This is a genomic window from Hyalangium sp., from assembly GCF_045802625.1.
Lineage (GTDB): Bacteria > Myxococcota > Myxococcia > Myxococcales > Myxococcaceae > Hyalangium.
Window position 1 is genome coordinate 1 of record NZ_JBJMQP010000079.1, and the last position, 57,671, is coordinate 57,671.

Here is a 57,671-nt window from a genome sequence, read left to right on the forward strand (position 1 = left end):
CCGCGCGTCGAGCGCATCGCTCAGCAGTCCGGGGTCGAGGTGGAGATCGTGAAACGCTCGGACCCTACGCCCGGGTTTGTGCTCCAGGCCAAGCGCTGGATTGTGGAGCGCACGTTCGGGTGGTTGAGCCGAGAACGACGCTTGGCCAGAGACTACGAGCGAACGGAGGAGTCCTGCGAAGCGTTCGTCTACCTGGGCATGATCCGGCTAATGCTGGGCCGCCTTGCCTGAGTGCCTTGGCTCAACACCCTCTTATACAACAAAGCTTGTGGAGAAGGTGGGAAAGCTACTCCTTCAATCAACCTCACCAGCATCGACGATAGCCACTGATCCCCACTCCAGCGTAGCCAGTATGATTCAGAATTCGCAGCCAGGCGTACAGGCGATTGTCGTTCCGGAGTGGTGTCGCTCTTCCAGTTACACGCCCTGGCGTGTGCAGGGCATCCCGTCATATTTCTCCGAGGGGGTTACTAATCAAGACGCCTACGTCATTCACTCAGGTAGTGGCAATTACACTTTTGTCCTGGATCAGGCGATCATCAAGAACCCAATCCAGTGGACGCTCGAATTGGTTGTCACCGTGCTCCAACATGGCAAGCCCACTACGAAGGTGACGTGGATCCATCCATGAAGGAGGCCCATTCATTTTGGGACGCGCGATGAAGCACCCCGGCCAAGTCCTCGCACGACGATAGGCAACCGGGCTCAGGCCTCTTGCTGGGTCAGCCAGAACCAGTCCCCACCGCTGCGCAAGGCTCCCTCCATGAACTCGGAGAAGGAGCCTGCGATCTGCTTGCAGTACCCCGGATCCGGCCACGCCTCATGCCAGCCGTCGAAGATGGGATAGCGGCCATCCTGCTGACGGCTCACATCCACCAGGATGTAGTCCCCATCCTGGAGATCGCAGACCGTGTACATGGAGGCTGGCCCGCGCGAGTCATCGTCCTTGCCACGGATGGCGACCCGGGCTCGCCGGATCTCGGCCAATGGCAGGAACCAGTAGTCCGAGTCCGGGCGTCGCCTGAACAGCGCTGCGCCGTCACAGTGCAGATAGAAGGCGCGCAGGTCTGGATCCAACCTCCACCCTGCCCTCCGCTCGAACTCTTGAATCTGATCGAGGGAGGCCGGTGGATTGGGGAAATGGTGGCGCGAGATCTCTTCGAGCAGGGCGTTGATGGCCATGAACTCAGTCCGAATAGGGCAGGTTGGGCCCCACCGCGCTCCACCTGCTGCTTCCGGCGTAGCACTGGGGGTATTCGTCGGTGAAAACGTCGTGAACGTCAGGAGGGGCGGGCAGCACGTTGCGCCGGTCCGTTGGGTCGCCCCCGCGTTGGAGATCACGAATGTGGTGCCCAGGCCAATGGTCGTCTCCATTCTTGGGCCATTCTCCGAATTCTTCGCCCCACTCCTTGCGGAAAGAGTCGCGAGCCCCTTTCCACTTCTGGCGCCGCTGGGCCGTGTCCTTCGCCAACGGGTAGTCGCAGCAACAATGCGTAATCGCGTATCGGCCACCCGCAGAGGCCGAGAAGCCTTGGTACCGACCCTGCCAGTCCGTCTTGATGTCGGCCAGCCACATGCAGCCCATGAGTGGGTAGCCCTCGGAGGAGCACTTGGTCTGGCAATAGTCCATCCAGCGTTGGTTGCACTGCCACGGCCCGTAGTAGATGGTCGTCCGAGTCTGACCTCCGCCAGGACCTAGTATCAGCGGCCCCACCCACTTGGCGGATGCAGGGGGAGCCCCTGGAGCAGCATGCGTCCCGCCAGGTGTCTCGCAGCCAGAACTGGCGATCATCATCATGAGGATCTGGATCGCAACTCTCCGCCCTGGTGGTGGCCACATGGCTCGAAGCGTAAACGAACCCACGCTCACAAGTCAGGTCCGGAGGCTCTTCACTCCTGCTGCCCCTGGGACACGCGCAGTCCACGCGGCACCACGAGCCGCTCGATGAGCTCGAACACCGCGCTGACGGCGAGCGCCAGCAGCGCGGCGGGCACGGCGCCCTCCAGGATGAGCCCCGTGTCGTCCAGGCGGATGCCGGTGAGAATGGGCTGCCCGTAGCCACCGGCTCCAATCAATGCACCCAGCGTCGCCGTGCCCACGTTGATCACCGCGGCGGTCTGGATGCCGGCGAGGATGGAGGGCGCGGCCAGTGGCAGCTCGATGCGCCACAGCCGCGCGCCGGGCGGCAGGCCCAGGGCCTCGGCGGACTCGCGGATGTCTCCTGGGATGCCACCGAGCCCCGCGGCCGTATTCCGGACGATGGGCAGCAGCCCATAGAGGAACAGCGCGACAATCGCCGGCCGCGAGCCAATGCCCAACAGGGGGATCATCACCACCAGCAGCGCCAGCGAGGGCACCGTCTGGATGATGCCCGCCAGCCCCAGCACCACCCGCCCCACCCGGGCCCGCTTCGCCGCGAGCACTCCCAGCGGCACCGCCACCGCCACGGCCCCCAGCAGCGACACGAGCACCAGGAACAGGTGCTCGCGCGTCCGGCGCCACACCCGCGAGCCCAGCCCGTCCGTGCGCACCTCCGGTTCGAGGCCCAGCTTCCGCGCGAGGAACTCCGAGGCCACCTGCGCCTCGGGGATGCGCTCCAGACGGGCCCGCGCGTTGAGCTGCACCATCTCCCGCTCGGAGAGCAGCCCCTCCATGCGGAGCACGGCCTCGAGCACCCTCGGGTTCCGGTTCGCCCAGTCCTGCCGGTAGAGCAGCACGGCCTCGTAGGCGGGGAAGTGCCGCAGATCATCCTCCAGCACGCGCAGGCCGTAGGCGGCGATCTCCGCGTCGGTGGAGTACAGGTCCGTCACCTGGATGGCGCCGCTCTCCATCCCCCGGTAGGCGAGATCATGATCCAGCCCGCGCACCTCCCGCTGGGGGAGCTGGTAACGGTCTCGCAGGGCGGGCCAGCCGTCGGCGCGATCCATGAACTCATTGCTGAAGCCGAAGCGCAGCTCCGGGTGCGCGCGCAGATCCGAGATGCGCCGGATGCCCAACCGCTCGGCCTCCGCCTCCTTCATCCCCAGCGCGTAGGTGTTGTTGAAGCCGAGCGGCTGGCTCATCCCCAGCCCCTCGGCGGCCAGGGCCTTGCGCAGCTCGGCGTCACTGTGCAGGCCGCGCGAGGCGAGCAACTCCTGGCGCAGCGTGCCGGTGTACTCGGGATAGAGCTCCAGCTCGCCGCGCTTGAGGGCCTCCCAGAGCACGGTGGTGCCGCCCAGCTCGCGCCGATGCACCGCACGCGCCCCAGAGGCCCGCGCCAGCCGCACCACCATCTCTCCCAGGATGACGGACTCGGTGAACTTCTTGGAGCCCACGCGCACCTCGGGCGCGGTGTCCACCGGCTCCGGAGCACCACAGGCCACGAGCCCGGTGACCAGCCCCAGCACCACGCTCGCGAGCAGGGCCCTCACGCGCTCCCCTCCAGCGTCAGCCGCTGTGCCTGGATGAAGCGGGTGACGAACGGATCGGCGGGGCGCGCCTCCAGCTCGGCCAGCGTCCCCTGCTGCACCACCTGCCCTTCGCGCAGCAGCACCACGTGCTGGCCCAGAAACGCCGCCTCCGCCAGATCATGCGTGACGAGCACCACCGTCTTGCCCAGCCGCGCGAAGATGGCGCGCAGATCCCCCTGCAGCTCGGAGCGGACCATCGGATCCAACGCCCCCAGCGGCTCATCGAGCAGCAGCACGTCCGGCTCCAGCATCAGCGCGCGCATGAGCCCCACGCGCTGGCGCTGGCCGCCCGAGAGCTGCCCGGGAAACCGGGCCAGCGCATCCGCCGGGAAGCGCGTCAGCTCCACGAGCGAGTCCAGCCGGGCCCGGATGCGCGCCTCGGGCCACCGCAGGTAGCGGGCCATGAGGTCCACGTTCTGCCCAGCGGTGAGGTGTGGAAAGAGCCCGCCGCCCTGGATCGCGTAGCCCATCCGCTGGCGCACCGCGAGCACCGCTTCCTCCTGGGAAGGCAGCACCTGCCCATCGAAGAGCACCCGACCGGTGTCTGGCCGGAGCAGCCCGTTCATCAGCCGCAGCAGGGTGGACTTCCCGCACCCGCTCGGCCCGAGCAGCACGGTGGTGCGTCCGGGCGGCAGCCGCAGGTCCACGGGCCGCAGCGCCTGCAGGGTGCCGAATCGCTTGGATACCCCCTCCAGCTCGAACACCGAGGCACCCTCCCGCCCGGAACGCCCGGGAGGATCCATCATCGCCCGTCAGCACAGACCGTGGTGGGGTTTCTCCAGCGGCGGCTTACGGCCTACACCTTGCCCTATCCCTTCACGACGTAGACACACGAAGCGTGGCCCTTCTTGCGGCACGGCAGGCTGTCGTCATGGTGGATGGAGCCCACCGCGTTGAGCCGGCGCAGGCCGCCGAACAGCATCCCCCGATCGAACGCGCACGGGTACGGGTTGTCGCTCTGGACCTCCACCGAGCCATCGGGCCGCAGCTTCCAGCGGTAGTGCCCGATGCCCTCCTTGATCCGCCCCGTGGCCGCATCCCACATGGGCCGGCCGTTCTTGCGGTGGTTCAGGTGGTAGCCCGGGTCCATGGACTCCACCATCGTCTTGATGTCCTTGACGCTCGGCGGCCACTCCACCGTCTTCATCACCGACACGCCAATCTGGTGCAGCACCGAGTCCCCCATGTGCTGGCTGGCTCGGGCGAAGGCGCGCAGGAACGCGTCAAAGGGGTACCAGGACTCGGGCTCCACGATGACCAGGCCGTCCGGGCCCTTCTGGCCCAGGCCCTCCGCCAGGAGGATCTGGCTGGCGATGGACTTGAACTGTCCGAACGCCTGGACCAACCCCAGCACACTGCGGCCTGATACCTCGATGCCCTTGAACTCGTTGAACGGAATCATGTCGCGGCGGGTCCTCTCGGCGGCCCGGCTCACTCCCCCTGATGCCCGCTCCTCCCCACCACCCAGGCCGAGCGCAGCGATGATGGCACGCCTGCTCCCTCCCCCACACCACCCGTTGGGTTTTTCACGCTCGCCGCGCTCCCCCTCCCCGCCGCGTGTCTCACTCCCCTGCACATTCCCCGCTTTTCATTCAAACCCTGCTCATAAATCCACGCTGGCCGGAAATCCTTGCTCACCGGGCGACGGTGTCACTGGAAACTTCCGCCCGGTTGCCTTGAATCAAAAAACGTCGGAAGAACACGACCTTAGAGGGTGTTTAAAGTTGCCGCGTGCTAACGAAGTGCATTAGTATGAGGAATAAAGGAGCTCCAATGCCAGACATTGGGGTTGGAGCTCAGAGCCACCCGCACGCGGACACCCGGGGGCGAGTCATCGCTCTCGAGTGGGGTGGGAAGTGCGCAGCGGGCTTGCCTTCTGCATCCTCGGGGGATGATGCAGAGGGGGCCCGCTGCGGTTTTTTCTGCCCTACTTCATGACTGCGGCGGTACCACGGCAGGCACTACGGGCGTGAGCCCCTGGGTGCCCGCGGCGAGCATCCGCCCGATGAGCACCTCCGCCAGTCCGCCGCTCTGCGTGCTGCCGCCGCCGACCGAGATGTCCGGCACCAGCTTCACGTGGTGCTCGCCCAGGATGCTGGCGATCTGCACCGCGGTGTAGCCCGCGGCCCCGAGCGCATCCTGGCCCTGGCGGTGAGCCTCCGCCTTGGCCGCACCCACCTTGAGCACCAGCCCCGCCTCGGCCTCGGCCTTGGCGGCGCCCACCTGCAGCACCGTCTTGGCCTCCGCCTCGGCCTTGGCCAGGCCCACCATGCGCACGGACTCGGCCTCGGCCTCGGCGCGCGCCTTCACCGACAGCGCCTCGCCGCGGGCGGACTCCACCTGGGCCCGGGCGTTCTGCTCGCTGATGCGCACCTGCTGCTCGCTGCGCACCACCTCCGCCTGGATGTTGGCGATGGCCAGCTCGCGCTGCAGGTCCTGCCGCTTCACCTCCGCCATGCGCTGCACCTCGTACGTGCGCTGAAGCTCCTCGGCGATCTTCCGGTCCGTCTGCGTCTTCATCAGCTCCGCGGGCGGGGCGATGTCGCCAATGAGCGTGTCGATGCACTCCACGTCATACGCCTGGATGGCCTTGCGGATGGCATCGAAGGCCTGCTTCTGCCTGTCGCTGCGCGCCGAGAGGAACTCGAGCACCGTCACCTCCTGAGCCGAGTTGCGGAAGTAGTTGCCCACCGTGGGCTGCAGCACGTGGTCCACCAGGTTCTGCATGCTGCCGACCCGGGAAATCACCCGCGGGGCGTTCTTCACGCTGATGTGGATGATCTGCGACACGTCCAGGTTGAAGCCGAAGCCGTCCTTGCTGCGCACGTGGATGCTGGAGAGCTTGTCGTCATACTTGTGAGACTCCGTACGGTTGGCCCAGTTGAGGACGATGTTGGTGGTGGGCACCAGCTCCACCTTCATGACCCGCGTGTTGAGCGGGTGCTTGCCGGGCAGCAGCGGCTCCACCCACACGCCCTTGCGGCCCTTCTCCACCAAGTCACCGTGCGTGAAGCTGTCGCCGGACACATCCAGGTGCTCGCGCCCCACGTAGGAGACCACCACCCCCACGTAGCCGATGGGGATCTCCGTCAGCGGAATCAGCTCCACCTGGACGAACCAGGGGTTGAGGTTCCACGAGCCAGACATCAGCACCTCCTCCTGAAGGCCTCGGCTGCCGCCCGCGTCGATGAAGACCTGCGGGTTCTGGAAGCTGTCATGGGCCTCCACCACCGGGCCGGCCAAGTCGCCCGCCGCCACCGGCTTGCCGTCGAGCGCGGTGACGATGCCCACGCGGTCCGCGGGCACGTGGAAGACGCGCAGCAGGCTGGCGTCCATGCCGTGCTTCGAGGCGGTAGCGGTCGTCACCACGTCGAACAGCGCCGGGTTGATCCGGTAGTGGCCGGCGGTGAGGAAGCCGGCTTGCCGGCCGCGCTGGCCGCTGTTGTTGAGGAACGCCTCCGCGTCCTGGAAGTTGTCACACTCCACCACCTCTCCGAGGATGCGCTCCGCGGGCAGCGGCGCGCCGTCCTTGGCGACGACGAGAGCGATCTCCCCGGGCCGCACGATGACGAGCGGCACGCGGACGACCTTGTACTGCCAACGCCACAGACCGAAGTGCCAGCCCGGCGAGAGCATCCGCGCCTGGTAGCCGGCCTCGCCCTTGCGAGCGACGAGGCGGCCCGGAGGCAGCGGCCGGCCGAAGCGGCGAATCATCAGGCCGGACTCGCCCTCGCGGATGACCCAGGTGCCCAGAGCGAAGATGAGCCAGATGGCCAACCCCGGCAGCACGATGGCGCCAGCGAGGAGCAGCGGGTGGTTCTGGATGAAGTCGAACATTGTCAGCCCTTCCTTTCGAGGCTGAGCCCCCTCAGTGCATCCGCCCTGCCAGGACCAACCGGTTGGATTTGCTGGGGCAGGACTTCGCCCCACGTGTCCCAACCGAATTCGATTTCGGTGCAAACCGTGTTTGAATGCCGGACATGGCTACCGTGCTCTGGGAGGGGCCGCCCCCTCCGTCCTCGCTGACCGCGCTGCTCGCCACGGAGGGCCACCAGTTGGTGACACGCGGCGCCGCCGAGGTGGCCGTGGTGTGCACCTCCTCCGCGGCCCGGCTCCCCGCCTCGCCCATGCCCGGCCTGCCGTGGCTCTGGGCCTGTCAGGCGCGGCTCTCGCCGCAGCTCGCCACCGAGGCGGCGCTGGCAGGGGCGTATGACGCGCTGTGGTTGGGAGCCGCGGATGCGCCGCGGCGGCTCGTGGCCCGGGTGTCGGAGATGGCCGTGCCCGAGCCGGCTCCGGCGCCCTCCCCCACCTTCGTGGCCAGGAGCGCCGCGTCGCGCGCCGCGCTCCACCAGATTGCTCGAGCCGCCCGCACCTCCATGCCCGTGCTCATCACGGGCGAGACAGGCACGGGCAAGGACGTCACCTCGCGCCTGCTCCACACCTGGAGCGAGCGCCGTGACAACCGCTTCGTGCCCATCAACTGCGCGGCCATCCCCAACGAGCTCATGGAGGGCGAGCTCTTCGGCTACGCGAAGGGAGCCTTCTCGGGCGCGACGAAGGGCTTCGACGGGCAGCTCATGGCGGCGGCCGGCGGCACCGTGTTCCTCGATGAGATTGACGACACGCCCCTGTCCCTGCAGATGAAGCTGCTGCGCGTGCTGGAGGACCGGGTGGTGACGCGCCTGGGCGAGTCCGAACCCAAGCAGGTGGACTTCCGCATCGTCGCGGCCACGAACCGGGACTTGCGCGGGCTCATCGCCAAGGGCGTCTTCGGCGCGGACCTCTACGAGCGTCTGGCCATCGTCAGCATCCACCTGCCGCCCCTGCGCGAGCGGCAGGAGGATCTGCCTCCGCTCATCGAGCACTTCATCGCCCGCTTCCAGCGCGAGGAGCCCAGCGCTCCACAGGGCCCCATTCACGTGACGCCCGAGGCGCTCGCCGCGCTCCAGGCCTACCCCTGGCCGGGCAACATCCGCGAGCTGCGCAACGTCCTCTTCGAGGCGCTCGTCTACAAGCGCGTGGGCCGGGAGATCCTCCCGTCGGATCTTCCGCGGCGCGTGCTCCGCCGAGGCGCCGAGCAGAGCTCGCACGGCAGCCTGGACACGCCGGCCCTCTCCCGCGCCATGGACACAGGCGCCTTCAACCTGCGCGCGGAGGTGGAGGCGCTGGAGCGGCTGGCCCTCACCCTGGCCCTGGAGCGCTCGGGCGGCAATGCCTCACGGGCGGCGGAGCTGCTGGGCGAGGTGGGCCGGGGACGCTCGGCGGATCCGGGCGCCACCGTGCGCGCGATGATGAAGCGGCTCGGCGTGGCCGGCCCCAACGGCGCACCCCAGAGCGCTGGCAAGGCGAGCGGGCGCTCCCGGAGCTGATCTGTCACCCATCCGCACCTGGCGCGACAGAGTCGGCGGTGGCTCGAGGGTTCAGTGATATCTGGCCCTCAACCCCCTCCTCTCCGTGAACGCAGCCCCTCTCCACCTCTCCAGGCGCATCCCCCTCACGGCGCTGGCCATGCTGGCCATCTCGCTCCTGCTGGCGGGCGCCTGCACGGCCTTCTTCCTGGTGACCGCTCGCGGCCGGGACACCTCCCGGTTCGAGCGGCAGGTCCAGATGACCCAGGACCAGATCACCGCCCATCTGAAGTCGGACATCACCCTGCTGCGCGGGGCCGCGGGCTTCTTCGCCGCCAGTAAGACGGTCACCCTCCAGGAGTTCCGCATCTACGTCCAGCGGCTCGACATGGAGCGGTACGACCCGGGCGTGCAGGGCATTGGCTACAGCCAGCGCATTCCCTCCAGCCAGAAGCAGGCCTGGGTCGACCGGCTCCGGGCCAGCGGACTGCCGACCTTCCACCTCTGGCCCGAGGAGCCGCGCGAGGAATACCACTCGATCATCTACCTGGAACCTCCGGACGCCCGGAACGAGGCGGCGCTGGGCTACGACATGTTCACCGAGCCCACCCGCCGCGCGGCCATGGAGCGGGCCTGGCTGTCCGGGGAGCCCGCGCTCTCGGGCCGGGTCATCCTCAAGCAGGAGATCGACGCCGACCTGCAGATGGGCTTCCTGCTGTACGTCCCCGTGTACAGGGGAGGAGCCGTGCCCGCCAGCGAGGCGGAGCGCCGGGAGAAGCTGGAGGGGTTCGTCTACAGCGCCTTCCGGGCGAAGGATCTGTTCAACGGCATCTTTCCCTCCGACCCTCTGCCGCGCATCTTCTTCCGCATCTACGACGGCATGGAAGCCCGCCCCGAGCAGCTGCTCTACGAGTCACCCTCCGACGGGGAGCGGCCCCTCGAGTCCCCACGCTTCACGCACACCTCACACCTGGAGTTTGGGGGGCGGCCGTGGACGGTCGTCTACACCTCGAACGCTCCCTTCGAGCAGACCTTGCTGACGCCCTGGGTGCCCGCCGTGGGGGCGATGGGCCTGCTGCTCAGCCTGTTGGTGTTCACGATCGCGTGGACGCAGATCAGCGCGCGGCAACGCGCCGAGGCCAGCGAGGCGGAGCGAGCCCAGCTCCTGGCGCGCGAGCAGGCGGCCCACGCCGAGGCCGAGGCTCAGCGCACCTACCTGCACCAGCTCTTCATGCAGGTCCCGGCCCTCATCGGCATCATGAGGGGGCCCCAGTTCATCCTCGAGTTCGCCAACTCCATGTACCAACAGGTGATGGGCTCGCGGGAGATGGTGGGCAAGCCGCTGGGCGAGGTGATGCCGGACCTGTCGCCGGAGATCCTGGCGATGTTCGACACGCTCTACAGGACGGGGCAGCCGCAGTTCGCTCGGGAGCTGCTCATCCCCATCGTCTATGCCCATGGGCAGGTCGAGGAGCGGTACTGGAACTTCGTGTTGCAGCCGCGCCGCAGCCGGGAGGGCCAGGTGGATGGAGTGCTGGTCTTCGCCTTCGAGGTCACGGATCTGGTGCTGGCTCGCCACGAGGCGGAGGCGAACCGCGAAGAGGCGCGAGGGAGCGCGCGGAAGCTCCAGACCATCACCGATACCCTGCCGGCGCTCGTGGCCTACGTGGACAACCAGGAGCGCTACCGCTTCGCGAACCGGACGTATGAGGCCTGGTTCGGCCTGAAGCCCGAGGAGCTCGTGGGCAAGAGCATCCGGGAGTTCATCGGGGAGCCGGCCTACGAGCAGTTCAAGGACCCCATCCACCGGGCCCTCGCGGGCGAGCCCGTCCGCTACGAAGCCGAGCTGCCCATCCAGAAGGGTCCCCCCATCCACACCCAGTCCAGCTACCTCCCGGATCGGGATGCCCAGAGCCGGGTGCGGGGCTTCGTGGTGCTCGCGTTCGACATCACCGAGCGCAAGCGGGCGGAGGAGGCCGTCCGCAACGCCGTGCGGCTGCGCGACGAGTTCCTGTCCGTGGCCAGCCACGAGCTGAAGACGCCCCTGACGCCGCTGAGCCTGAAGCTCCAGATGCTCGCGCGTGAAGCGGAGGCCCAACCCGAGTCTCCCTTCGTGCTGAAGGTTCGCAAGGACGTGGAGGCGGGGCAACGGCAGATCAAACGGCTGGCGGATCTCATCGGCGACTTGCTGGATGTGTCGCGGATCAGCTCCGGGAGGATGAAGCTCCAGTGGGAAGAGGTGGACTTCGCCGCCGCGGTCCGCGAAGTCGTCGCGCGGCTGGAGCCCGAGGCCACCCGGGCGGAGTCTCGGCTCACCGTGGAGGCGCCGGAGGCGCTGTGGGGACGCTCGGACCGGATGCGGTTCGAGCAGGTGGCGGAGAACCTGCTGACGAACGCCATCAAGTACGGCGCCGGCCAGCCCATCCACGTCCGGCTGGAGGCGAGTCCCGGGCGGATGACGCTCACCGTGCGGGACCAGGGCATCGGCATCGCGCCCGAGCACCAGGCTCGCATCTTCGAGCGGTTCGAGCGCGCCGTGTCCGAGCGGAACTACGGAGGCCTGGGCCTGGGGCTCTACATCACCCGCACCATCGTGGAGGCCCTGGGCGGCACCATCCGCGTGAAGAGCGAGCCCGGTCAGGGCGCCTGCTTCACCGTGGAGCTGCCCCGCGAGCCGTCCGTGCCGTAGGCGCGCTCGAGGATCTCGTCGCTGGACAGGCCGCTGGCCTTCGCGGACTCCACGTCCAGGCCCTCGCCGTGGCCTCGGCCTCGGCCCTCGAAGACGATGTCCGCGCCATCGAAGGAGGCCATGCGCGGACACGCCGGCAGCTTCAGCCCCGAGCGCAACAGCTCGCAGGGCAGGGACTCGGTGGTGTCGAAGGTCGCCCCGGACTCCTGCTGGGTCCGGACGAAGAAGACGCGGCCCGTGTCGAAGCGCAGCACCGCGAGCCCCTGGCCCAGCAGCGACTCCACCCGCGTCCGGGGGCGCAGCTCCCGCCAGGGCTCCTGTCCTCCCTGGGAGAAGAGCAGCCACTCGTCCCAGCGCAGCGGCGGCGAGCGCAGCGCCTTCTCCTCCTCCGGCTGCACGCGCCCCGTACCGAGGAAGGCCTGGCAGTGCGTCGTGTCGCAGATGGGGCGGCCTCCGTGGCGGCTCCCGGCGTGCTGCTCGTTGTGCGCCGCCACGCGCGCCAGCGCCACGCGGGCCTCGCCCTTGAGCGACGCGTCCTCCGAGGCCACCACTCCCGCCGTGTACAACAGGCGCGTGGTGCGGAAGAGGAAGTCCGAGCCCCGCCGCGCGTTGCGCTCGCGCTCGGTGGTGGGCACGCCCAGGGGTGGCCGGTACGGCGGCGGGGAGGACCCCGTGAAGATGCCCGCGTAGTCCCGCCCTTCCGCGGGCAGCCCCGGCACACGCACGCGCCACGGGCTGCCCAGGCAGAGCGCGGGGCCGCGAGCCACCATGTCCCGCATCCGTGAGAAGCCCTGGGGCGCGGGGCGCGGCATCCCGTCGCTGATCGCGAAGCCCGCGCCTCGACAGGCTGCCTCCACGTCCGAGGGCGCCGCCAGCCCCAGCACCTGCACCCGCGCCGCCTCCAGGCCCGGACGCTGGCGCACGCGGGCCAGCACCTTGGGCACCTCGTCCGCGAAGCTGCGCGGCATCTTCCCGGGCCGCATCGCCACCGCGATGAGATCCGCGTCCACCGCGACGATCCACCCGTACTGCGGCCGGCTCGCCGCGTCCCGCACGGTGCCTGTCTTGGTGGCCACGCCCGCGTACGCTGGCGAGGCCGGGAGATCCGACAACGTTCCTTGCGCGGCGTTGTCCTTCATCAGCTCGATCAGCTCGGGATGGGCCTCCGCCAGCAGCCGGTAGGCCTGCGCCATGCCCCAGGGGGAGAGCGCCAGCGTGGAGCGCAGCCCGATGGCATCCGCCATGTCCGCTGGCTTTCCCGTGAGCCCCACCGCCGACAGCACCGCGCCCCACGGCCCGAAGTCCGGCGCCGCGCCTCCCTTCGCCGCCCAGTCCAGGAAGTAGCCGTTGCACGAGCGCAGCAGCGCCGTGCGTCCGTCCACCTGCGCCGGCAACCCCTGGCCACACGCCCACTCCTGCACGCCCGAGCGTGGCGTCAGCAGCGGCGGCGTGGGGCTCCCAGCGAGCACGAAGGGCTTGAGCGTGGAGCCATAGGGCACCGCGCGTTGGACATCTCCCTCGGAGAGCAACACCTCACCCGAGTGCCGGCTCAGCACCACCGTGGCCTCGGAGGCCGCCCGCACCGCCACATCCGCCAGCTCATCGATGCTGAGCGGCACCGCCCACCGCGAGCCATCCGCGCACTGGCGCAACCGGCGAGAGAGCGCCCTCGGAAAACCCCGGTCTTCTCCCAGGATGCGCGCCAGGGCCCGCCGCGCCTTGGGCGTGTCCACCGACGGCGCGCGGCCCAGCTCCGAGGCCGCGGCGCTGAGCGATTGGTAGGGCGCGTCGCGCCACTCGGGCAGCTCGCCGCTCACCTCCAGCGCGAAGGCCTCGTGGAAGAGCCGATCCTCGGAGGCCGCGGGACAGGCCCACCACAGGAGCTGGTGCGCCAGCTCGTGCCGCATGGCGACGAGCATGCGCTCATCCAGCACGCCCGGGGTGTTCTGCCGCAGCTCCACCACGCCGGGCTTGCTCTGGGCGTTGCGCTCCGGCGCCAGCCCCAAGCCGCGCTGGAGGCGGATGGGCGCCGGGGCCTGCGTGGGGACTCCACCGGCCTCGGCCGCGTACCGCGCCTCCAGGTCCTTCCAGGCCGCCTCGGCCTCGGTGCGCAGGGCGGCCTCGGGCGTGACATCGCCCTGCGTGAGGAACATCGGGGTAGCCGCGAGGAGCGCGGCCGTCACCGCGGCCCACCCCATGCGCTACCAGTCGCCCCGCGGCTTCTCCGAGGGCTTCACCGACAGCACGTCCGACTTCGTCCGGCCGCGCAAGGTGGCCACGTACATGTCCTCGATGGAGGCGGGAGGCACGTTGAACTTGCCCGCGAACTGGGCCCTCATCACATAGCCCACCGAGCGTGGGCTGTCGCTCCACCACGCCGGCTCCTCGAAGAAGAACGTCGCCCGCTCGGGGCTGAGCACGCGCCGCTTGAGGGCCTCGGGCGCCAGGTTCAGCGAGTACGGCGCCGCCCGGAACTCCTTGTCCTCGATGAGCGGCACGAAGCCCGCGGGCACCGCGTCCTCCACCACGTAGTACGCCGAGCGCGCCTTGTTGTCGCCGCGCGCATCGAGGGTGAGCTCGACAAACACCTGCTCGCCCTGGGCGACTGGCTCCCCGGCGGCCAGCTCCACCTTGCCCTCGGGGCGCAGCACCCAGTACTTGCGGTTGATGCTCATGCCTTCGGCGCGCGGCTGCACGTCCGGCAGCGGCGTGAGCGTCGTCGCGCGCAGCGTGGCCACACCATCGAACGAGCCCACGTTCACCGAGCGCGTGCCCGGCTCGAGCGTGGCCACCAGGCCCATGCCTCGCGGCGCGAAGCTCACCGGGCCCTTGGCGCCCTTCACCTCCGGCGGCGGCAGCTTCTTGAAGGTCTTGGCGTCCCGCTCGATGAGCCACAGCGAGTGCAGCAGCGCCGTGCTCCGATCGAAGGTGGAGATGTCCGGCTGGGTGAGCAGCTCCAGCAACTGGCGACGCGCCTTGTCCACGTCCAGCTTCCCGAAGGAGGCCGCGTGCGCCAGCAGCGCGGTGAGGCCCACGCGCCGCAGCGGGTACTGGAAGAAGGCCTCGGACACGGTGTCCGTCCTCAGGCCCGCCAGCTTGACGAAGCCGTCGTTGCTGGCCGTCACCAGCGTGTCCATGCGGGCCTGCAGCGCGGGCTCCTTCATCACTCCGGACTTCTCCGCGGCCAGCACCGAGAGCGCCAGCGGGTAGAGGTCTCCCGGCGTCGCGCGATCGATGAGGGCTCGCACCCGCGCCGCCTGATTCGCGCCGTACAGCCGGGAGAGCACGTAGGCGCGCGTGGCGTCGTACTCGAAGGGCAGGTTCTCCTGCGCCTCCAGCCAGCGCGCGGAGTCCGTCAGCCGCGGATCATTGGCGTCCACCAGGCCCGCGTCCGCCGCGTAGGCCAGGCCGTCCAGGGCGATGAGGGTCATCGCCACATCAGGCGTGCTGTATCCGCCGAACCAGGTGAAGCCGCCGCCCTTCACCGCCAGGGCGAGGATGCGCGAGGTGCCCTGCACCGAGCGGCTGCGCGCTTCGGCCAGCAGGGACTGGCTCTCGGGGTCCAGCTTGTCCAGCGCGTCCACCTTCTTGAGCGTCTGGTAGAGCGCCACGTTGGGCACGGTGGTGGAGACGAGCTGCTCCAGGCAGCCATACGGGTAGGTGAGCAGCTCGCGCACGTTGGTGAGCGCCGCGTCCACCAGCGAGGGCTGGAGCACCAGCTCCACATCCGCCAGCGTGGCCGAGCCCGGCGCCTGCAGCGCCAGATCTCCACCGCCCCAGGCGGACACCTTCACCGGCTCCTCGACGGCCGCGGGCCGCACCGGCACCGCGCGGCGGTCCTTCAGCAAGTCCTTGCCGCCCGTCACGTCCACCGCCAGCTCGGCGGCGCCCGGTGCGGTGGCCTTGATCTGCAAGGGGATGATCTGCTCGCCGCCCTGGCCCAGCTCCACCTTCTGCTGGGCCTGGTTGGCCTGGAGCATGCCCGCGGAGGCGAGCTTCACGTCCAGCACCTGGCTGCCCTTGGAGGCGGCGCCCGCGGACAGGCGCACCGAGGCGAGCGCCTCGTCCCCCGCGCGGAGGAACTGCGGCAGCGACGCGTACAGGTTGAGCCCGCCGCGCGTGGCGAACTCGGAGGTGCCCTCGCCGAAGCGGCCCGAGGTGTCCGCCGCCACCGCCGTCACCACCCACAGCGTCTGGTTGGAGGGCAGCTTGAAGCGCACCGTGGCGCGCCCGTCGCGATCCGTCACCACGTCCGGCTGCCAGAAGGCCGTGTCGCGCTCCTCGTCCTTGGGCTTGCGCGTGGGCGGCTTGATGGAGGCGAAGGCGTGGTCCGGCAGCCCCGCCATCTTCCGCGCCAGCGCCTCGCCGTAGCCGTAGCCCTGGAACTCGGCGGAGTAGAAGTTGGAGACGTTGTTGCGCGCCGGCGGGTAGAAGAAGTCCAGCACCTTCGGGCGGAACTCGCTCTGGATGGCGTACACGGCCTTGTCCACCACGCCCACCGAGAGCTGGGCCACCACGCCGTTGCCCTCGTGGTCCGTCACGCGCACGTCAATGGCCTGCTCGGTGAGCGGGGCGGCCTCGGCGCGGCGCGGCTCCAGCTTCACCGTGAGGGTGCGCTCGGCCGGGACGATGCGGTAGGTCACCGTGCGCTCCTCCCAGCGGCCGGATGCCGTCGGGTACGCCACGGACACGTACACCGCGCTGCCGAAGCGCTCCTCCACCTTGAAGGAGTGCACCAGCGTGCGGCCGTCCTGCTTCAGCAGCTGCGAGCCGTAGAGGCCCGCGCCGGTATAGGTGATCCACACCGGGCCGTCGTTCTTGCCACCCGGGCCCCAGCTGTCTGGGAACAGGCCCACCAGCTGCGCCGTGTCTCCCGGCGACAGCGTGCCCGAGAGCGAGGCCAGCGTGAGGTTGGCCACCCGAGCCACAGGCTCGTCGCTGCCGCCGATGACGAGCATGGACTGCTCGCCCGTCCATGCCTTGCCGTGCTTGTCCTTCACGGTGATGCGCGCCAGCACCGTGCCCACGTCCCCCGTGGGCACCTTCTCGCGAGCCACGCCGTCCGCGCCCGTGCTGAACGAGCGCTTCTCCAGGCTCTTCTCGCCGCCGTCCGCCTTGCGCAGCACGAACTCCACCTCGCCCTGCGTGGCGCCGTAGGGCTTGCCGGACAGCGTGGTGGCGCGCACGGACAGCGTCGCCTCGCCGCCCTTCCTCGTCATCGCGTCCGAGAAGCTCCCCACGCCCAGGACCTCCACCTCCGACAGGAAGAAGGAGGAGCTCGCGTTGGCGAAGGTCTTCTGATCATCCATCGCGCGCACCGTGAGCGTGTAGCGGTACGGCAGCCGCTCCTCGCCCGGCTTCAGCGGGGGCACGGCGATCTCGATAGTCGCCTCGCCGTTCGCGTCGAACTTCGTCGCGCTCTCCCAAGGGTCCCCATCCGCGCCGCGCTCGGCCACGGAGGAGTAGAGCCGCTCCGGCACGCTGAGCTTGCCCTCGGTGGTGGAGGCCGTGCCGTACGTCACCGCGCTGCCCTGCCCGCCCTTGCCCGCGTCATCCACCCACGCGGGCGCGTCCAGCAGCGAGCGGTAGAGGAACACCTCGTACTTCGCGCCCGGGGGAGCCCCGCCCGCGTAGCGCCGCGCCTTCACCGTGGCCTTGAGCGTCTCGCCCGGGACGATGTTCTCCTTCTCCGGGTTGAGCTCCAGATAGAAGGTGGGCTTCACATAGTCCTGCACGCGCGCCTCGGCCTGGTGCGACTGGTCATCCACCGAGGCGTTGATGCGCAGCACGCCGGTGCCCAGATCCTGCGGCACGCTCATCTCGCCATTGAAGCTGCCGAACTCGTCCACCGAGACGCGCGTGGACACCTCGCGCCCCTCGGCCGACTGGAGCTTCACCAGCACCTCCTTCTTGCGCGGGGTGAACAGGCGCGCCAGGTACGTGTCCGGCTGGCGCAGCACGCCACGGAACTTCACTTGATCGCCCGGCTTGTAGATGGGCCGGTCGCTGTAGATGAACACGTCCGGCGCCACCGCCAGCGAGGAGTAGAAGTCCGTGTCCACCAGCGCCGTGTCCTGGCCCACCGTGGCGGTGGCCAGCAGGCGCGGCTCCGTCGCCGCCAGCGTCACCTCGCCCTTGTCGTCCGTGGTGCCCGAGGCGCCCTTGCCATTGGCCAGGAAGAGCTGCACCTGAGCCCCGGCGCGCGGCTGCTGATCCCGCCCCGCCACGCGCACCAGCACCTGCCCGTCCGTCTGCTTGAGCTGCACGGTGAGATCCGTGACGACGAGCACCACCTGGCCTTCGATCTTGCCCTGCACCAGCTGCAGCACGTAGGTGCCCGCCGGCAGCTGCGCCAGCATCACCCGGCGCTCCTGGAAGCCGCTCTCACCGTTCCACGCCTCGAAGCCCGGGACGGTGAAGTCCACGCCGCCACCGCCCAGATCCAGGTTGAGCCACTGGCTGCGCGCCACGGTGAAGCCGGCCGGCACGCCCACGAGCCTGTCCGGCCCCTCGACCATCTTGTTCAGCGACGGGGTCGAGTTCTCCAGCTTGGTCTTCGTCAGCGACGGGGCGACCGCCTCGCGGAACTGGGGGCTGAACGAGTAGAGCAGATAGGTGCTGGGCGCCTTCACCGCGTTGAGGCCGCGGCTGAGCGCGCGCCCCGGGTTCTTCAGCACGGGCGGCGCCTCGTAGGCCCGGCGCATGTTGCTCTGCGCCAGGATGAACGCCTCCAGGTTGTCCGGCTTGAGCACCCGCAGCTCCACCGGGCCCTTGCTCTCGAAGGCCACGTCCACCGCCACGGGCTCCTCGGTGCCATAGGCCCGAGGCACGGTGATGTAGAGCGGCTTGGCCGCCGCCATGCCGGCCAGCGTCAGCGCGGCCAGCAGGGAGATGCGCGTGGAGTACCTCATGAACCGAACCCTCCAGGAACCAGCGAATTGCCCTGCACCGTGCCGCGCAGGCCCACGTACGGCAGCGTCTCCAAGTCCCGGCGCGCTGCCTCGATCTCCGGCGGCGCCGAGCTCGGCACCGGCTTGTTCTTCCCCAGCTGCTGCTCGGACCAGTACCCGTCCGCCAGGAGCTGGCTGAGCAGGTGGCCCGTGTTCAGCCCGAGCGTCACCGAGCCTGGAGCGCGCAGCCCCTGCACCACCGGGCCGGCCGCGTTGAGCAGGTTGGGGCTCTGGCCCTCGCAGGACTTCTGCAGCCGCTGGAGCACCTCCTGCCCCGAGGCCAGCACCTGGTGGTTGCACAGCGTGGCCTGCGCCAGCGTGTTGCCTCCGTTGAACATGGTCTTCAGCGCGGGGGCATCCTCCACGCGGCCCCACAGCAGGGCGAACTCGTGGCCCAGGTCCGCATCCCCGCGCGGCGTCCACACCAGGGCGATCTGCCGGGTGCGCACCGGTCCAGCGTCCTGGCCCTTCCAGAACGCGGCGAGCTTCGCCGCCTCGAGCGACTCGGGCAGCTTGAGCTGGAGCGCCAGCAGCACTGGAGTCTCCGCAGGCACCAGCTTCAGCAGATCCTCCGAGAGCGGCTGCGAGTCCAGGTACACCTTGTCCAGCAGCGGCCCGGCGATGCCGCGCGCCACCAGCCGGTTGCCCTCAGCGGCGAACTGCAGCCGGGTGCCATTGCCCAGCCCCAGCGCGTGCGTGAAGAACACCGTCTCGCGTCCGAGCACCTCGCTGTTGAAGCCCAGCTCCAAGTCCACGCCAGCCGGGGCCTCCAGCTTCATCAGCTCGGTGCACAGGCCGCGCAGCACCAGCGACGGCTGCCGCCCCACCACCATGCGGTCCTCGGTCCGCCCGGCGAACAGCGCCTGCTCGGCGACGAGCCAGCGGACGATCTGGAAACCGCCCTGGGGAGGCGTGACGGTGGCGCCCTCCGGGCACTTCTCCGCGGTGAAGCTGCCGCGGCTGGCCACCTTGTCCATGCTCTCGTAGGCGGCGACGGCGCTCGAGGTGGGGTTGGGGACGATGAAGGCGGGAGCGTTGGTGTCACCGCCCCCGGCGAACCACAGCGCGCGGAACGGAGCGTCGAGCAGCTGCCCGGCCACCACGTCGAACACCGCGCCCTTGAAGGAGGCCTTCAAGTCCTCGCCCTTGGAGCCGAGGAAGGCAGCCCAGGTGCTGGTGAAGCCCTGGCCGAGCGGCTTCTTCAGCTGCTCCCGCAACCAGGGGTTCTCCACGAGCGCGCCGCGCACCTTGGCGGGCGAGTACACATCCACCCAGACCGCGGGCGAGCCCTGCTCCTCCACGCCCAGCGGCTTGGGCTCCGGCGGCGGGGGTATGCCCTCCACGGACGCGGCACTGTTCCCGGGGCCCGAGGTGCCGGAGGCGCTCGGGCTCGTCCCTTGCGAGCTGCTCGCACCCGGGCCCGCGGTGCGCCGGCCGAGCACGAACGCGCCCACCACCGCGCCTGTCACCACCACGGTGACGAGGGCGATGAGGATGGCCTTGGAGGCGCCCCCTCCCGGTGGAGGCGGGGCCGGAGGCGGAGCCGCGGGCGGCGGAGGCGGGCCCGGTGGGGTTTCGGGTGAGCTCATTGCATCCACTCCTTGAAGCGGAAGAAGCCGAGGAAGGCGGTGTTCTGGGGCACGGGGCGCCACTCCAGCGGCGCCTCGGTGGCGAGCCGGTTCAGCACGCCGGTACGGACGGCGGCGCCCTTCTCGCCCGGGTGGTAGACGACTCGAGCCGGCGCGTGCGCCTTGTCCTCCGGGCGCACCACCAGCATCAGGTGGAAGACAAGCCCCGAGTCCTGCTCCTGGCGGAACGCCACCACGTCTCCGGTGCGGAGCGTCTCGGCGGTGGCCTCATCCCGGCCGAGCGGCACGAAGCTGTGCGTGAGCAGCGTCTCCGCGTCGGCGAACTCCGTGGGCCGCCCCTGCACATCCAGCCACAGGGGGTGCTCGAGCCGCTCGGGGAAGAAGCGCCTGTACGCGCTGCGGTAGGCAAAGCGCACCAGCCCCGCGCAGTCGCGCTGATCCGGGTGCCAGAGCGGATCGAACTTGTCGAGCTGCGCCAGCGCCACCTGGCCCAGCTCGCGCCGCAGCAGCACGTCCCGGGCCTCGCGAGGCGCGGACAGAGCGGGCGTCACGGGCGCGGCGGAGGCCGGAGCCGTGGAGACGACGAGCGCCAGGGTGAGGGTGAGGGCAAGCATCGGGAAACCCGGGGCGTCAGTCCCCGCCCTCACCGCCGCCCTCGTCGCTGGCCGAGCCCACCTTCTTCGCGGTCTCGTCGAGGTTCTTGGGCCACGAGGCACCCGCGGGCTTCGGATCCGCCGTGGGCACGTAGATCTCCCCCTGGTTGTCTCCGGTGATGTTGATCCACGCGAGCACGCGCGTGGTGCCCGGGGTGGCCAGGGGGATGCGCACCATGCGGCGCACTTCACCGGGCGTGCCCTCGAAGAGCGACACGTTGAGGGTGGCGATGGTGTGGGCCTTGTCGCCGCTGGGCCAGTAGTTGGTGGCGATCAGGTAGACGCCCCTGGGAGGCGCGCGGTGGATATAGAGGTAGGGGCCGTAGGCGGGTTGGTCGAAGTCGCCGTTCTGCTCGTTGAGGAAGAAGGTGCCGCCGCTGGGGCTGGCGGTATTCGCCCAGTACACGTGCGCCATCTTCGAGCCGTCCAGCTGCGGCCCATCCCCGGCCTGGGTGACGCTGGCATCGGTGGGCTCGTAGATGTGGAGGTCCGTGTAGACGCCATCGGTGTCGCTGGTGAGGATGGCCTTGAGCGGCACGGGCGGAACCTGCGCGAACGTCGTCACCTGGGCGTTCGCCGTGCCCGCCTTGTTGGTGGCCATCACCGTGACGACGTTCTTGCCGCTGGCGGCGGGGAACTTGCGGCTGAAGCGCCCACCGTTGGTGCGCATCAGGTAGCGGTCGCCGTTGATGGAGACGACCACCGGATCAATGGTGGAGTCGCTCACGGTGCCCTCCACCAGCATCATCCGGTCCACCGTCCAGCCGCCGGAGGGCGCGGTGAGGACGACCTTGGCCAGCTTCGTGCCCTTCCCAATGGGAACGCCCTGCTGGCGAGGGTTCTCGTGCGGCGTCTGGGAGAGAAGGAGGGCCAGGAGTACAGGCAGCATCAGGGGCTCGTCCTGTCAGAGTGGGAGACGGCGGGGTGCGTTAATGGAGCGACAGACTGCGGCAGCAGCGCCCCTGATTTCAAGCCGCCTGCCAACCCCAACCCCCTGTGCAAAGGCCAGGAACTTATGGCATGCCCTCCTCCCGACGTGGCTGGGAGGCCACGCCGAACCCCTCCCGGCGCGTCTCCGGGGACACGGGAACGGGGGCTTCGCATTGGGACAGGGGCTCGTCCATGATGGGCCCGCCTTGGCCGAGCCCCTCCTGTCGTCCGCCCTCTCCCCTCCCTCCGAAGCACCGGCCCTCTCCGGGCCGCGGCGGGCGTTGCTGCTCTTCATGGTGCAGGGGCTGCCGCTGCTCGGGCTCGGCTACGGGGTGTGGCTGTTCGTGCGCGAGGGCATCCGCGCGCTCGACGTGGGGCTGCTGGTGGGCATGTACCTGCTCACCATGACGGGCATCGAGCTGGGCTTCCACCGCTACTACGCGCACCGCACCTTCGAGACGACCCGGCTGATCCGCGCCCTGCTCCTCATCCTCGGCTCGATGGCGGGGCAGGGCTCGGCGCTGCTGTGGAGCGGCGTCCATCGCTGGCACCACGCGCATACGGATGTGCCGGGGGATCTGCACTCCCCCACGCTCGGCCGGCACGGCGTGTGGCAGCGGGTGCGGGGGTTCCTCTGGGCCCAGTTCCTCTGGTACCTGGACTCGCCGGCCGTCGTGAAGTTCAGCCGCTTCCTGGAGCGCCACCGCTCCGCTCCCGAGGCCGCGCTGTCCGCGCCCGAGGACAACCAGGAGTGCCGCCTCGCGCGCACGATGCCGGATCTGCTGCGCGACCAGGGGCTGCTCCGGCTCAACCAGCGCTACGGGCTCTGGGTGCTGCTGGGCCTCGTGCTGCCGGCCGTGGTGGGCGGGCTGGCCACCGGCTCGTGGGAGGGCGCCTGGCGAGGGCTCGTGTGGGGCGGCTTCGTCCGCTTCTCCCTCGTGCAGCAGGCCTCGTTCGCCATCAACTCGGTGACGCACACCCTGGGGACCCGGCCCGTGTCGACTCGGGACGACAGCCGCAACAACGCGGTGATGGCGGTGCTGACGCTGGGCGCCGGGTGGCACAACAACCACCATGCCTTCCCCGGCTCGGCCTTCACGGACTTCCGCTGGTGGCAGGTGGATGCCTCGGGCCTGATGATCCGTGTGCTGGCGCGGCTCGGGCTCGCCTGGGACGTGCGCAAGCCCTCCCCCGAGGCCCTCGCCATGCGCGCTCGCACGTGAGGCCTCCGACAGCTCCACCCAGAGTGAGTGGAGAAAACCTCTCGGGTTGCTCCGGTACCTGTTGGCGTGGCCCGGCGAGCGTGAAATGTTCGCGCGCCCCGGAGGTCCCCGCCGCGCGCGGGCGCCCTTCACGGAGTCTTCATGAGTGATCGGAGATGCCGAGCGGGCAGTGGGAAGCCACGGTGGCGCGCGATGTGATGATGGGCAAGCAGCTCGGTGAGTTCGTCGTCAAGCGCCGCATCGGCGATGGCGGCATGGGCATCGAGCTTTGGAGGGGTGGGGGACGAGGACGTGACGGGCCTCACCGCGGATACCGCCGGCAACCTCTACATCAGCGGGTCGACGAACTCTTCGGACTTCCCCCTCAACAAGGCGTTCGATCAAACCCTGGAGACGGGCCCGAGCGCCCGGGAAGGCTTCGTGGTCATGCTGCCCGCGGACGGCGGCGGCAAGATCGGCTGGGCTTCCTTCGTGGGGGGCAACGACACGGATGTCCTCAACGCGCTGAGCATCAGCTACGGCACTCGCCTCATCGTGGCCGGGCAGACCGCCTCGAGCACCGGTCTGATCACCTACGACCGGCCGCAGGAGGATGGCGTCCACGTGGATCTGGACCACCAGACCTCCACGAGCTTCCTCGCCGCGAACTGGGAGGACTTCACCGACCCGGAGTCGTCCATCGTGGAGTACGCGTGCGGCTTCGGGACAGCCCCGGGGCTCGATGACGTGAGCCCCTTCACTCCGACCAGCGTCTCCCTGCAGAGATCCTGCTCGACGCAGAAACAGCTGACCCCGGGCCAGACCTACTACTTCACCGTGCGCGCCACCAACAGCCAGGGGCTCATCACGCTGGCCTCCTCCAATGGAGTGCAGGCGGGGGAAGCTCCCTCCCCGGACGGCGGCGTGGACGGTGGCACCGATGAGCCCCCCACGGGAGGCGGAGACGACAAGGCCCTGCTGGGCTGGTCCTGCGCGGCGGCGGAAGCGGGGCCCCTCATGCTCGTGGGCCTCGTGGCGCTGCTCATGCTGGCGCGCCAGCGTGGCGGCTCGTCCCGCTGAGCCCCAGGGCCACCGCCTCCCCGCGGCGGCACACCCCCTGGCTCAAGCGCTGGCGTATTGCACGCCGTCCGCTTCCCCCAGGGGGATGCTGAAGCAGAACGTCGTGCCCTCGCCCGGGGTGCTCTCCAGCCAGATGCGGCCCCGGTGCGCCTCGATGATCTGCCAGCTCAGGTGCAGCCCCAGCCCCACCACCCCCGTGTAGCCCGTGGCCCCCGAGGGGAGTGGCTCGTACATCGGCTCGAAGACGTGGGGCTGGCGCTCGGGGGGAATGCCCGGACCATGGTCCCTCACCGAGACCACGGCCTCGCGCTCCTTGCACCGCAGCTGGACCTCGATGGGGCCCCCGGGCGGTGAGTACCGGATGGCGTTCTCCAGCAGGTGCGCCACCACGTCTCCCATGCGCTGGCGATCGCCCTCGACCATGGGAGCGCCTTCCACCTCGACGTGGATCGGATGCTCCGTGGTCCGGGAGATGCTCTTCACTTTCTCCTCCACCACCTCGCCCAGATCGAACCGGTCGCGCTCCATCTTCGGCAGCCCCGGCGCCATCCAGACGGCGGCGAACAGGTGCTCCACCAACTGCGCCAGCCGGCGTGTGTTCCGAGCAATCGCGGTGAGCCCCTTCTTCTGACGCACGGAGTTCGTCTCCATCCGGCTGAGGATCTCCGCCCAGGTCTGGATGGTGGTCACCGGCGTGCGCAGCTCGTGGGCCGCGGCCGACATGAACTCCTCGCGCAGCCGCAGCGCCTCGCGCACCTCGAGGAACAGCCGCGCCTTCTCGATGGACATCGCGAAGAGCTGGCCCAGCATCGTGTGGAACTCCAGCTCCCGAGCGGTATAGCGCCGCGGGGTGTAGGTGAAGCAGGTCATCACCGCCACCAGATGGCCCCGGGAGTGCAGCGGGATGGAGACGAGCCCCTGGAATCCCTCCTCCAGCGCGAGCGTCCGGGCGAGCGGGGGCACATCATCGGCCTGCAGGCTCTCGATGACCTGGAGCGTCCCCACGCGGGCCGTGTGGGCCGTGAGCAGCGGCGCGTCGAAGGAGATGATCTGAAGCTCCTCGCGGACCCTCGGCGTGAGGCCGTTCGAGGCGATCAACGACAGCTGCGGGTGATCAGGCTTGGCCAGCCACAGCCCCACGGCGTCGGCGCCCAGCGCCTGGAGGCTCTGCTCGATGGCCACGTGGGCGATCCGCTCGAGCTCCACCTCACGGACCAGGGCCTGGCCAATCCGAGACAGCGCCAGCTCGCGGTCCAGCAGCTGGGCGCGCTCCACCTCCACCTGCTTGCGCTCGGTGATGTCGTGGACGACGATCTCTCCCAGGACGATCTGCCCGGCGGAGTTGCGGACCGGGGCGCCGTTGATGCTGACCAGGCGCTCCTCGCCGTCCAGGGTGCGCAGCCGCAGCTCCACGTCGGTGAAGGTCTCTCCCGCCAGGGCGCGCTGGAGCGGGAGCTCCTCCATGGGCAGGGGGCGCCCATCGGCATGCCGGAGCGCGTAGCGCTGGAGGGCCTCGGACAGGGGTTGGCCCAGCTCGGAGCGGCTCTGGAAGCCGAGCAGCCGGCACCCCGCCGGGTTCGCATCGAAGAGCCGCCCATCCGGGCTGGCGAGGAAGATGGCATCCGGCACGCTGGCGATGATGGCGTCGAGCTGGCTGGCGTGGCGCTCGGCCTGCCCGCGGAGCGTGTCGACCTCTGACTGGCGCTGCGCCACCTGCGCCGCCATCTCGTTGAAGGCGGCCCCGAGCTCTTCCAGCTCATCTCCCGTCCGGATGGCCACGCGCTGCCCCATCTCTCCGCGGCCCAGCGCCCGAACGAGCATCTGGAGGCACTGCACACGGCGCGCATAGAAGCGAGCGAGCAGGGCGGACATGAGGGCGCTCAGCATCAGGATGACGATGAAGATCCCCAGCTTCGCGCGGAGCCACGCATCGAACGGAGCCAGCGCCACGCTCCGAGGTGCCATCACGCCCACGGCCCAGCGATGCCGGGGCGTGGGGACGAAGGCTCCCAGGGAAGGCTTCTTGCTCAGGGGGCTGGTGAACTCGTCGAGCTGCACCGGCGTCCCGGCCAGCGCGAGATAGACGGGCGCGAAGGAGAAGAAGGCACCGCTCTGGGCGTAGGCCAGGTGGGGATAGCCGGTGTGGAAGGCCAGCCGGCCCGTCGGATCCACGAGGAAGATCTCCTGGCCGGACTGGAGGCGAGCGCCCGCATAGCGGCGTTGCAGCAACTCCGTCTGCATCACCACGTTGACGACGCCCAGCGGCTGGCCGTCGGGCCCGGGGATGGGAACGGAGATGAGGATGGCCGTGCTCAGGGGGCGCCTCAGCTCGAGGACCCCGGAGATGACCGGGGCATGGGTGGCCATCACCTGCTGGAAGTAGGGGCGGTCGCCGATGTGCAGCCGGGGCTCGGCGGGCGCGTCCGGCTCGCCCCAGCCGCGATTGACGCCCTGGGCGTCGTAGACCCCGATGGCGTCGTAGAGGGGGCTGTCCCGGGTGAGGTCCTGCAGGTGCGCGTCCAGTTGGTTGGGATCCATGGTCCGCACCAGCGGATCATTGGCCACGGCCCGGGCGAACTCGATGGCGGAGTCGAAGGACTCGCTGATCTGCACGGCGACGGCCTGGGCCGTCATGCCCTGGGCCTCCAGGATGGTCTCCTGGGTCCGCCGCAAGCCCGAGAAGAAGTCCGCGCTCATCAACCCCAGCACGGGCAGGAGGACCGCGCCGAAGGCGAGCAGCAGTTTTGCGTGGAAGTGCAGTCGAGGCATGGCCATCCGGGACAAGCGATACCGTCACAACAGTCATGCAGGCGCCCAGCCTTCAGCGGACGCTCCTTCGCCTGAGAGAACATGAGGCAGGCAGGCTCCGCCGAGGGGCTCGGCTCGACCTTCGGCTCGGCCCCTCGCTCGGAGAAGAACGTGACGAGCCTCTCCAATCGACAGCGGAGAGCTACCGGCTCCCCGGATCCGCGACGCGGCCCATGAAGAGGATCATCCCGGACGAGGTATCGCGCAGGAAGAACAGGAACGGGTGGTCGGCGCGGAAGTCCTGGGTCTCTCGGGGCCGCATGGCGCCGCGGGTCATCATCACGACCGCGGTGGCCGCGGCGGCCTCGGTGCCCTTCTCATCGACCTTCACGAAGGCCTGGTGGAATACCTTGCTGATGTGCAGCCGCTCCTGGGAGTGAGCCGGATTCGCCATGCCCGTGAAGTCCGCCTCCTCGGGGCTGAAGGCCCGCGCCATGCCCATCGCCACCAGGGCGTCTCCCAGCTCGATCGAGGCCTCGGGGCGGACCTCGAAGCGCGGCAGCGCCACGTTGACGCGCTCGCGCCCCAGGGTCCCCATCCACTCGTCGAGCTGCGCGCTCGTGAGGTTTTGCTCGACGTCCTCCAGCCCACCGGCCTTCTCCGGGAGCACGAAGACCATCGCCAGCTCCTGCCCCTCATAGGGAAGCTCGAGCACCTTCACGCCATCCGTCTGGACGAAGCGGTAGTCCCCCGTGCGGTGCATCAGCGGCACCTGCTTCGTCTCGGTCCGAGTGACGAAGAAGAGCTCGGGCTGGGTGCTCTCCTCCGAGAAGGGCGTGGCCCAGCTCGCCTTGAAGTACACGGCATTGACGAGCACCAACTTCGTCCGCTTCGGCTTCAAGCTCCCCACGGGCAGCAGCCCCTGGATGCGGTCCTCGGTCTGCCGAGCCACCCAGGCGTTGATGGACTGGCGCGTGGCCTCGACGCCGGCATCGAAGTCCACGGGCTCCAGCGGAGCGCCGAACACAGCCCGGGTCTTCTCCAGGTAGGGCTTCTCGAACGTGAAGTCCTTCGCGCCAAAGAGCCGGTTGGCCACGCGCAGCAGCGAGGGGCCCGCGCTCGTGTTCCACGCCTGGAGGAGCCGGCCCGCCCAGGACATGACCTCCTCGGCCGAGCCCTCGAAGTGGAGCACCTCTTTCATCTCGCGGGCGGTGTCTCCCCGAGCGCCACCCCAGGTCATCGCGAGCGCCAGGGTGATGCTCGCCGGAGCGACGGCGAGGTTGCCCCCGGTGCCGCGAACCTGGCTCCACAGCTCGAGGGCGAAGGTGTTGCTGCGCGTGGGCTCCATGGCGGCTCCAATCGAAGGGGCGCCACCATCCCGCGAACCCGCGAGCCCGCGCAATGTCCGCGCGCTACAGCCGCACCAGCTGGGCGCCGTAGTGAACGCTGGCGCCCACGGCGGCCACCAGCACCAGATCCCCGCTGCCCAGGCGCACCCGGCCGGCCTCGAGATCCTCGGCCAGCAGGATGAGCATGCCGGCCGCCGAGGTGTTGCCGTAGCGGTGCACGTTCATCGCCACGCGGTCGGCCGGCAGGCCCGCGTGCTCCACGAAGAACTCCATCAGCCGCCGGTTGGGCTGGTGGAAGTAATAGCGCTTCACCTCGGAGCGCAGCTCCGGGCGGCTCTCCAGCACCGTGTCGATGCAGTGGCGCATGCACGCCGGGTAGTTGCGGGCCACCTTGCGCCCGTCCACCACGAAGGCCATGTCCCCCGGCTTCGCCCGCCCCTGGTGGGGCAGCTTCATCATCCCGCCGCCGCGGCGGATGACCAGCTCCCCGTGCGAGTTGCCCGACATGGTGGAGAGGATCCCCGTGCCCGGCTCGCCGTCCGCCTTCAGGATGACCGCGCCGGCCCCATCCCCAAACACATACGCGGACAGGAACGCGTTGATGGGCTCGCGCCCCGGGGCGGGGATGATCTCATCCGTGTACACCTCGCGGTTGAGCTGCGGAGACAGCAGCGCCGAGGCCACCACCGCCACCGTCTTGAAGCGGCCACCCTCCATCATCTTGCTCGCCATGTCGATGATGTACGGGGTGCCGCCGCAGCCATCGTCCACCACCAGCGCGAAGGTGTCCGTGCGGCACTCCAGGCGCCGGTGCAGCTCCATCGCGTCGTGGTTGAAGTTCAGCTCGTCCGGCGTGCAGGTGACGACGAAGATGGCATCCAGCTCCTTGGCGTCCACGCCCGACTGCTTCAGCGCCTTGCGCAGGGCAATCTCACACATGTCCGAGTTGCTGGCCGGATAGATGGACAGATCATCCTCGGGGGGAGGAATCGCCTGGCCCTTCGAGTCGATCGCCCAGAGGAAGCGCCGCTCGACCATGCCCGTCTTCTCGAAGATGCGCTCGGCCGACCAGCCGGGAAAAGCCTCGGCGATGCGCTCGTTGTTGACGGCTCGGGAAGGGACGTAGGCGCCAGCACCTGCGAAGCGCACTGTGGGCATGATCAAGTCTCTCATTGTGGGAGGGGAGTTCCTGCTGATGCGGCTCATGAGCAGGGCGCATGCCACCTTGTGAGCCGACCGAGCGCGGCCCGAGCCCCAGCCCCCCGTCCCTCCGGAAAGCTCGAATTTCTAGAGGACGCGCTCTGAGGGAAACCCCTTAGACGGCACACCGTCCGCGCGGCGGACCCAACGTATGAGGGCTGGTCCCCCCCAATCGCTGAGTCATGGCAGACACCCTCGGGTCCAGAGCACCCTCAACCGACCGTCCACTGCTGTAGGTATGACCCACCCCGAGCCTCTTCCCCCGGCGCCCACCACCCATCAGGTCTCATGAACCCAGCACCGTGGGGCATTTTGGGCAGCTCGCGGGAGGCTTGCAGGTGCCCGCCGCTCAAGCGCGTGGAGGCTGGGGCGCCTGCGGGGGACTTCGGGGCAGGGTCACCGAGAAGGTCGTCCCGTTCTCCATATTGGATTCCACGGAAATGCGGCCCCCGTGGGCATCGACGATGTGCTTGACGATGAAGAGGCCCAGACCAATGGAGTGGCTGTTGCGCGAGCCCTTGTCCCCACCGCGCTTGAGCGGCAGGAAGAGCTGGGGCAGCAGCTCCGGGGCGATGGGGCTGCCCAGGTTGTGCACGGAGAAGACGACGGCGTCCGCCTGGCCCTGCGTGCGCACCCGCACCACGCTGTGCTCGTCGCTGTAGGTGAGCGCGTTGTTCACCAGGTTGATGATGAGCTGGGTCAGCCGGTCCGCGTCCCACGTGCCCTGCCCGTCCCCGCTCTGCTCCAGGATGAGCCGCCGGTGCGGGTGCGCGAGCTGGACCTCGTCCACCACCTGCCGGGTGAGCTCGTGCAGATCCATGGACCGAGGCGTCACCGGCAGCGAGCCTCCGAGCCGCGCCTGGGTGAAGTCCAGCAGCTCCCTCAGCATCCGGGTGGCGCGCTCGGCGCTGGAGAGGATGCGCTGGAGGGAGCGGCGCTGTGGCTCCTCCAGCGGGTCCCGCTTGAGCACCAGCTTCGCGGCCATGGAGATGGCGTTGAGCGGGTTGCGCAGATCATGGCTGACGATGCCGATGAGGTGCTGCTCGAAGTCGGCCCGCTTCTGGGCCTCCAGCTCGACCAGCTTGCGCGCGGTGATGTCCTGGAGGGCGCCCACCATGCGCACCGCCTGGCCCTGCTCATTCCGCACCAGGTAGCCCCGGTCACTGACGAACATGTACGAGCCGTCTCCACGCCGGAAGCGGTACTCGTCCATCCAGTGGGCGCCCTCCGTGTCGATGAAGGCGAGCAGGCCGCCCACCACTCGCTCGCGATCCTCGGGGTGGATGTGCTCGGACCACCACTCGAGGGCCGCATCCACCTCCCCCGGCGCCCGGCCGGTGAGCTGGTGGATGTTCTCGCTCCAGTGCACATGGTTGGTGAGAAGATCCCAGTCCCAGATGGCGTCGCTGGTGGCCTGGAGCGCCAGGCGGTAGCGCAGCTCGGACTGGCGCAGCCGCTCCTCGGCCTGCTTGCGCTCGGTGATGTCCAACGCCAGGCCGAAGACGGCCTCCACCTCGCCGCTGGGCTCGCACTGGGGGATGAACTCCGCCTGGAACCAGATGTCCCGGAACACCACCTCCACGCAGCTCGCTACCCCGCCCAAGGAACGCTCGACAGCCTCTCGGATGAGGGGGTAATCGCGGACGAGCTCGAAGACGGACTGCCCCACGAGCTGTCCCGCCTTGAACCCGATCCGCTCCAGCCCCTGCCCTTCACTGACGAGGATCAGCCCCTGGCTGTCGTAGGACCAGTAGACGACGGGCAGCGACCCCAGCACGCAGCTCAGGCGTTGGCGCGTCTCGTCCTGCTCGCGCTCCCTGCGCGGAGGCGAGAGGGCTTCGCTCGGCGGGTCGCACGGGCTCATGAGGGTCACCCTCCCATCAAGCTGCCGGGCTCGCTGCGCCCGGCAGGACGGCTGCCTTCGGTGGAGCTGCCGCCACCGGTTGTCCTCCGTCTCTCCCGGATCGCCAGCGAATGTGGGCACTGCCGGGCGAGATGGCGAGGGCCTCGTACCGGAGTCCGGTCGCTTGAGCGAATCTCACAGGACTCGGGCGGGCGAACACGGGAGCGCCCCCGAGCCCTGACGTCCGCTCGAGCCGTGACACCCCAGGCTTCACCCCTCCTTCTAGCAGCCGTCCGGCACCTCCCCCTGTTTCCAGGCGCCGGGGAAATCCGCACTAGCGGACACAAGGGCGCACTTCCAGGTTGGGCTTGGCTGCGGAGCCATTTAAGGTGCGCGCACCACCGCTGCTCCGGGGGCGCAGGCCCCGAGCACCTGCGCCAGTTCCATGGGCCACGTCCACATCATCCGCGACTTTCCCTCCGCTCACGAGGGCTTCCGACGAACCATCCGCATCTACACGCCGGACGGCTACGACGAGCACGGCACGCACCGCTACCCCGTCCTCTACATGCATGACGGGCAGAACGTCTTCGCGGACACCCAGTCCGCGCTGTTCGACACCTGGTGCGCCAACCACGCCCTGGAGAGCCTGGTGCGCGAGGGCCGGCTGGAGCCGTGGATCATCGTCGCGGTGGACTCGGGCGCGGGGCGCTTCCAGGAGTACTCGCCCTGGGACGAGCTGCGCATCAACGTCCACGCCCGCGGCCCGCTCTACACGCGCTTCCTGCTGGACGAGCTCAAGCCCTTCGTGGATCGCGTCTACCGCACGCGGCCGGGCTCACAGTGGACGGGCACCATGGGCTCGTCCCTGGGCGGGCTCATGTCGCTGTACCTCGGGTGGAAGCACTCGGAGGTGTTCGGCCGCATCGGCGCGCTGTCCCCCACGGTGATGTGGAGCCAGCGCTCGCTCTTCAAGCAGTGGAGGGCCCACAGCAAGCGCTGGACCCGCATCTACCTGGACGCCGGCAGCACCGAGCGCATCGACGGGGACGGGTTGGACCTCAACTACGGCGAGGCCACGCGCGAGTTCTACACGCACCTGAAGAGCCTGGGCTACGACGACCACGAGCTGATCCTCGTGCTGGATCCCGGCGGGCAGCACAACGAGAAGGACTGGGCGCGGCGGCTGCCGTTCGCCATGCGCTGGCTGCTGAGCTGAGCAGCCGGCGGGCTCGCGGCCGCTACGTGAGGGCGTGGATGAAGCTCACGTCCTCGCGCATGCGCTCCAGGTCCACGTGGCGCGTGAGGTACATCTCGGTGCCCATGGCGGCCTGATACACCGAGGGCATGTTCGGGTTGTGCTGCAGCAGCGTGGGGCCCAGCCGGCGCACCACCTCCTCGTGGCCGTGGCGGTAGGGGCGGCCGGCGCGCCGGGCGATGTGGCACACGTGGTACTTGGGGGTGTAGCGGAAGTCCGTCACCGGATCTCCCGTCACCAGCCGCGCCCACAGCCGGTACACGTCCATGTCGCACGCGTAGTTGATCATGTCCGTCATGTAGGCGCCGGGCGGGCGCAGGTTGGCCTCCAGCGCGACGAAGCGGCCCTCGGGCAGCCGGAAGAACTCCAGGTGGAACCAGCGCTCGCGCAGGCCGAGCGCGGCCACGGCCTTGCGGCCCATGGTGTCGAGCGCCTCGGGGATCTGCTTGAGGCTCCAGAAGGCGATGTCGCGCCGCTCCGTCACCACCTCCATGACGCCATCGCTGTACTCGTGGCTGAGGGTGAAGAGGATGCGGCCGTCATGGTCCACCAGGCCATCGAAGGTGACGATGGTGCCCTTGACGTAGGACTGGGCCACATAGGGGACTTCCGGCGGCTGGACGAGCGCCGCGTCCACCTCGGCGTCACTGCTGATCTTATAGGTGTGGGCGGCGCCCACGCCCACGTCCGGCTTGAGCACCAGCGGATAGCCCACGCGCTTGGCGAAGGCCTTCACCTGGGCGGCGTCCTGGACCAGCTCGAGCTCGGGGTGGGGCACGCCGGCCTCGCGGAAGACGGCGGCCATGCCGGACTTGGTGCGCAGGCGGTGGGTGTCGGCGGGCTTGAGGCCGGAGACGTTGAAGTCCTCGCGCAGCCGCGCCTCCATCTCCAGCCAGGACTCGTTGAGTGAGTCGATGCGATCGATCCGGCCGTGGCGCCAGGTGAGGTAGCCGGTGGCGCGCAGCAGGGCGTCGTAGTCGAGGAGGCTGGGGGTGAAGAAGTACTCGCGGATGGAGTCGCGCAGCTCGTGGCGCAGGGTGTCGTACGGCGCGTCCCCGATGGCCAGGACGTTGACACCGCGCTCTCGCAGGGCCGTGGCGAAGTGGAAGTACTGCGGCGGAAAGTGGGGGGAGATGAAGACGAAGTTCATGGCTCCTCGGAGCGGGGGCTCCCGTGCAGCCGACCATATCGCGGGATCGGCCTCGGCTCACTTCCTTGTCCGGCGGATATTCAGGCGGCCGCAGCTCACCGGCCCCGCCGGGCGATGGACGGGCCAGGGGGCTGGCCACCCAGGCGCCGCCACCTACACCCTGGCCAAGACGCTGAAATCCCAGGGGGAGAAACGAAGCAGCCTCCTGGAGCATCCAGGGAGTTGATGAGGATTCCACTCTCCGTCCTGGACATCATCCCCTTCGTGGAAGGTGGGACCAGCTCGCAAGCGCTGCGCCGCAGCCTGGAGCTGGCCCGCCTGGCGGATCAGCTCGGGTACACCCGCTATTGGTTCGCCGAGCACCACAACATGCCCGGCATCACCAGCACCACGCCCGAGATCATGATTGCGCTGGCAGCGGAAGCCACCTCGCGCATCCGCGTCGGAGCTGGCGGGGTGATGCTGCCCAACCACTCGCCGCTCAAGGTCGCCGAGGCCTTCAAGATGCTGGAGGCGCTGCACCCGGGCCGTATCGACTTGGGCATCGGGCGCGCGCCCGGCACGGATCCGCGGGCGGCCCTGGCGCTGCGCCGGACGCGGGAGGGGCTCGAGGTGGACGACTTCCCGGACAAGCTGGTGGAGCTGCTGGCCTTTGGAGCGGGCCGCTTCCCGGCGGGGCACCCGTTCAGCTCGGTGGCCGCCGTCCCGGAGGATGTGCCGCTGCCTCCCATCGTGCTGCTGGGCTCGAGCGGGTACAGCGCCCAGCTCTCGGCCCGGTTGGGGATGGCGTTTGGCTTCGCCGCCCACTTCAGCCCCGAGCCGCCCGACTTGCCCATGCGGGCCTACCGGGAGCAGTTCAAGCCGGGGGCTCGGGAGCAGCCGCACGCCATCCTCACGGTGTCGGTCGTCTGCGCCCCGACGGATGAGGAGGCCGAGCGTCTGGCCTCCAGCGTCATCCTGTCCTTCGTTCGAGCGCGGACGGGGCAGCGGGGCCGGCTGCCGAGCCCCGAGCAGGCGCTGGCCCACCCGTACACGCCCTGGGAGCGCGAGGTGGCGGAGTCCATCCGGGCCCTGCAGATCATCGGCTCGCCCGCGACGGTGAAGCGGCAGGTGGAGGCGCTGGTGGAGCGGACGGCGGCGGACGAGGTGATGGTGATGACCAACACCTTCGGCCATGCGGAGCGGCTGCGCTCCTACGAGCTGCTGGCGGAGGCCTTCCTGCGCTGAGCAGGACGGCCGGGCCGGGCCCGCAGGGCTCAGCTCTTGGTGAGCGGCCGGTAGCGGATGCGGTGCGGCTGGAGCGACTCGGCGCCCAGGCGCTTCTTCTTGTCCGCCTCGTAGTCCTGGAAGTTGCCCTCGAAGAAGAACGCCTTGCTGTCTCCCTCGAACGACAGGATGTGCGTGGCGATGCGGTCCAGGAACCAGCGATCGTGGCTGATGATCACCGCGCACCCCGCGAAGTTCAGCAGCGCCTCCTCCAGGCTCCGCAGCGTCTCCACGTCCAGGTCATTCGTCGGCTCGTCCAAGAGCAGCAGGTTGCCGCCGCTCTTCAACATCTTCGCCAGGTGCACCCGGTTGCGCTCGCCGCCCGACAGGTCCTTCACCCGCTTCTGCTGATCCTGCCCCTTGAACGCAAACCCCGCCAGGTACGCGCGGCTCGGCATCTGCCCGGCCCGCCCCAGGTCGATGTGGTCCAGCCCGCCGCTCACCTCGTCGAACACCGACTTGTCCCCGGCCAGCGCGTCACGGCTCTGGTCCACGTACGCCAGCTTCACCGTCTCGCCGACGCGCAGCTCGCCCGCGTCCGGCTTCTCCACCCCGGTGATCATCCGGAACAGCGTCGTCTTGCCCGCGCCGTTCGGCCCAATCACTCCGACGATGCCACCCGGCGGCAGCTTGAAGTTCAGGTCGTCGATCAGCAGCCGATCCCCGAACGCCTTGCGCAGCCCCTTGGCCTCCACCACCAGCCCGCCCAGCTTCGGCCCGGGAGGGATGGTGACTTCACCCGTCGGCTCGCGCTTCTCCTGCGTCTGGTTGAGCAGATCCTCGTACGCGGAGATGCGCGCCTTGCTCTTGGCCTGCCGCGCCTTGGGGCTGGCCCGCACCCACTCCAGCTCCTTCTTGAGCGTCTTCTGCCGGTGGCTCTCCGCCTTCTCCTCCAGCTCCAGCCGCTTCTGCTTCTGCTCCAGCCACGAGGAGTAGTTGCCCTTCCAGGGCACGCCCTCGCCCCGGTCCAGCTCGAGGATCCACTCGGCCACGTTGTCCAGGAAGTACCGGTCGTGGGTAATACAGACGATGGTGCCCTTGTAGTCCTTCAGCGCCTGCTCCAGCCACGCCACGCTCTCGGCGTCCAGGTGGTTGGTGGGCTCGTCCAGCAGCAGCAGGTCCGGCTTCTCCAGCAGGATGCGGCACAGCGCCACGCGGCGCTTCTCACCGCCCGACAGCTTCGTCACGTCCGCGTCGCCCGGCGGCAGCCGCAGCGCGTCCATGGCCATCTCGATGGTGCGGTCCAGCTCCCAGCCGTTGGCCGCGTCGATGGCGTCCTGCAGCTTGCCCTGCTCCGCGAGCAGCTTCTCCATCTCCGCGTCGCTCATGGGCTCGGCGAACTTCGCGGAGACTTCATTGAAGCGATCCATCAGGCCGCGGATCTCCTTCAGGCCCAGCTCCACGTTCCCCTTCACGTCCAGCGAGGAGTCGAGCTGCGGCTCCTGCGGCAGGAAGCCCACCCGAGCGCCCGGGTCCGGCTTGGCCACGCCGAAGAACTCCTTGTCCTGCCCGGCCATGATGCGCAGCAGCGTGGACTTACCCGCGCCGTTGGGGCCAATGACGCCGATCTTCGCGCCCGGGAAGAAGGAGAGGTAGATGCCCTTGAGGATGTCCTTCCCACCCTTGACCTTGCGCAGGTCCTGCATGGTGAAGATGAAGTTCTGGGCCATCGCGGATCTGGTGCCTCCAAGTGACGACGTAGCGACGTAGACGGGTGGCGGATACTAAGGAGGGGCGCCCGGCGCAAGGAACTCGGCCGTGCACCCGCCTCTCACGGGCCTCCAGGCGCTCCCCCAGGGAGCTGACGGGCTCCCCGGCGCTCAGCGGCGCAGCCTGTCCCAGAGGGACAGAGCCGTGAGGTAGGCGAAGTCCGCGTCCCCGAAGCGCACCAGGTCCCCATCCTCGACGAAGAACTCCTTGTGGGGCTCCAGCGGGTGGCCGTTGATCTGCGTGCCGTTCATGGACCCCAGGTCCGCCACCGTGGTGGTGTCGGTCTTGGCCTGCCAGCACAGCCGCGCGTGCTCCTTGGAGACGGACGGATCATTGATGACCAGGTCGCAGCTCGGCATCCGCCCCACCATCAGCTCGTCCGTGCTCCGCAAGGGCGGCAGCGTGGCCACCACCAGCTCGTCGAAGCGCAGCATGACCGCCAGCTGCATGGCCTCCAGGCTCGGCCCCGTGGCCACCAGGGTGCTCTGCGCGCCCATGCGCATCGCCATCTGCTCCACCACCGGCCGGGGAGGCTTCTGCACCAGCACGAACGGCCCGACCTGATTGCAGAAGAAGGCCTCCGTGAGGCGTCCGGCCAACGACCGCAGTTCCCGAACATTGAGCATGGGCGCGAAGTGTAGCGCCAGACTTCGTGGAGGTGCTAAAGCCCCGCCTCCGCCATGTCCTCCCCCGTCCTCGAGCTCCAGGGCCTCACCAAGAGCTACCCCAAGCTCACCGCCCTCTCCGATGTGAACCTCTCCATCCGCCCCGGGGAGATCTTCGCCCTGCTCGGCCCCAACGGCGCCGGGAAGACCACGCTCATCGGCTCCATCTGCGGCCTGGTGAAGAAGACCCGCGGCCGCATCCTCCTGTTCGGCAAGGACCTGGACGCCGATCCCGTCGGCCCCCGCTATGACGTGGGCCTGGTCCCCCAGGAGATCAACTTCGACCCGTTCTTCACCGTGGCCGAGTCCCTCCACATCCAGCTGGGCTACTACGGCCGGCCCCAGGACGAGGCCCGCGTGAACGAGGTGCTCACCGCCCTCAACCTGCAGGGCAAGAAGGACGCGCTCACTCGCGCCCTCTCCGGTGGCATGCGGCGCCGGCTGCTCATCGCCAAGGCGCTGGTGCACCGCCCCAAGCTCGTCTTCCTGGACGAGCCCACCGCGGGTGTGGATGTGGAGCTGCGCCGCGACCTGTGGACGTACGTGCGCAAGCTGGCCTCCGAGGGCACCACCATCGTCCTCACCACCCACTACCTCGAGGAGGCCGAGGAGCTGGCTGACCGCGTGGGCGTCATCAACGAGGGCAAGCTGCTGCTGGTGGAGGACAAGGCCTCCGTCATGAAGCGCTTCGGCGAGCGCCGCCTCGTGGTCACCTTCGAGCAGCCCCTGGCCGAGCTGCCCGAGGCCGCCCGCCGCTTCAACTCCACGCTCTCCGAGGACCGCCGCACGCTCACCTACGTGGAGCGCGAGGGCACCCCGCCCTCGGGCGAGCTGCTGCGCGTCCTCTACTCCCAGGGCCTGCCCATCGCCGATGTGGAGACGCGGCGCTCGCGCCTGGAGGACGTGCTGATCGAGATCCTCCGCGGCCGCCCGCAGAAGGCTGCCTGAGTCCCACTCCCACCCCGCACCGACACCGCCATGAACACCCTTGGGATGAAGACGCTGTTCTCGAAGGAGGTCCGCCGCTTCATGCGCGTGCCGGGCCAGACCGTCCTCTCGCCGCTCATCAGCACCACGCTGTACTTCATCGTCTTTGGCTACTCCATCTCCACCCGCGTCCACGAGGTGGAGGGCGTGCCGTACCTGCAGTTCATCGTCCCGGGCCTCATCTTCCTGGGCATCGCCAACAACGCGTTCCTCAACTCCAGCTCCTCGCTGTTCATCACCAAGATTCAAGGCACGGTGGTGGATCTGCTGGTGGCCCCCCTGGGCCCCGGCGAGCTGATGGCCGGCTTCATCGGCGGAGCCATGGTGCGCGGGCTGGTGGTAGGCGGGCTCACCTGGGGGGTGGCCTCCATCTTCACCGGCTTCAACCTCCAGCACGCCCTGGTGGCCCTCTACTTCCTGCTCATCGCCTCGTACGTCTTCAGCGTGCTGGGCATGTTGGCCGCCGTGTGGGCCGAGAAGTTCGAGCAGATCAACTTCTTCCCCACCTTCGTGATGATGCCGCTCACCTTCCTGGGCGGCGTCTTCTACTCGGTGCGCGAGCTGCCCTCGCCCTGGAACCAGATCAGCCTCTTCAACCCCATGGTCTACATGGTGGAGGGGCTGCGCTACGGCATGCTCGGACGCAGCATCTTCTCGCCCGCGCTGGGCGGCGGCATCCTCCTGGCCCTGGCGGTGGTGGCCACGTCGGTGGCCTACCTGGCCCTGCGCTCGGGGTACAAGCTGAAGGCCTGAGCCGCCCACTGTCGCCTGGGGCTCACCCGGCTATTCTGGACTGTCCGCTTCCTTGCCCGGCGGGGGACCAAGGACGAGCGCCTTTCACGACTTGTGGGAATCCGGAGTATCGTACGGTGAGAAATGGCCGTTCCGTTCGGGAAGTACGAGCTCCTGCGCAAGATTGCCTCCGGCGGCATGGGTCAGGTGTTCCTGGCCCGTGAGCGCGGCGCCGTGGAGCGCCTGGTGGTGCTCAAGCTCATCCTGCCGCACCTGGCCGAGGACGAAGAGTTCCTCTCCATGTTCTTGGAGGAAGCGCGGCTGGTAGCGCGGCTGCAGCACCCCAACCTCGTCACCATCCTGGATCTGCTGGAAGTCGAAGGCCGCCACTGCCTGGCCATGGAGTACGTGCAGGGCGACGATGTGCGACGGCTGGACAAGCAGGCCCGGCTCAAGGGCAAGCTGCTGCCGGCGGGGCTGGTGCTGCGCATCATCTCCGAGGCGGCCTCGGGGCTGGACTACGCCCACAAGGCCAGGGATGCCCAGGGCCAGCCGCTGCGGCTGGTGCACCGGGATGTGTCGCCGCAGAACATCCTCGTCGGCTTCGATGGGGCGGTGAAGATCATCGACTTTGGTGTGGCCAAGGCGGCCGGCAGCGGCCAGCAGACGGCCACCGGCGTGCTCAAGGGCAAGTACCCGTACATGTCTCCGGAGCAGGCCTCGGGACAGGCCATCGACGGGCGCAGCGATCAGTTCGCCCTCGGTGTCGTCATGTGGGAGCTGCTCACGGGCCGGCGCCTCTTCAAGGGCGAGACGGACATGATGACGCTGCGGCTGGTGAAGGACTGCCAGGTGCCGCCGCCCTCGCAGCTCAACCCCAAGCTGCCGCCAGGGCTGGACGCGGTGGTGCTGCGAGCGCTCTCGCCCACGCCGGACAAGCGCTACCCGGACTGCGGCGCCCTGCGGCTGGCGCTGGAGGACTACATCATCCAGCTGCGGCTGGCGGCCAGCACCGCGCACCTGTCCGGGTACCTGCGCGAGCTGTACGCCGACCGCATCGCCACGGAGGCGGATCCGTCCAAGCTGGATCAGCTCGCCGATGACATGGATCTGGACTCAAAGGACAGATCCAACCCCTCGCGCAGCCGCTCCGGGGCCCAGGCCATTCCGTCCACGCCCTCGCGCTCCTCGCTGCCCAGCCTGGCGCCCCGGACACGCTCGCGGCAGTCGGTGGACGCCCTCATCGGCCCGGCGCCCTCGCCCAGGCATGAAGTCACGCGAGGCACGGAGTCTCTGGGCATGCCGCCTTCGCCCCGCCGCTTCCCGCTGATTCCGGTGGCGGTGGGAGGCGCGGCCGCGCTGGTGATTGCCGGGGCGGCCATCGTCCTGCTGCGCCAGAAGCCCGAGCAGCCTCCGCAGGTGGTGCAGGTGGTGCAGGTGGTGCAGCCCGTGGAGCCGAAGCCCCCTCCGCCGGTGGATCCGAAACCCCCGCCGCCCGTGGAGCCGCGGAAGGTGGAGCTGGAGATCCTCTCCGAGCCCCTGGGCGCGGCCGTGCAGCTCGAGGGACAGCTGCTCGGGAGGACGCCGGTGAAGCTGCCGCTGGCGCCGGATGCGCCCCCCGTCATGCTGACGCTGTCGCTCGAGGGGTACAGCCCCCACAGCCGGCAGGTGTCCGCCGCGAACGCGCCCAGCGTGCTCGTGGCGCTGGAGCGCCGCTCCGTCAGCACGAGGCCGCCGGGCAAGAAGCAGGGCTCGTCCGGCTCCTCCTCGCTGGGCATCAAGAAGGGCCGCTGAGCCACCCGAGGCGCGGCCCTCTGGCGCCGCTCAGACGCGCGGCGGAGACTGGGCCACCAGCCGCCGGATGAGCTCCGGCTCGAAGGGCTTGTCGATGCGCGGGTGGGAGAAGTTCTGCAGGAAGGAGCGAGCGCGCTCGGTGAACCCGCCGCCCGTCATGAAGACGAGCCGGGCCAGGCACTCGGGGTACTTCTGCGCCAGCTCCGCGTGCACGTCCATGCCCGTCAGGTCCGCCATCATCAAGTCACAGAAGATGCGATCGAAGTCCGTGTCGCGCTCCAGCAGCGAGAGCGCCTCACGCCCGCTGTGAGCGACCACCACCTCGTTGCCGCGGCCGATGATGCGGCGCATGACGGAGGCGATGCCCGGCTCGTCGTCGATGACGAGCACCCGCTTGCCCTGCACGGCGGGCAGCTCCACCGCGGCGGCCAGGGAGGGCGCCGCCACCTCGGCCTCCGCGCCCCGGGTGGGCAGCACCACGCGGAACGTGCTGCCCTTGCCCGGCCTGCTGGCGACGGTGAGCTCCCCGCGCAGCGACTTGATGATGCCGTGGCAGATGGACAGCCCCAGCCCGGTGCCCTCGCCCTGCGGCTTGGTGGTGAAGAAGGGCTCGAAGGCGCGCGCCAGCACCTCCGGCGTCATCCCCACCCCCGTGTCCGTCACCTCCACCACCACGTGCTGATCGCGCGCGTACGTGGTGAGGACAATGCGGTGGCGCGCCGAGTCCCCCTCGGGAACCGCCTGGGCCGCGTTGACGAGCAGGTTGAGGAACACCTGGCCCAGCTTGGCCTCGTTGGCCCACACCGGCGGCACCTGGCCGAAGCACTTCACCACCTGCGCGCGGTAGCGGATGTGGTTCATCGCCATGGAGAGGCTGAACTCCAGCGCCGCGTGCAGGTCCACCTGCCGCAGCGGCACGTCGTCCGCCCGGGCGAACGTCTTCAAATCCCGGACGATGCCGCGGATGCGCTCGGCCCCATCCCTGGCCTCCACCAGCGCCTCGGCCGTCTCCTTCAGCGCCTCGCGCGCCTCCACCTGCGGCAGCGTGGAGATCTGCTCCAGCGCGAAGTGGATGTTGCCCATCACGAAGGAGAGCGGGTTGTTGATCTCGTGCCCCACCCCGGCCGCCAGCTGGCCCGCCACCGCCATCTTCTCCGACTGGACGAGCTTCTCGCGGGCCGCCAGCAGCTCCCGGGCGCGCTGCCGCGCCAGCTCCTCCGCCGCCAGGCGCCCGGTGTGCTCGCGCTCGAGCAGCGCGTCGCGCTCCTGCTCCGCGCGCTTCTTCTCGGTGACGTCGCGGAAGAAGATCGCCACCCCGTTACCGGACGGGTACGCGTGGACGCCGAACCAGAGGACCGGGGAGAACTCGAACTCGAACGAGGTGGACACCCGCTCCACCATCACCCGCCGGAACTCGCGCTCGGCGACGGTGCCCAGCAGCTCCGGGCAGGTGTCCCACAGCTCCCGCCCGAAGAGCTTCTGGCGCTGCTTGCCCACCAGCATCATCGCGTTGCGGTTGACGTAGGTGTAGCGCCACTGGGCATCCAGGGACATGAAGCCCTCGGGCAGGTTCTCGAGGATCTCCACCATCCTGTCCCGCGTCTCGCGCAGCCCCGTCTCCGCGCGCCGGGCGGCGGTGGTGTCCCGCAGCCGCACCAGCACCCCGTCCCGGAACCGGGCGATGGTGGCCTGAAGCCAGCCATCGAATCCCTCGCACGAATGGGGGAACACCTGCTGGCAGGATTCACCCGTCTCCACCACCTGGTGGAAGGCCTCGAACTGGCCGGCCAATCCCAGCTCAGGCGGCACCTCGTGGAGCCGGCGCCCCACCAGCCCTCCCACGCGCCAGCTCAGGACGCGCTCGGCGGCGGGGTTCGCGTAGATCCACTCGAAGTCGATGATGGAGCCCTGATCATCTCTCACGGCCCGCAGCGCCATGCTGCCCTCGGGGTGCGCGTGCTCCACCTCCACCAGCACGCGCAGCACCTCATCCGCTTCCCAGCCGCGGGCGCCTCGCAAGAACTTCGGGGGCTCGATGAACGCGGGCTTGGGCATGACGGGATCCTCCACCGAGCGACGGCCGACCGTGAGCGAAGAGCCAGGGATTGAACACCCGCGACACTTGCAAGCCTACCCGCTTGCCCCGGGGATACTGAATCCCCCCCTCGACAACGGCCGACTGTGAACAGACAAACCGCGCGAGCAGTTAACGCCAGCCCGCGCCGTTTTCAAAGGATGCCACGCCACTCTTTGCGGCCCACACGGCCGCGAAATCACTCACACCCGGAGGATCTTGGAATTCCCAGACCGCTGACGGCTGTGTCAGCGGAATCCTGCAATGGGAGCAGCGCGAGCGGATCAGCTCTCCAGTCGCACCACGAGGGCTGACGGGCCGTCCAACCGGACGAGGCCCTCTCGCAGCGGAGGCGTCTGTCCGGAGCCGCCGAAGCCCGGAGCCTCGCTCCACAGCACCACCTGGGCCCGCGCGGGCTCGGGCAGCCGGTGCTCCAGCTGGCCCTTCACGTTGACGAAGACGAGGAGCCGCTGCCCGGCTCCCTTTCGCTCGAGGACGAGCGCGTGGGCTCCCAGCGGCCGCACGTCATAGCCGCCGCGCTCATGCACCTTGAGCGCGGGCTCGGTGGCGCGCAGCCGCAGCAGCTCGCGGTAGAGGGCGCGGATCTGCGAGTGGGGTGGGCGCTCCGCCTCGCTCCAGTCCAGGCACGAGCGCTCGAAGGTCTCCCGCGCCTGCGGATCCGGCACCGTGTCCCCCGCGAAGCGGGCGAAGCCGGCGAACTCCTTGCGCCGGCCCTCGGTGACGAGCCGCCCCAGCTCCTCGTGGTGGTCGGTGAAGAAGAGGAAGGGCGTGCTCGCGTTCCACTCCTGGCCCATGAAGAGCAGCGGCGTGTACGGAGACAGCAGCAGCAGCGTGCTCATGGCCCGGAAGGCCGCAGGCGGCACGTCGTGGCCGAGCCGCTCTCCGTGCGCGCGGTTGCCCACCTGATCATGGTTCTGGATGCAGTGCACGAAGCCCGTGGGCGGAAGGCCGCTGGCGGGAGTGCCTCGGGCGTGGCCCTGGTTCTTCGACACCTGCCCCTCGTAGAACCAGCCCTGGCGCAGGGTGCGCGCGATGTCCTCCGCGCTGCCCGTGTAGTCCTGGTAGTAGCCCTCGCTGTCTCCGGCGAAGGCCCGGCGCAGCTGGTGGTGCAGATCATCCGCCCAGACACCATCCAGCCCCAGGCCCCCTTCCGAGGAGGGGCGCAGCAGCCGCGCCTCGTTGCGCTCGTCCTCGGCGATGACGAGCACCCGCCGGCCCGGCGCGGCGGCGCGGGCCCGGGAGACGATCTCCGCCAGCAGGTGCGGCGAGCTGTCATCCACGATGGCGTGGGCCGCGTCCAGCCGCAGGCCGTCCGCGTGGTAGTCGCGGATCCACATGTCCACGTTGGAGAGCACCAGCTCCCGCACGGGCCCGGACTGCTCGCCGTCGTAGTTGACGGCATCACCCCAGGGCGTGTGGTGGCGGGCGGTGAAGTAGTGCGGCGAGTAGCAGCGCAGGTAGTTCCCGTCCGGCCCGAAGTGGTTGTACACGGCGTCGATCAGCACGGCGAGCCCGTGCGCGTGCGCGGCGTCGATGAGCCGGCGCAGCCCGGTGGGGCCGCCGTAGGCGTGGTGGGGGGCGAAGAGATCCACCCCGTCGTAGCCCCAGTTCCGAGAGCCCGGGAAGCTCGCGAGCGGCATGAGCTCCAGGGCGGTGATGCCCAGCTCGCGCAGCCCCTTGAGCTTGGGGATGAGCGCCTCGAAGGTGCCCTCGGGCGTGGCCGTGCCCACGTGCACCTCGTAGACTACGAGCCCCTCGGGCCCCAGCCCCTTCCAGCCCGTGTCCGTCCAGGCGAAGTCCGGCACCACCACCTCGGAGGGGCCATGCACGCCCTGGGGCTGCGAGCGGGACCAGGGATCCGGGAAGGGCCCCTCTCCATCCACGCGCAGCTTGTAGCGCACGCCCGCCCCCGCGCCTTCCAGCACGGCGCCGAAGAACCCGCCCGGCTCAGGCGACATGGGCAGCACCTTGCCCGGCTTTCCCTCCGCGTCGTGCAAGACCACCTGGACTTCCTGGTGGCCCGGGGCCCAGGCGCGCCAACGCACGCGAGGACCCGCTTCGACCCATGCGCCCAATGAGGGCACCGCCACTCGAGGCTCCTTCATTGGCTTCATGACTCCTCTTTAATGCGCACCTCTCCTACCGAAGTGCACCTCGGACGAAAGTCCGATCACTTTCCAGGAGAGATGTTCACTGGTGGCCCGCGAGACTGTCCGAGCCCCGGCACGCGCTTCATTCCGCGGGAACCACCCGGTGCAGGACAAAGGGCAGGGTCAGCCGCCGCAGCCATGGCAGCTCCACGCGGCTCATCGCCAGCACCGTCTCGTCGTCCCACCACCGCAGCTCGTCCACGAAGAGGCGCCAGTGCCAGGAGCACTCGGGCGGGTACTCCACCTGCACGCCCTGGCGCCCGTCCACGCGCGAGCGCCCCTCGCGCAGCACCACCGGGACCGAGGGGCGCAAGTCCTTGCCACGGCGGACCAGGTTGACGCCCCGCCCCTGCGCGCCGAACTCCTTGCCCCACCAGCCGCGCATGCCCAGCACCGCCAGGAGCGCCTGCGCGCCATACCGGAACCACACGGGCCCCACCAGCTGGCCCTGGAAGCGCCCGCTCAGGGAGTCACGCGCCGGCGGCGCGAGCGAGGCGAAGCGGTCGCGGTACCACTGGAGCCAGCTTCGGTGCGACGGGAAGAGGGTCAACACGGGGTGGCGCAAGCTCAGGTTCATGCCTCAGAGGCTGCGCAGTGGGCCCACGCCCGGGGAGAAGCAACCAGCAAGCCAGGCCCCCGGTGGGAGGGCTCCCCTGTTGGCAGGGGAGCGCCTGGGGTCCACCTCGCGCCCGCACCATCCTTAGCGTGTGAGGGAGAATCCGGAGGCGGCACGTCATGCATCACACTCGGGAAATCCCCCGCGAGGTCTGGTCTGACTATCTGACCCTGCTGAGCAGCATCACGCGCTCCCAGTGGGTCCGCATCGAGGCCGCTAGCGAGGAGCTAGGAGAGCAACCGCTGGCCCAGCGCCTGCCCCTCATCGACATCTCGTTCGCGGAGAAGGGCAGCGACCGGGGCGCCATCGAGGTGACGGTGGGCCGCCCCGGAGAGGAGATCACCCACCGCATCTTCCAGCCCGATCACATCTACGCCGACGAGAGCGAGAGCGGCGAGCTGGAGTGCCTCGACATCGAGAATGCGGAGCGCACCAAGACGCTCATCTTCTTCGAGCCCACCCAGGCCATGGATGAGCTCTCCGGCTTCCAGCCGCAGGCCTGAGGCGCGGAGACACCAGGGGCGGACCCCGCGAGGAGCCCGCCCCGTGAGGCGTGCGGCGCTCCTCCGCGTGTAGCTTCCCACTCCATGCCCAGGAGGGGAACGGCCCGGGAGGGAGCGGTGCCATGCGGGTGCTCGCGCTGCTGAGGGAGATCGGGCCGTACGTGGTGGCGGTGCTGACGGTGCTCGTCAGCGTCCTGGCCTCCGGCCACGCGGTGCTGCGCAAGCGGGATGTGCGCGCGGCGGTGAGCTGGGTGGGGCTGATCTGGCTGGTGTCGGAGGGGCCGCCCTCAACGGATACGTCCCACGAGGGCCAGGAGCTGTGTGCCGTAGCGTTCGATCAGCTTGGGGCCCACGCCCTGGATGGACATGAGCGCCTCGCTGTCCACGGGGCGCACAGAGGCGATGGCTCCCAGCACCCGGTCCGTGAGGATGCGGAAGGCGGGGACGCGCCGCTTCCGAGCCTCGGCCAGCCGCCACGCCTTGAGCGCCTCCACCAGCGCCGGAGAAGACCGGGGCGCTGGCGTTCTCTGTCCCCCGCGAGCCTCCCGCCCTCTTCGCACGCCGATCTCGGCCTCCTCGTCCCAGGGCTCGGCGGACGGGGGGGGCGATTCCTCCCAGTCTCGGACCACGGTCAGTGCGCCTGGAGCCGCCGCCGCGACAGCGCGTCCCGTCGTCCCTCGCGAGCCGGCAGGCTCCCAGCCCCCCGAGCGCTTGCGCTTCTCCGGGCGCCGGCCCTCCCCCTTCGCGCGACGGACACGCTTCTTCGACGCCTTGGCCTCGCGAGGCGCCGGCAGCATCACCAGGTCCGGCTCGATGACGCGCGTGCGCTGGCCCTCGGCAGTCAGCGTCAGCCGCTGGAAGGAGATGCTCTTCCCCTCCTTCTCGAAGGAGTCCTCGCTCAGCCGAGCCAGCCCCGCTCGCACCAGGCCGCCCACGAGCCGCTCGAACTCCCGGCGCGGCAGAGACTCGCCGAAGAGCTCGCGGTGCAGGCGGCCCGTGGCCTGTCCATCCCGCTCGTGCAGCGCGTCCAGGATGCGCCCCAGCGCGGTCAGCTCCCCTTCTCCCGGCTCGGCGAAGCGCAGGGTGACGCAGGACTCCGGCGCACACACGTCACACAGCCCGCACGGCTTGCCCGAGTCCTGCACATCACCAAAGTGCGCCACCAGGTGCCTCATCCGGCACCCCGAGGACTCGGCGTAGCGCCCCATCTGCTCCAGGTGGTGCAGCTTGCGCTCGCGCTGCGCGGCGTACGGGAGCCCCCAGCCCGGCTTGCCCCGGCGCACGCTCTCGTCCGGCGTCACCTCCAGGCCTCCGTGGATCCACAGCTGCTCGAGCACCTTGTCGAACACCTCCGGATCCATGCGGACACGCGCCTGCAACGCCTCCTTCGGCTCCAGCTCGACGCGAGCGGCCCGGAAGAGCTGCTCGAGCACCGAGGGCTCCGGGTAGTCGCGCTGGTGGAAGAACTCGTGGGTGCGGCGGTCCACATACGAGTGCAGCAGCACCGCCCGAGAGGGCTTTCCATCCCGGCCCGCGCGCCCCAGCTCCTGGTAGTAGCCCTCGAGGCTCGCCGGGAGCGCGGCATGGACGACGGTGCGCACATCCGCCTTGTCGATGCCCATGCCGAACGCCGTCGTGGCGACGATGACCTCCACCCGGCTCTCGAGGAACGCGGCCTGGACCCGGTCTCGCTCCGCGGGCTGCATGCCCGCGTGGTACACGGCGGCGGGAAACTCCGAGCCCAGCACGTCGGCGAGCTGCTCGGCGTGCTTGCGCGTGGAGGCGTAGACGATGGCCGGACGCCGCGAGGGCTCGGACAGCACCTCGCGGATGGCCTCGCCGCGCTGGCCGGGGTTCAGCTCGCGCATCTCGATGGCGATGTTGGTGCGCCGGAAGCCGTGGATGAAGGTGCGCGCCGCGCCGCCGCTCCGGGAGCCCTTCAGCCCCAGTTGCTGCACGATGTCCCGCTGCACATCGGGCGTGGCGGTGGCGGTAAGGGCCACCACCGGCGCCGGGCGCAGCATGGGCAGCCGAGAGCCGAGCAGCCGGTAGTCCGGCCGGAAGTCATGTCCCCACTGGGAGATGCAGTGCGCCTCGTCGATGGCAATCAGCGCGGGCGTGCGCTTGGCCAGCAGCTCCACGAAGCCGGGCACCCCGAGCCGCTCGGGGGCGATGAAGAGGAAATCGAGCTGGCCCTCGAGATAGGCCGCGCACACCTGCCGCGACGTGGCCCGGTCCCTGCCCGAGTGGATGCGCTCCGCCACGAACCCCAGCGACTGGAGCCGCGTCACCTGATCCTCCATGAGCGCGATGAGCGGGCTCACCACCAGCGTCGTCCCCGCCCGGGCCAGGCCCGGCAACTGGTAGCACAGGGACTTGCCCGCTCCCGTCGGCATCACCAGCAGCAGATCCTCGCCCGCGGTGGCGGCTCGGCAGACCTCCTCCTGATACGGGCGGAAGTCCTCGAAGCCGAAGGCCTCCTTCAAGAGCTTGCGCAGCTCTCCCGGTGGGGTGGGAGCGCGAGGCTCGCGACGAGGCATGGCAGCCCCGGGCGCCAGCGCCGCTCCCGCGCGAGGGCGGCCAGCAGGTGCGGCCAGAGCGGATGCCGTCCTGGGGCTCGGGGAGCGGGGCTCAATCCCGGCCCTCGGAGCTGGGGCACGAGGCTCCGGCGACACGGGCCGCTCACGAGCCTCGCGCCGCTCTTCCTCCATGGGCGTGGCAGGAGCCGCCCGAGGCGCGGACGGCGGCCTCGGCGGTGCGCTCGCCGGCCCCTTGCCCACCACCTCGATGACATACGCCTCGATGCTCCTCAGGAAGTCCGAGAGATCTCCCCGCCCGCGCTCGATGCGCTGCAGCCACGCCTCCCACTGCCCCGTCATCGCCGGCGACTTCACGTCCGGGTGCACCACCTGAATCAACCGGATGCCCTTCTCCGTCGCCTCCAGGGACTTGCCCCGGCGCTGGAGGTACTCGCGCTCCAGCAGCACCTCGATGATGGCCGCGCGAGTGGCGGGCGTGCCCAGCCCCGTCTCCCGCATCGCGTCCGCCAACTCCTTCTCGTCCAGCGTCCGCCCAGCCGTCTCCATCGCCGTCAGCAGCGTCGCGTCCGTGAAGCGCGGCGGCGGCCGCGTGCGCTTCTTCACCGCCTCCACGTCCTCCACGCGCTGCGGCTGCCCCCGCTCCAGCCCCGGAGGCAGATCCTGCGAGTCCTCCTCCGGCTCGCGGCCCTCGGCCTCCTCTTTGTCTGCCTTGCCCTGGCGCTCCTTCGGCGGCTTCGCCCCGCCCACGTCCAGCACCTTCCACCCGGGCCTCACCACCTGCGTGCCCGAGCTGTGGAACCGGTCCACCCGCTCCGCTCCACCCGCCGCTCCGGGCGAGCGCACCGCGGTGATGACCGTGGTGACAGACCACACGTGGTCCTCGTGCCACGCCGCGAGCAACCGGCGGCACACCAGCTCATAGATGCGGCGCTCGTCCGGCGACAGCTTCACCTCGTCCGGGGACGTGGGCGTGGGCACGATGGCGTGGTGGTCCGTCACCTTCGCGTCATCCACGAAGCGCCGGCCCAGCGGCCGCTCTCCCGTGCCCGCCGCCAGCAGCGGCTCGTAGGGCTTGCGGATCGCCCGCACCACGTCCGGCAGCGTGGCCGCCATCTCCGTGGACAGGTGCCGGCTGGAGGTGCGCGGGTAGCTGAGCAGCTTGTGCTTCTCGTACAACGCCTGCGCCAGCTCCAGCGTCCGCTGCGCGCTGTAGCCATAGAGCCGGTTCGCGTGCCGCTGCAGCTCCGTCAAGTCGTAGAGCAGCGGCGGCGCCATCTTCTTCGTCTCGGAGGTGAGCGACTCGATGGCCGCCTTCCCCGTCCTCACCCGCCCCATCACCTCCCCGGCCTCCACGCCATCCGCGTTCAGCCGCCGGGCCTCGCGCGAGCCCTCCGCCAGCTTCGCCCCCGTCTTCGGGTCCACCTCGCGGAACCACGTGCCCTGGTAGCGCGCCCCCGCGGGCCCGGCCTTGGACTGGGGCTCGAAGGTGGCCACTATCTCCAGGTAGTCCTCGGGGACGAAGTCGCGGATGGCCAGCTCCCGCTCCACCACCATCGCCAGCGTGGGCGTCTGCACCCGCCCCACCGACAGCATCTCCCCGCCCGCCAGCGTGTAGAGCCGCGACAGGTTCATCCCCACCAGCCAGTCCGCCCGGCTGCGCCCCTTCGCCGCGTCCGCCAGCGCGTCGTACGCCTGGCCCTCCTTGAGCTGCCGGAAGCCCTCGCGGATGGCGCTCTCCGTCAGCGACGACACCCATAGCCGCTTCACCGGCTTGCGGCACCCGGCCGCCTCGTAGATGTAGCGGAAGATGAGCTCGCCCTCGCGCCCCGCATCCGTGGCGCACACCACCCCGGACACCTCGGGCGCGCTCATCACCTCGCGCACCACCGAGAACTGCGAGCGCGTGCCCTCGGACACCACCAGCGGCCACTCGCGAGGCAGCAGCGGGAGCTGCTCGCGGCTCCAGCGCTTCCACTCGGGCCTCATCTCATGCGGCTGCGCCAGCCCCACCAGGTGGCCAATGGCCCACGTCACCACATAGCCGTTGCCTCGGAACCAGCCCTCGCCGCGCTGCGAGGCCCCCAGCGCCCGCGCAATGTCCCGCGCCACCGCCGGCTTCTCCGCCACCACGGCGAGCACGGACGCACGGCCCCGCGGAGCCGGCTCGCGGCCCACCTGCGAGGTCCTCTCTTCTTCGCGTCCTGCGCCCATCGCATCCCACCTCATACCTTCCCCTCCTACTTCACCCTCCCCGCCCCGATGCGCTCGGGCTCCCTCGGCGAACTTCTTCCTTAGCGTGACCGGCCGACATTGCACCCCTCTCTCGCGTCCTACCCGCGGAGGCTGCTCGCCCTACCACCGGGGAGCCTACCTCTCACCTTCCGTGAAATCCTCACACGCCTGGCGCTGGCTCGCGGCCCCGAGGCCTGGACGCCCTCCGGCGCTGGCGTCCTCACGCAAGCCTTTGGCGCTGCACAGGAAACCTCGGGCGATCGCTTTCGTCATCATCCGCCTTGCTGCTTGCGTGTGCCCCCACGGGCGCGGAAGCGGGGGGGAGCTCACTCATGCGCAGTCATCGAGGCCCGTTCATCGGAGAGATCAGCATGCAGTCGCTTCCGCAGCACCGCTCGCGCCGGGGGGAAACAAGAGGGGGGATGGCCCGAACGGTCCTGCTTGGGGAGTTCGCGGCCAGCACCTCGGCCTCCCAGCGATTGAGCCGCTCGTCCTGGGCGGTACGCCCTCTCGTCACGGTTCCGGTCCGCCCGCTCTCGTTCCTGGCCAGCTTCGCTCGCGCGAAGCGCACCCAGCTCGAGAAGCTGGAGGCGGCTGGGGTGACGGCCTCACTGCGCCGGGAGGTGGAGGGGAGGACTCGGCTCGCCTCGCTGCTGCCAGCCTCGGAGAAGCTCCCCGAGGCCGTCGCGCGCCGGGCTGTCCGCCGGGTCTTCACCCTCCACCCACCGCCGGCCGTGGCCGTGCTGGTGGAGCGCCGCTGAACGCCACCGTCCGGGTGGCTCTTTTGGAAGTGGGAGGGTGACGGGGAAGCCAAGGTCCCCGGCATCCTGAGGGCGTGGAGGAAAGTGCCCCGCACGCCGGGCAGGGCACTTCGGTCGGGAGACCTGGCGCAGGGCCGCTCGCCGGGAGGGGAGGGCGGCTCGAGCGTAGGTCGGCGAGGGGGGTGCCTCGAAGAGGGGCATCCCCCTTGGCTTTTTTCAGGGGTTGGCGGCCTTGGGGCCACCCTGGCGCGCGTGCCACGCGGCGAGCACCTCGCGCTCGCGCTCCGGCGTCACTCCCGCATGCAGCTTCTGCTGGCGCTCGGGCGGCAGCGTCTTGAACCAGGCCAGGGTGTCTCGCGCGGTGTCCACCGTGGGGCGGAACGTCAGCCCCTGCGCGAGCGCCCGGGCGTTGCTGATCTTGCACATGCCCTTGTCCTCGCCCTGGCGGGGAAGCCACACGGGCATGTTCGTCCAGGGCATCACCTTCTGCTGCTCCACCAGCCAGCTCCACTCCACCCAGGTAAAGGTGGCATCCCCGCCGCTGGCCGCCTTGCACGCCTCCAGCAACTCTCGCATGGTGAGGGTCTGGGCCGGCCCCAGGGCGTTGAAGGTGCCCACGGTGCGGCGCTCCACCAGGCCGATGATGAACGCGGCCAGGTCCCTCACGTCGATGAACTGGATGGGATCCTCTCCATCGCCTGGAGCGAGCACCTCGCCCCCGCGCGCCACGCGCACCGGCCAGTAGCTGAAGCGGTCCGTGGAGTCTCCCTGGCCGACGATGAGGCCCGGGCGGACGACGGTGGCGCGGCCGGGCATGGCGGCCTGGACGGCCTTCTCGCTCAGGGCCTTGAGGGCGCCGTAGTACTGGGAGACATCCTCCGTCTTCTCATCCTCCACGGTGGCCACCGGCGAGTTCTCGTCCACGCCGTACTGGCTCCCGTCCTTGTAGACGGAGATGGAGGAGACGAAGACGTACTGCTCCACGTTGGGCGCGAGCAGCTCCGCGCTGGCCTTCACGATGCGAGGCACATAGCCGGAGGTGTCGATGACGGCATCCCACTTCCGGCCCTCGAGCGCCTTGAGGTCGCCATCCCGGTCTCCGTGGAGCTGCTCCACGTTCGGGAACAGGCCGGGGTGCGTCTTGCCGCGGTTGAACAGCGTGAGGGTGTGGCCGCGAGGCAGTGCCGCCTCCACCAGCGCCGGCCCGAGGAAGCCCGTACCCCCGAGGATGAGGATCTTCCTCTTCGCCACCGGCGCGCTCTGCGCGGAGGCGCCGCCGCTGCTGGTGGAGGCGCACCCTGCCGCCCAGAGCGAGCCGAGCGCGGCCGCTCCCTGGATCAACCCTCTGCGAGACAACCGCATCGCCATGTTTCCCTCCCTGAGAAGATATGGGGCTTCAGCGAACCGGGACGTCACTGGGGACGGCGCTGAGCGCAGGCTCCGCGGCACGGTTGCGGACCCGCGCGTGCCGGGACAGATAGAGGGAGATGGCCAGCCACAGCCCGGCCAGGGGCATGGCCGTCAGCAGCACCCCGCCTACCCCGAGCCCCAGCGCGGAGAGCCCTCCCTCCATCCAGCCGCCCACCACGTCTCCGCCCCGGTACACCACCGTGTCGATGAAGCTCTTGGCCTTGTACTTCTCCTCGCGGCTCACGGTGGTGAAGAGGATCTCCCGCGAGGGGCGCTCCAGCCCGTAGTGGGCGGCGCCGCGCAGGGCTCGCACGCCGACGAACAGCAGGATGGCCGGCATCACCGACAGGCCCAGGAAGCCCAGCGCGGTGAGCACCGGCGCCACGGCCATGGCCACCGCCAGGCCCAGCTTGGAGATGAGCCGCCCGGTGACGAAGGCCTGGATGATGAGCGTGGCGAGCTGCACCCACAGCTCGATGTTGGCGAACGCGGTGGTGCGCGCGGCGGCGCCGCTGGCCACCGTGTCCACCAGCTTCACCTGGAGGATGTAAAGGAACGAGGAGGTGACGGTATAGAAGACCGTCTGCAGCCCCAGCGCGAGCAGGAACGGCGAGGTGGCCAGCAGCTTGAGGCCCGAGAGCACGCCGCCGCCCACCGGCGCTCCCACCGAGGGAGGAGACTGCATGTCATACGCCCAGCGCGACAGCCGCTTCACGCACTGCGCGCTCACCTCCAGCAGCGCCGCGCTGATGAGGATGAGGTTCACGGGCCCCAGCGGCTCGGCGAGCTGGCGCACGAAGAGCAGCCCCATGAGGATGCCCGCGGTGCCTCCGGCGGAGATGAAGCCAAACAGGCGCCGGCCCTGCTCGCTGACGAACAGGTCCGCCATGAAGCTCCAGAACACGGAGACGACGAACAGGTTGTAGACGCTCAGCCAGACGTAGAAGGAGCGCGCCACCAGCTCGCTGCCCAGCCCCAGCTTCAGCAGCGCGAAGAAGCCCAGCAGGTTGAGCAGGAAGAAGCGGTAGACGAAGGGAATCACGCGCTTGCGCGGCCAGCGCGCCACCAGCGCCGAGTACACCGGCACCGCCACCATCATCACCACGAAGGTGGCCGTCCACAGCTTCTTCAGGTCCTTCACCCCGCCCGCCGTGCCCATCTCGTCACGGACCGGCTTGAGGATGAAGTAGCCGCACATCAAGGTGAAGAAGTAGAGGAAGGACCAGAGGACCGCGCCTCGCTCCTCCTCCCGCACATCCACGAATCGCTTGAGCATGGGTGAAGGTCACAGTCCTCGTGGAGGGCCGCGCACCCGCCCAAACCTCCACCCGGCACGGCTATTCCCGCTGCACGCCCGCTTCTCGAGCGAGGGCGCTCAGGCTCCCGCCAGCGTGGCGCGCAGCGTTGTCTCCACCCGAGGCAGGGCCTCGCGGATCTCCGCCATGGAGACCGCGCCCACCGAGAGCCGGAACCAGCCTGTGTCATCCTTCAGCCCGAAGGCCTGGAAGGGCACCACCGCGAAGCTCGCCTTCTCCAGCAAGAGCTTGCGGATGTCGTCGTTGCTCTTGAGCCCCGCCTTGCCCACCAGATCAAACTGCACCGACAGGTAGATGGCGCCCTGCGGCGCGATGGCCCGCACCGGCAGCCCCGCCTCGCGCATCTTCGCGAAGCCCTGGTAGAGCGCCTCCAGCCGCTCGTCCACCCGGTGCTTCATCGTCTCCATGAAGGCGGCCGTGCCCTGCAGGTCATCCAGCGAGCGCCCCACGGCGATCTGCTCGGCCTTGGGCGCCCACGCCCCCACGTGCCCAATCACGTCGCGCATGCGAGAGATGATGGCCGGCGGCCCAATGCCCCACCCCACGCGCACGCCCGTGGCCGCGAACGACTTGGAGATGCCGTCCACGAACACCGTGTAGTGCGCCATCTCCGGTACCAGCTCCACCGGCGTCACGTGCTTCACCCGGCCGAAGTTCAGCGTCCAGTAGATCTGGTCGTACATCAGAATCAATGGCCGCTGCCCGCGCTCCTTGCGCCCGCGGTTCTCCGCGACGATGCGCTCGCAGATGGCCTTGAGCGCCTCCGGGGAGATCATCGTCCCGGTGGGGTTGAGCGGGCTGCAGAGGCAGAGGAGCCGGGCGCTCGACAGGTGCGGGGTAAGTTGCTCCACCGTGGGCATGAAGCCGTGGTCCGCCTCGGTGACGACCACCGTGCCCTTGGCTCCCATCATGTGGCTGTAGTGGTTGTTGTTCCACGAGGGCACCGGGTAGATGACGGTGTCGCCCTCGTCCAGCAGCGTGCGGTAGGTGCCGTAGATGATGGGCCGCGCGCCTCCGGCGATGACGATGCCCTCCAGCGGGTACTTCAGCCCCAGCGCCCGCTCGTAGAAGCGCTGCACGCTCTGGCGCAAGTCCAGCACCCCGTCCGAGGGCGGATAGTTCGTCTCACCCGCCTGGAGCGCGGCGGCGATGCCCTGGTTCAGCGTGGCGGGGATGGGGAACTCGCGCGGGCTGAAGTCTCCCACGGTCAGGTTGCACACCTTGCGGCCTTGCGCGGCCAGCTCGCGGATCTCCGCGGCGATGCGGAGGATTTCGCTGCCGACGAGGCCTCGCGCCATCGTGCCAACGTAGGTGTCGTCCCGCTTGGGGAGGAGGGGGGTGAGATCAAGGGCCATGAGCTTGCTCCGGGTAGCGCCCAAAGGCGGGCCGCCACGGGGCTCACACCATACACGCCACGCGGCGCCCATGGGCATGGATCATGCCCGCTCGGGGACTCACACCGTCAGGAGCGCACCGCTTTACACGGAGTAGGAGCGGCCACCCTCGGCCTGCACCGCGGGCAGGATGGACTGCACCGCGCCGCTGGCCACCGGGAACGAGCGCGGCGCCGTCATCCCCAGCGCGTTCCACGTCTTGGGCCCGACGACGCCGTCGGCCTCCAGGCCCTTGGCGCGCTGGAAGGCCAGCACGGCACGCTCCGTCTTCGGCCCGAAGAGGCCGTCCTTGAAGCCCGGATCAAACCCATGGGTGGCCAGCACCTTCTGGAGCACCACCACCGCCGGCTCGCACACGCCGCGCTTGAGGATGGGACGCAGCCCCGAGCCCCGGCGCGAGTCCAACGCCGCCCACGTCCTCGGGCCGACGATGCCGTCCACCTCGAGGCCCCGGGTGCGCTGGAACGCCATCACCGCCGCCTTGAGCTTCGGACAGAAGACGCCGGCCTCCCCACCCGGCTCGAAGCCCGCGGCGGCCAGCTGGCGCTGAAGGTGCTCGACTTCCGGTCCACAGGCTCCCTGCTTGAGCGAGGAGAGGGACTCAGACGACGCGCACGACCAGGGCATGGGAAGCATGGAGGGCATCAACAACTCCAGGCGCTCGGTTCGAGGACAGGGGGCGGTTGATCGAAGACCCACACGAGAGATGCCCCCCCAGGGGTAGAGAGGCGCTTAATACCTCAAAGGTGGGCCTTTGTCAGTGAAAGATCACCACACCCCAGATTCGCGTTCGATTCCCGACGCGCCTCTACCCGAAGGGGCAGTTGAAAATCCAGTCATTCTCGGAAATAAGTGTATTCGCAGACAGAATCACTAAAGCCGAAAGCCTTCTGTCAGGGTGATCCAGGAAAGTGTTTCTGCATCGTCTGTCGCGCTCCGGGCTCTTCTCCAGGACTTCTCTTAAATCCGCTCGAAGCACGGTCATTACCGAGGCCCATCATGAAGCACTCCACTCGACTCTCCGTTCTCCTCCCCTTCCTCCTGGCTGCCTCCACCGCAGCGGCTGACGGATCCAACACCCTGCCCATCAACCCGAACGTCCTGGGCACTCGCTCCATCGCCGCGTGCGATCCGGTGAGCCAGTCCTGCGGCGTGGCGGTGATCTCCTTCCCTGTCACCTCCTCCACGGTGCCCTACGGCAGACCGGGCGTAGCGGTGGCCTCGCAGATGATGCCCTCGAACGACGAGGCCCAGGCCATCATGGACGCCGTGGGCGCGGGGCAGACTCCGCAGCAGGCGATCAACGCGGTGCTGGCGGTGGATCCGATCCCCTTCCTGCGGCAGGTGGGCGTGGTGTCGCTGAGCGCGGATGGCACGGTGCGCGTGGCCCAGTTCACCGGTGAGGCGAGCTGGACGCAGCGGTGCTCGGTGGCCGGGGCCACCTACGCGGTGCAGGCCGCGGGGCAGACGAGCGCGGCCATCTGCCAGGCCATGGCGCAGGGCTTCGAGCACGCCTCGGGCAGCCTCGCCCTGCGGCTGCTGGCGGCGCTCAAGGCCGGCGTGGGCGTGGGGCAGGACTTGCGCGGCGAGCGCTCGGCCACCCTGCGCGTCTGGTCCGCCGCCACCCCGCTGGTCGCGGTGACGCCGCTGCTCGCGGATGCCTCGGTGACTGGCAAGCTCTCCCCGCTCGATGATCTGGAGCAGGATCTCTACCGGTACCTGGGGCAGGTGGCCCCGCCGGATCCCGCCAACATGGTGCCGCTCGATGAGGCCACCGCCAAGAGCCTGAAGCGCTCGCTCCGGGAGCTGGGCTACTACCGGGGGCCGATGGATGGCCGCTGGAACTCCGACGCCGACGTGGCCCTGACGGCGCTCACGACCAACAACGTGTTCTTCCCCCGGTCCACCGCGGAGCAGCGCGGCCAGCTGCGGATCGACGAGGCGCTGGTGCAGTTCATCCTCCGCGCCGAGCGCGGGACGCTCGTTCCCGCCCAGTGAGCCCCTCTGTCACGGGCGGCGCAGGGCGTCAGCCACGCGCTCCAGGGCGGAGATGAGCTCACG

At 69.6% G+C, this 57,671-nt stretch carries 39 protein-coding genes (1 of these 39 running past the window's edge); 13 read left to right on the forward strand and 26 right to left on the reverse strand.

Annotated features, from left to right (window positions below; all coding sequences use genetic code 11):
* The coding region (locus ACJ8AT_RS15265; RefSeq protein ID WP_407738458.1) for a transposase at positions 1-231 on the forward strand (231 nt) is incomplete at its 5' end.
* Positions 232-705: 474 nt separating this feature from the next.
* Here ACJ8AT_RS15265 and ACJ8AT_RS15270 read toward each other — a convergent pair.
* The 5 genes from ACJ8AT_RS15270 to ACJ8AT_RS15290 form a co-directional block, all read right to left on the reverse strand.
* Complete coding sequence (locus ACJ8AT_RS15270) at positions 706-1,182, reverse strand: SMI1/KNR4 family protein (protein ID WP_407738459.1); 477 nt, start codon at positions 1,180-1,182, stop codon at positions 706-708.
* 708 nt (positions 1,183-1,890) lie between these two features.
* On the reverse strand, positions 1,891-3,363 hold the full coding sequence (locus ACJ8AT_RS15275; protein ID WP_407738495.1) for a glycine betaine ABC transporter substrate-binding protein: 1,473 nt from the start codon (positions 3,361-3,363) through the stop codon (positions 1,891-1,893).
* 44 nt (positions 3,364-3,407) lie between these two features.
* Complete coding sequence (locus tag ACJ8AT_RS15280; RefSeq protein ID WP_407738460.1) at positions 3,408-4,154, reverse strand: ATP-binding cassette domain-containing protein; 747 nt, start codon at positions 4,152-4,154, stop codon at positions 3,408-3,410.
* A gap of 104 nt (positions 4,155-4,258) precedes the next feature.
* On the reverse strand, positions 4,259-4,852 hold the full coding sequence (locus ACJ8AT_RS15285) for a hypothetical protein (RefSeq protein ID WP_407738461.1): 594 nt from the start codon (positions 4,850-4,852) through the stop codon (positions 4,259-4,261).
* Between the two features lie 530 nt (positions 4,853-5,382).
* Positions 5,383-7,287 (reverse strand): SPFH domain-containing protein, encoded by a 1,905-nt coding sequence (locus tag ACJ8AT_RS15290; RefSeq protein ID WP_407738462.1) that lies wholly within the window; start codon positions 7,285-7,287, stop codon positions 5,383-5,385.
* 143 nt (positions 7,288-7,430) lie between these two features.
* Here ACJ8AT_RS15290 and ACJ8AT_RS15295 point away from each other — a divergent pair, with 143 nt between their 5' ends.
* Complete coding sequence (locus ACJ8AT_RS15295; protein ID WP_407738463.1) at positions 7,431-8,819, forward strand: sigma-54 interaction domain-containing protein; 1,389 nt, start codon at positions 7,431-7,433, stop codon at positions 8,817-8,819.
* An 85-nt stretch (positions 8,820-8,904) separates the two neighbouring features.
* On the forward strand, positions 8,905-11,487 hold the full coding sequence (locus ACJ8AT_RS15300; RefSeq protein WP_407738464.1) for a CHASE domain-containing protein: 2,583 nt from the start codon (positions 8,905-8,907) through the stop codon (positions 11,485-11,487).
* Here ACJ8AT_RS15300 and ACJ8AT_RS15305 read toward each other — a convergent pair.
* From ACJ8AT_RS15305 to ACJ8AT_RS15325, 5 genes are read right to left on the reverse strand one after another with little or no spacing between them, the layout of a single operon-like run.
* Positions 11,436-13,685 carry a hypothetical protein gene (locus ACJ8AT_RS15305; protein WP_407738465.1) on the reverse strand — a complete coding sequence of 750 codons (2,250 nt, stop codon included), beginning with the start codon at positions 13,683-13,685 and terminating at the stop codon, positions 11,436-11,438. The genes ACJ8AT_RS15300 and ACJ8AT_RS15305 overlap by 52 nt on opposite strands.
* 3 nt (positions 13,686-13,688) lie before the next feature.
* Complete coding sequence (locus ACJ8AT_RS15310) at positions 13,689-18,398, reverse strand: alpha-2-macroglobulin family protein (protein WP_407738466.1); 4,710 nt, start codon at positions 18,396-18,398, stop codon at positions 13,689-13,691.
* Positions 18,395-20,026 carry a hypothetical protein gene (locus tag ACJ8AT_RS15315; protein ID WP_407738467.1) on the reverse strand — a complete coding sequence of 544 codons (1,632 nt, stop codon included), beginning with the start codon at positions 20,024-20,026 and terminating at the stop codon, positions 18,395-18,397. Before ACJ8AT_RS15315 ends, ACJ8AT_RS15310 begins: the two co-directional genes overlap by 4 nt.
* The gene (locus ACJ8AT_RS15320) at positions 20,023-20,640 is read right to left on the reverse strand and encodes a DUF1175 family protein (RefSeq protein WP_407738468.1); all 618 of its coding nucleotides are present in this window, start codon (positions 20,638-20,640) and stop codon (positions 20,023-20,025) included. The genes ACJ8AT_RS15315 and ACJ8AT_RS15320 overlap by 4 nt, the downstream gene beginning before the upstream one ends.
* A gap of 16 nt (positions 20,641-20,656) precedes the next feature.
* Entirely contained in the window at positions 20,657-21,568 is a 912-nt protein-coding gene (locus ACJ8AT_RS15325) for a DUF2135 domain-containing protein (protein WP_407738469.1), read from the reverse strand.
* A 247-nt stretch (positions 21,569-21,815) separates the two neighbouring features.
* Here ACJ8AT_RS15325 and ACJ8AT_RS15330 point away from each other — a divergent pair, with 247 nt between their 5' ends.
* A complete protein-coding gene (locus tag ACJ8AT_RS15330) occupies positions 21,816-22,832 on the forward strand; it encodes an acyl-CoA desaturase (protein ID WP_407738470.1) in 1,017 nt (338 codons plus the stop codon).
* A gap of 246 nt (positions 22,833-23,078) precedes the next feature.
* On the forward strand, positions 23,079-23,891 hold the full coding sequence (locus ACJ8AT_RS15335) for an SBBP repeat-containing protein (protein ID WP_407738471.1): 813 nt from the start codon (positions 23,079-23,081) through the stop codon (positions 23,889-23,891).
* A 42-nt stretch (positions 23,892-23,933) separates the two neighbouring features.
* Here the strand turns inward: ACJ8AT_RS15335 and ACJ8AT_RS15340 are convergent, their stop codons facing one another.
* The 4 genes from ACJ8AT_RS15340 to ACJ8AT_RS15355 form a co-directional block, all read right to left on the reverse strand.
* Positions 23,934-26,666 (reverse strand): ATP-binding protein, encoded by a 2,733-nt coding sequence (locus tag ACJ8AT_RS15340; protein ID WP_407738472.1) that lies wholly within the window; start codon positions 26,664-26,666, stop codon positions 23,934-23,936.
* A 175-nt stretch (positions 26,667-26,841) separates the two neighbouring features.
* Complete coding sequence (locus ACJ8AT_RS15345) at positions 26,842-27,987, reverse strand: serpin family protein (RefSeq protein ID WP_407738473.1); 1,146 nt, start codon at positions 27,985-27,987, stop codon at positions 26,842-26,844.
* A 64-nt stretch (positions 27,988-28,051) separates the two neighbouring features.
* Positions 28,052-29,146 carry a 3-oxoacyl-ACP synthase III family protein gene (locus ACJ8AT_RS15350; RefSeq protein ID WP_407738474.1) on the reverse strand — a complete coding sequence of 365 codons (1,095 nt, stop codon included), beginning with the start codon at positions 29,144-29,146 and terminating at the stop codon, positions 28,052-28,054.
* 391 nt (positions 29,147-29,537) lie between these two features.
* Positions 29,538-31,052: an ATP-binding protein gene (locus tag ACJ8AT_RS15355; protein WP_407738475.1), complete on the reverse strand. Its 1,515-nt coding sequence runs from the start codon at positions 31,050-31,052 to the stop codon at positions 29,538-29,540.
* A gap of 424 nt (positions 31,053-31,476) precedes the next feature.
* Between ACJ8AT_RS15355 and ACJ8AT_RS15360 the strand changes: the two genes are divergently transcribed.
* Positions 31,477-32,250: an alpha/beta hydrolase gene (locus ACJ8AT_RS15360; protein WP_407738476.1), complete on the forward strand. Its 774-nt coding sequence runs from the start codon at positions 31,477-31,479 to the stop codon at positions 32,248-32,250.
* Between the two features lie 22 nt (positions 32,251-32,272).
* On the opposite strand, the gene ACJ8AT_RS15365 is transcribed toward ACJ8AT_RS15360, so the two are convergent.
* Positions 32,273-33,439, reverse strand: coding sequence for an acetyl-CoA carboxylase biotin carboxylase subunit family protein (locus ACJ8AT_RS15365; protein ID WP_407738477.1), 1,167 nt, complete (start codon positions 33,437-33,439; stop codon positions 32,273-32,275).
* Between the two features lie 225 nt (positions 33,440-33,664).
* Here ACJ8AT_RS15365 and ACJ8AT_RS15370 point away from each other — a divergent pair, with 225 nt between their 5' ends.
* A complete protein-coding gene (locus tag ACJ8AT_RS15370; RefSeq protein WP_407738478.1) occupies positions 33,665-34,666 on the forward strand; it encodes an LLM class flavin-dependent oxidoreductase in 1,002 nt (333 codons plus the stop codon).
* A 29-nt stretch (positions 34,667-34,695) separates the two neighbouring features.
* Here ACJ8AT_RS15370 and ettA read toward each other — a convergent pair whose 3' ends face one another.
* Positions 34,696-36,375, reverse strand: coding sequence for an energy-dependent translational throttle protein EttA (ettA, locus tag ACJ8AT_RS15375; RefSeq protein WP_407738479.1), 1,680 nt, complete (start codon positions 36,373-36,375; stop codon positions 34,696-34,698).
* Positions 36,376-36,525: 150 nt separating this feature from the next.
* A complete protein-coding gene (locus ACJ8AT_RS15380; RefSeq protein WP_407738480.1) occupies positions 36,526-37,041 on the reverse strand; it encodes an FHA domain-containing protein in 516 nt (171 codons plus the stop codon).
* A gap of 54 nt (positions 37,042-37,095) precedes the next feature.
* Here ACJ8AT_RS15380 and ACJ8AT_RS15385 point away from each other — a divergent pair, with 54 nt between their 5' ends.
* From ACJ8AT_RS15385 to ACJ8AT_RS15395, 3 genes are all read left to right on the forward strand, one after another.
* Entirely contained in the window at positions 37,096-38,028 is a 933-nt protein-coding gene (locus tag ACJ8AT_RS15385) for an ABC transporter ATP-binding protein (protein ID WP_407738481.1), read from the forward strand.
* A 30-nt stretch (positions 38,029-38,058) separates the two neighbouring features.
* Entirely contained in the window at positions 38,059-38,820 is a 762-nt protein-coding gene (locus ACJ8AT_RS15390) for an ABC transporter permease (protein ID WP_407738482.1), read from the forward strand.
* Positions 38,821-38,943: 123 nt separating this feature from the next.
* Positions 38,944-40,593 carry a serine/threonine protein kinase gene (locus ACJ8AT_RS15395; protein ID WP_407738483.1) on the forward strand — a complete coding sequence of 550 codons (1,650 nt, stop codon included), beginning with the start codon at positions 38,944-38,946 and terminating at the stop codon, positions 40,591-40,593.
* Between the two features lie 30 nt (positions 40,594-40,623).
* On the opposite strand, the gene ACJ8AT_RS15400 is transcribed toward ACJ8AT_RS15395, so the two are convergent.
* From ACJ8AT_RS15400 to ACJ8AT_RS15410, 3 genes are all read right to left on the reverse strand, one after another.
* Positions 40,624-42,648 (reverse strand): ATP-binding protein, encoded by a 2,025-nt coding sequence (locus ACJ8AT_RS15400; protein WP_407738484.1) that lies wholly within the window; start codon positions 42,646-42,648, stop codon positions 40,624-40,626.
* A gap of 303 nt (positions 42,649-42,951) precedes the next feature.
* Positions 42,952-44,793 carry a malto-oligosyltrehalose trehalohydrolase gene (gene treZ, locus ACJ8AT_RS15405; protein WP_407738485.1) on the reverse strand — a complete coding sequence of 614 codons (1,842 nt, stop codon included), beginning with the start codon at positions 44,791-44,793 and terminating at the stop codon, positions 42,952-42,954.
* Positions 44,794-44,920: 127 nt separating this feature from the next.
* A complete protein-coding gene (locus ACJ8AT_RS15410; RefSeq protein ID WP_407738486.1) occupies positions 44,921-45,415 on the reverse strand; it encodes a hypothetical protein in 495 nt (164 codons plus the stop codon).
* 158 nt (positions 45,416-45,573) lie between these two features.
* On the opposite strand from ACJ8AT_RS15410, the gene ACJ8AT_RS15415 reads away from it, so the two are divergent.
* A complete protein-coding gene (locus tag ACJ8AT_RS15415) occupies positions 45,574-45,957 on the forward strand; it encodes a DUF5335 family protein (RefSeq protein ID WP_407738487.1) in 384 nt (127 codons plus the stop codon).
* Between the two features lie 287 nt (positions 45,958-46,244).
* Here ACJ8AT_RS15415 and ACJ8AT_RS15420 read toward each other — a convergent pair whose 3' ends face one another.
* The gene (locus tag ACJ8AT_RS15420; protein ID WP_407738488.1) at positions 46,245-50,708 is read right to left on the reverse strand and encodes a DNA topoisomerase 3; all 4,464 of its coding nucleotides are present in this window, start codon (positions 50,706-50,708) and stop codon (positions 46,245-46,247) included.
* Between the two features lie 443 nt (positions 50,709-51,151).
* Between ACJ8AT_RS15420 and ACJ8AT_RS15425 the strand changes: the two genes are divergently transcribed.
* Positions 51,152-51,490, forward strand: coding sequence for a hypothetical protein (locus ACJ8AT_RS15425; RefSeq protein ID WP_407738489.1), 339 nt, complete (start codon positions 51,152-51,154; stop codon positions 51,488-51,490).
* Positions 51,491-51,706: 216 nt separating this feature from the next.
* On the opposite strand, the gene ACJ8AT_RS15430 is transcribed toward ACJ8AT_RS15425, so the two are convergent.
* The 4 genes from ACJ8AT_RS15430 to ACJ8AT_RS15445 all read right to left on the reverse strand — a co-directional run bounded on the left by ACJ8AT_RS15430 (position 51,707) and on the right by ACJ8AT_RS15445 (position 56,237).
* The gene (locus tag ACJ8AT_RS15430; RefSeq protein ID WP_407738496.1) at positions 51,707-52,852 is read right to left on the reverse strand and encodes an SDR family oxidoreductase; all 1,146 of its coding nucleotides are present in this window, start codon (positions 52,850-52,852) and stop codon (positions 51,707-51,709) included.
* 34 nt (positions 52,853-52,886) lie between these two features.
* Positions 52,887-54,176, reverse strand: a complete 1,290-nt coding sequence (locus ACJ8AT_RS15435) for an NTP/NDP exchange transporter (protein WP_407738490.1) — start codon at positions 54,174-54,176, stop codon at positions 52,887-52,889.
* A 99-nt stretch (positions 54,177-54,275) separates the two neighbouring features.
* Positions 54,276-55,571 carry a pyridoxal phosphate-dependent aminotransferase gene (locus tag ACJ8AT_RS15440; RefSeq protein ID WP_407738491.1) on the reverse strand — a complete coding sequence of 432 codons (1,296 nt, stop codon included), beginning with the start codon at positions 55,569-55,571 and terminating at the stop codon, positions 54,276-54,278.
* 123 nt (positions 55,572-55,694) lie between these two features.
* Positions 55,695-56,237, reverse strand: coding sequence for a peptidoglycan-binding domain-containing protein (locus ACJ8AT_RS15445; protein ID WP_407738492.1), 543 nt, complete (start codon positions 56,235-56,237; stop codon positions 55,695-55,697).
* A 372-nt stretch (positions 56,238-56,609) separates the two neighbouring features.
* Between ACJ8AT_RS15445 and ACJ8AT_RS15450 the strand changes: the two genes are divergently transcribed.
* On the forward strand, positions 56,610-57,608 hold the full coding sequence (locus ACJ8AT_RS15450) for a DUF1028 domain-containing protein (protein WP_407738493.1): 999 nt from the start codon (positions 56,610-56,612) through the stop codon (positions 57,606-57,608).
* A 9-nt stretch (positions 57,609-57,617) separates the two neighbouring features.
* Here ACJ8AT_RS15450 and ACJ8AT_RS15455 read toward each other — a convergent pair.
* Positions 57,618-57,671: part of a 4-alpha-glucanotransferase coding region (locus ACJ8AT_RS15455; RefSeq protein WP_407738494.1), annotated on the reverse strand (this coding region is incomplete at its 5' end). Its footprint extends 847 nt past the window's final position; the window shows 54 of its 901 annotated nt.

What these genes read in the sequence shown, in the direction of transcription:
- ACJ8AT_RS15440 (WP_407738491.1), bottom strand. Translation starts at nt 55,571, where the DNA reads ATGGCCCTTGATCTCACCCCCCTCCTCCCCAAGCGGGACGACACCTAC.
- ACJ8AT_RS15285 (WP_407738461.1), bottom strand. Translation starts at nt 4,852, where the DNA reads ATGATTCCGTTCAACGAGTTCAAGGGCATCGAGGTATCAGGCCGCAGT.
- ACJ8AT_RS15420 (WP_407738488.1), bottom strand. Translation starts at nt 50,708, where the DNA reads ATGGGCGCAGGACGCGAAGAAGAGAGGACCTCGCAGGTGGGCCGCGAG.
- ACJ8AT_RS15295 (WP_407738463.1), top strand. Translation starts at nt 7,431, where the DNA reads ATGGCTACCGTGCTCTGGGAGGGGCCGCCCCCTCCGTCCTCGCTGACC.
- ACJ8AT_RS15385 (WP_407738481.1), top strand. Translation starts at nt 37,096, where the DNA reads ATGTCCTCCCCCGTCCTCGAGCTCCAGGGCCTCACCAAGAGCTACCCC.
- ACJ8AT_RS15410 (WP_407738486.1), bottom strand. Translation starts at nt 45,415, where the DNA reads ATGAACCTGAGCTTGCGCCACCCCGTGTTGACCCTCTTCCCGTCGCAC.
- ACJ8AT_RS15355 (WP_407738475.1), bottom strand. Translation starts at nt 31,052, where the DNA reads ATGAGCCCGTGCGACCCGCCGAGCGAAGCCCTCTCGCCTCCGCGCAGG.
- ACJ8AT_RS15290 (WP_407738462.1), bottom strand. Translation starts at nt 7,287, where the DNA reads ATGTTCGACTTCATCCAGAACCACCCGCTGCTCCTCGCTGGCGCCATC.
- ACJ8AT_RS15310 (WP_407738466.1), bottom strand. Translation starts at nt 18,398, where the DNA reads ATGAGGTACTCCACGCGCATCTCCCTGCTGGCCGCGCTGACGCTGGCC.
- ACJ8AT_RS15350 (WP_407738474.1), bottom strand. Translation starts at nt 29,146, where the DNA reads ATGCCCACAGTGCGCTTCGCAGGTGCTGGCGCCTACGTCCCTTCCCGA.
- ACJ8AT_RS15320 (WP_407738468.1), bottom strand. Translation starts at nt 20,640, where the DNA reads ATGCTTGCCCTCACCCTCACCCTGGCGCTCGTCGTCTCCACGGCTCCG.
- ACJ8AT_RS15305 (WP_407738465.1), bottom strand. Translation starts at nt 13,685, where the DNA reads ATGGGGTGGGCCGCGGTGACGGCCGCGCTCCTCGCGGCTACCCCGATG.
- ACJ8AT_RS15400 (WP_407738484.1), bottom strand. Translation starts at nt 42,648, where the DNA reads ATGCCCAAGCCCGCGTTCATCGAGCCCCCGAAGTTCTTGCGAGGCGCC.
- ACJ8AT_RS15415 (WP_407738487.1), top strand. Translation starts at nt 45,574, where the DNA reads ATGCATCACACTCGGGAAATCCCCCGCGAGGTCTGGTCTGACTATCTG.
- ACJ8AT_RS15450 (WP_407738493.1), top strand. Translation starts at nt 56,610, where the DNA reads ATGAAGCACTCCACTCGACTCTCCGTTCTCCTCCCCTTCCTCCTGGCT.
- ACJ8AT_RS15360 (WP_407738476.1), top strand. Translation starts at nt 31,477, where the DNA reads ATGGGCCACGTCCACATCATCCGCGACTTTCCCTCCGCTCACGAGGGC.
- ACJ8AT_RS15340 (WP_407738472.1), bottom strand. Translation starts at nt 26,666, where the DNA reads ATGGCCATGCCTCGACTGCACTTCCACGCAAAACTGCTGCTCGCCTTC.
- ACJ8AT_RS15345 (WP_407738473.1), bottom strand. Translation starts at nt 27,987, where the DNA reads ATGGAGCCCACGCGCAGCAACACCTTCGCCCTCGAGCTGTGGAGCCAG.
- ettA (WP_407738479.1), bottom strand. Translation starts at nt 36,375, where the DNA reads ATGGCCCAGAACTTCATCTTCACCATGCAGGACCTGCGCAAGGTCAAG.
- ACJ8AT_RS15430 (WP_407738496.1), bottom strand. Translation starts at nt 52,852, where the DNA reads ATGCGGTTGTCTCGCAGAGGGTTGATCCAGGGAGCGGCCGCGCTCGGC.
- ACJ8AT_RS15270 (WP_407738459.1), bottom strand. Translation starts at nt 1,182, where the DNA reads ATGGCCATCAACGCCCTGCTCGAAGAGATCTCGCGCCACCATTTCCCC.
- ACJ8AT_RS15325 (WP_407738469.1), bottom strand. Translation starts at nt 21,568, where the DNA reads ATGCTGCCTGTACTCCTGGCCCTCCTTCTCTCCCAGACGCCGCACGAG.
- ACJ8AT_RS15390 (WP_407738482.1), top strand. Translation starts at nt 38,059, where the DNA reads ATGAACACCCTTGGGATGAAGACGCTGTTCTCGAAGGAGGTCCGCCGC.
- ACJ8AT_RS15335 (WP_407738471.1), top strand. Translation starts at nt 23,079, where the DNA reads ATGGCGGCATGGGCATCGAGCTTTGGAGGGGTGGGGGACGAGGACGTG.
- ACJ8AT_RS15365 (WP_407738477.1), bottom strand. Translation starts at nt 33,439, where the DNA reads ATGAACTTCGTCTTCATCTCCCCCCACTTTCCGCCGCAGTACTTCCAC.
- ACJ8AT_RS15370 (WP_407738478.1), top strand. Translation starts at nt 33,665, where the DNA reads ATGAGGATTCCACTCTCCGTCCTGGACATCATCCCCTTCGTGGAAGGT.
- ACJ8AT_RS15435 (WP_407738490.1), bottom strand. Translation starts at nt 54,176, where the DNA reads ATGCTCAAGCGATTCGTGGATGTGCGGGAGGAGGAGCGAGGCGCGGTC.
- ACJ8AT_RS15380 (WP_407738480.1), bottom strand. Translation starts at nt 37,041, where the DNA reads ATGCTCAATGTTCGGGAACTGCGGTCGTTGGCCGGACGCCTCACGGAG.
- treZ (WP_407738485.1), bottom strand. Translation starts at nt 44,793, where the DNA reads ATGAAGGAGCCTCGAGTGGCGGTGCCCTCATTGGGCGCATGGGTCGAA.
- ACJ8AT_RS15395 (WP_407738483.1), top strand. Translation starts at nt 38,944, where the DNA reads ATGGCCGTTCCGTTCGGGAAGTACGAGCTCCTGCGCAAGATTGCCTCC.
- ACJ8AT_RS15315 (WP_407738467.1), bottom strand. Translation starts at nt 20,026, where the DNA reads ATGAGCTCACCCGAAACCCCACCGGGCCCGCCTCCGCCGCCCGCGGCT.
- ACJ8AT_RS15445 (WP_407738492.1), bottom strand. Translation starts at nt 56,237, where the DNA reads ATGCCCTGGTCGTGCGCGTCGTCTGAGTCCCTCTCCTCGCTCAAGCAG.
- ACJ8AT_RS15425 (WP_407738489.1), top strand. Translation starts at nt 51,152, where the DNA reads ATGGCCCGAACGGTCCTGCTTGGGGAGTTCGCGGCCAGCACCTCGGCC.